General features: G+C 38.6%; 55 protein-coding genes, 1 tRNA gene, 1 pseudogene and 1 riboswitch (1 of these 58 cut by a window edge). Of the genes and pseudogenes, 8 read left to right on the forward strand and 49 right to left on the reverse strand.

The genetic code is table 11. The features are described from left to right. The 35 genes from T375_RS11455 to rpsJ all read right to left on the reverse strand — a co-directional run. Window positions 1-866, reverse strand: partial view of an ABC transporter substrate-binding protein gene (locus T375_RS11455; RefSeq protein WP_044938655.1) — the 5' portion only. Its footprint begins 172 nt before the window's first position; only the first 866 of its 1,038 coding nucleotides appear in the window; it begins with the start codon at window positions 864-866; the stop codon falls past the left edge of the window. 98 nt (window positions 867-964) lie between these two features. Further along, on the reverse strand, window positions 965-1,744 hold the full coding sequence (locus tag T375_RS11460) for an SDR family oxidoreductase (protein ID WP_044938659.1): 780 nt from the start codon (window positions 1,742-1,744) through the stop codon (window positions 965-967). Window positions 1,745-1,868: 124 nt separating this feature from the next. Continuing rightward, window positions 1,869-3,233: an MATE family efflux transporter gene (locus tag T375_RS11465; protein ID WP_044938662.1), complete on the reverse strand. Its 1,365-nt coding sequence runs from the start codon at window positions 3,231-3,233 to the stop codon at window positions 1,869-1,871. Window positions 3,234-3,421: 188 nt separating this feature from the next. Next, window positions 3,422-3,946 (reverse strand): bL17 family ribosomal protein, encoded by a 525-nt coding sequence (locus tag T375_RS11470; protein ID WP_033153100.1) that lies wholly within the window; start codon window positions 3,944-3,946, stop codon window positions 3,422-3,424. 136 nt (window positions 3,947-4,082) lie between these two features. Further along, on the reverse strand, window positions 4,083-5,042 hold the full coding sequence (locus tag T375_RS11475) for a DNA-directed RNA polymerase subunit alpha (protein ID WP_033153098.1): 960 nt from the start codon (window positions 5,040-5,042) through the stop codon (window positions 4,083-4,085). Between the two features lie 174 nt (window positions 5,043-5,216). Then, on the reverse strand, window positions 5,217-5,810 hold the full coding sequence (gene rpsD / locus T375_RS11480; protein ID WP_033153092.1) for a 30S ribosomal protein S4: 594 nt from the start codon (window positions 5,808-5,810) through the stop codon (window positions 5,217-5,219). A gap of 16 nt (window positions 5,811-5,826) precedes the next feature. Then, window positions 5,827-6,219, reverse strand: coding sequence for a 30S ribosomal protein S11 (gene rpsK / locus T375_RS11485; RefSeq protein ID WP_015548335.1), 393 nt, complete (start codon window positions 6,217-6,219; stop codon window positions 5,827-5,829). Window positions 6,220-6,254: 35 nt separating this feature from the next. Continuing rightward, window positions 6,255-6,623 (reverse strand): 30S ribosomal protein S13, encoded by a 369-nt coding sequence (gene rpsM / locus T375_RS11490; protein ID WP_044938667.1) that lies wholly within the window; start codon window positions 6,621-6,623, stop codon window positions 6,255-6,257. A gap of 204 nt (window positions 6,624-6,827) precedes the next feature. After that, window positions 6,828-6,941 carry a 50S ribosomal protein L36 gene (rpmJ, locus tag T375_RS11495; protein ID WP_004604068.1) on the reverse strand — a complete coding sequence of 38 codons (114 nt, stop codon included), beginning with the start codon at window positions 6,939-6,941 and terminating at the stop codon, window positions 6,828-6,830. A gap of 126 nt (window positions 6,942-7,067) precedes the next feature. Further along, window positions 7,068-7,286, reverse strand: coding sequence for a translation initiation factor IF-1 (gene infA / locus T375_RS11500; protein WP_015548337.1), 219 nt, complete (start codon window positions 7,284-7,286; stop codon window positions 7,068-7,070). Next, a complete protein-coding gene (locus T375_RS11505; RefSeq protein ID WP_044938672.1) occupies window positions 7,279-7,545 on the reverse strand; it encodes a KOW domain-containing RNA-binding protein in 267 nt (88 codons plus the stop codon). The genes infA and T375_RS11505 overlap by 8 nt, the downstream gene beginning before the upstream one ends. After that, a complete protein-coding gene (gene map, locus T375_RS11510; RefSeq protein ID WP_033153088.1) occupies window positions 7,536-8,336 on the reverse strand; it encodes a type I methionyl aminopeptidase in 801 nt (266 codons plus the stop codon). The genes T375_RS11505 and map overlap by 10 nt, the downstream gene beginning before the upstream one ends. Window position 8,337: 1 nt before the next feature. Continuing rightward, window positions 8,338-8,982: an adenylate kinase gene (locus tag T375_RS11515; RefSeq protein ID WP_044938676.1), complete on the reverse strand. Its 645-nt coding sequence runs from the start codon at window positions 8,980-8,982 to the stop codon at window positions 8,338-8,340. Window positions 8,983-9,083: 101 nt separating this feature from the next. Continuing rightward, window positions 9,084-10,400, reverse strand: coding sequence for a preprotein translocase subunit SecY (gene secY, locus T375_RS11520; RefSeq protein ID WP_033153086.1), 1,317 nt, complete (start codon window positions 10,398-10,400; stop codon window positions 9,084-9,086). Next, window positions 10,400-10,843 (reverse strand): 50S ribosomal protein L15, encoded by a 444-nt coding sequence (rplO, locus tag T375_RS11525; protein WP_033153085.1) that lies wholly within the window; start codon window positions 10,841-10,843, stop codon window positions 10,400-10,402. The genes secY and rplO overlap by 1 nt, the downstream gene beginning before the upstream one ends. Before the next feature lie 17 nt (window positions 10,844-10,860). Then, a complete protein-coding gene (gene rpmD, locus T375_RS11530; protein ID WP_015548343.1) occupies window positions 10,861-11,046 on the reverse strand; it encodes a 50S ribosomal protein L30 in 186 nt (61 codons plus the stop codon). 13 nt (window positions 11,047-11,059) lie between these two features. Further along, window positions 11,060-11,569 carry a 30S ribosomal protein S5 gene (gene rpsE / locus T375_RS11535; protein WP_033153084.1) on the reverse strand — a complete coding sequence of 170 codons (510 nt, stop codon included), beginning with the start codon at window positions 11,567-11,569 and terminating at the stop codon, window positions 11,060-11,062. A gap of 11 nt (window positions 11,570-11,580) precedes the next feature. After that, window positions 11,581-11,949: a 50S ribosomal protein L18 gene (gene rplR, locus T375_RS11540; RefSeq protein ID WP_044938681.1), complete on the reverse strand. Its 369-nt coding sequence runs from the start codon at window positions 11,947-11,949 to the stop codon at window positions 11,581-11,583. 18 nt (window positions 11,950-11,967) lie between these two features. Next, the gene (gene rplF, locus T375_RS11545; protein WP_033153082.1) at window positions 11,968-12,507 is read right to left on the reverse strand and encodes a 50S ribosomal protein L6; all 540 of its coding nucleotides are present in this window, start codon (window positions 12,505-12,507) and stop codon (window positions 11,968-11,970) included. An 84-nt stretch (window positions 12,508-12,591) separates the two neighbouring features. Continuing rightward, a complete protein-coding gene (gene rpsH / locus T375_RS11550) occupies window positions 12,592-12,993 on the reverse strand; it encodes a 30S ribosomal protein S8 (protein ID WP_028234420.1) in 402 nt (133 codons plus the stop codon). A gap of 40 nt (window positions 12,994-13,033) precedes the next feature. After that, entirely contained in the window at window positions 13,034-13,219 is a 186-nt protein-coding gene (locus tag T375_RS11555) for a type Z 30S ribosomal protein S14 (RefSeq protein ID WP_028234421.1), read from the reverse strand. Window positions 13,220-13,229: 10 nt separating this feature from the next. Continuing rightward, entirely contained in the window at window positions 13,230-13,775 is a 546-nt protein-coding gene (rplE, locus tag T375_RS11560; protein WP_033153076.1) for a 50S ribosomal protein L5, read from the reverse strand. Between the two features lie 22 nt (window positions 13,776-13,797). Further along, window positions 13,798-14,109 carry a 50S ribosomal protein L24 gene (gene rplX, locus T375_RS11565; protein ID WP_015548349.1) on the reverse strand — a complete coding sequence of 104 codons (312 nt, stop codon included), beginning with the start codon at window positions 14,107-14,109 and terminating at the stop codon, window positions 13,798-13,800. A gap of 13 nt (window positions 14,110-14,122) precedes the next feature. After that, window positions 14,123-14,491: a 50S ribosomal protein L14 gene (rplN, locus tag T375_RS11570; protein WP_015548350.1), complete on the reverse strand. Its 369-nt coding sequence runs from the start codon at window positions 14,489-14,491 to the stop codon at window positions 14,123-14,125. Window positions 14,492-14,509: 18 nt separating this feature from the next. Next, entirely contained in the window at window positions 14,510-14,764 is a 255-nt protein-coding gene (gene rpsQ / locus T375_RS11575; RefSeq protein ID WP_028234423.1) for a 30S ribosomal protein S17, read from the reverse strand. 41 nt (window positions 14,765-14,805) lie between these two features. Further along, a complete protein-coding gene (rpmC, locus tag T375_RS11580; RefSeq protein ID WP_015548351.1) occupies window positions 14,806-15,012 on the reverse strand; it encodes a 50S ribosomal protein L29 in 207 nt (68 codons plus the stop codon). Continuing rightward, on the reverse strand, window positions 15,012-15,440 hold the full coding sequence (gene rplP, locus T375_RS11585) for a 50S ribosomal protein L16 (protein WP_033153074.1): 429 nt from the start codon (window positions 15,438-15,440) through the stop codon (window positions 15,012-15,014). The genes rpmC and rplP overlap by 1 nt, the downstream gene beginning before the upstream one ends. Window position 15,441: 1 nt before the next feature. Then, on the reverse strand, window positions 15,442-16,101 hold the full coding sequence (gene rpsC / locus T375_RS11590; RefSeq protein ID WP_044938686.1) for a 30S ribosomal protein S3: 660 nt from the start codon (window positions 16,099-16,101) through the stop codon (window positions 15,442-15,444). Window positions 16,102-16,112: 11 nt separating this feature from the next. Next, complete coding sequence (gene rplV / locus T375_RS11595) at window positions 16,113-16,502, reverse strand: 50S ribosomal protein L22 (RefSeq protein WP_033153070.1); 390 nt, start codon at window positions 16,500-16,502, stop codon at window positions 16,113-16,115. Between the two features lie 22 nt (window positions 16,503-16,524). Then, window positions 16,525-16,806, reverse strand: coding sequence for a 30S ribosomal protein S19 (gene rpsS, locus T375_RS11600; RefSeq protein ID WP_028234427.1), 282 nt, complete (start codon window positions 16,804-16,806; stop codon window positions 16,525-16,527). 11 nt (window positions 16,807-16,817) lie between these two features. After that, window positions 16,818-17,660, reverse strand: a complete 843-nt coding sequence (gene rplB, locus T375_RS11605; RefSeq protein WP_044938688.1) for a 50S ribosomal protein L2 — start codon at window positions 17,658-17,660, stop codon at window positions 16,818-16,820. 81 nt (window positions 17,661-17,741) lie between these two features. Then, a complete protein-coding gene (gene rplW, locus T375_RS11610; RefSeq protein ID WP_015548357.1) occupies window positions 17,742-18,041 on the reverse strand; it encodes a 50S ribosomal protein L23 in 300 nt (99 codons plus the stop codon). Further along, window positions 18,041-18,661 carry a 50S ribosomal protein L4 gene (rplD, locus tag T375_RS11615; protein ID WP_033153066.1) on the reverse strand — a complete coding sequence of 207 codons (621 nt, stop codon included), beginning with the start codon at window positions 18,659-18,661 and terminating at the stop codon, window positions 18,041-18,043. The genes rplW and rplD overlap by 1 nt, the downstream gene beginning before the upstream one ends. Window positions 18,662-18,690: 29 nt before the next feature. Then, window positions 18,691-19,374 (reverse strand): 50S ribosomal protein L3, encoded by a 684-nt coding sequence (rplC, locus tag T375_RS11620; protein ID WP_044938691.1) that lies wholly within the window; start codon window positions 19,372-19,374, stop codon window positions 18,691-18,693. 162 nt (window positions 19,375-19,536) lie between these two features. After that, window positions 19,537-19,848 carry a 30S ribosomal protein S10 gene (gene rpsJ / locus T375_RS11625; RefSeq protein ID WP_015548360.1) on the reverse strand — a complete coding sequence of 104 codons (312 nt, stop codon included), beginning with the start codon at window positions 19,846-19,848 and terminating at the stop codon, window positions 19,537-19,539. A 519-nt stretch (window positions 19,849-20,367) separates the two neighbouring features. On the opposite strand from rpsJ, the gene T375_RS11630 reads away from it, so the two are divergent. Both T375_RS11630 and T375_RS11635 read left to right on the forward strand, forming a co-directional pair. Then, complete coding sequence (locus T375_RS11630; protein WP_044938694.1) at window positions 20,368-21,255, forward strand: class I SAM-dependent methyltransferase; 888 nt, start codon at window positions 20,368-20,370, stop codon at window positions 21,253-21,255. A gap of 30 nt (window positions 21,256-21,285) precedes the next feature. Further along, a complete protein-coding gene (locus T375_RS11635; RefSeq protein WP_044938697.1) occupies window positions 21,286-22,656 on the forward strand; it encodes an MATE family efflux transporter in 1,371 nt (456 codons plus the stop codon). Window positions 22,657-22,696: 40 nt separating this feature from the next. Here T375_RS11635 and T375_RS11640 read toward each other — a convergent pair whose 3' ends face one another. From T375_RS11640 to dapA, 8 genes are all read right to left on the reverse strand, one after another. Then, the gene (locus T375_RS11640; RefSeq protein ID WP_044938699.1) at window positions 22,697-24,199 is read right to left on the reverse strand and encodes a flotillin family protein; all 1,503 of its coding nucleotides are present in this window, start codon (window positions 24,197-24,199) and stop codon (window positions 22,697-22,699) included. A 105-nt stretch (window positions 24,200-24,304) separates the two neighbouring features. Next, window positions 24,305-26,470: a hypothetical protein gene (locus T375_RS11645; protein WP_155952513.1), complete on the reverse strand. Its 2,166-nt coding sequence runs from the start codon at window positions 26,468-26,470 to the stop codon at window positions 24,305-24,307. Between the two features lie 122 nt (window positions 26,471-26,592). Next, window positions 26,593-27,231, reverse strand: coding sequence for a uracil phosphoribosyltransferase (gene upp, locus T375_RS11650; RefSeq protein WP_033153058.1), 639 nt, complete (start codon window positions 27,229-27,231; stop codon window positions 26,593-26,595). A 105-nt stretch (window positions 27,232-27,336) separates the two neighbouring features. Further along, complete coding sequence (locus tag T375_RS11655; RefSeq protein WP_044938705.1) at window positions 27,337-28,692, reverse strand: uracil-xanthine permease family protein; 1,356 nt, start codon at window positions 28,690-28,692, stop codon at window positions 27,337-27,339. 115 nt (window positions 28,693-28,807) lie between these two features. After that, entirely contained in the window at window positions 28,808-29,572 is a 765-nt protein-coding gene (locus T375_RS11660) for a TraX family protein (RefSeq protein WP_044938707.1), read from the reverse strand. Then, complete coding sequence (locus T375_RS11665; RefSeq protein WP_044938710.1) at window positions 29,572-30,048, reverse strand: KdsC family phosphatase; 477 nt, start codon at window positions 30,046-30,048, stop codon at window positions 29,572-29,574. Before T375_RS11665 ends, T375_RS11660 begins: the two co-directional genes overlap by 1 nt. A gap of 43 nt (window positions 30,049-30,091) precedes the next feature. Beyond that, complete coding sequence (locus T375_RS11670) at window positions 30,092-31,627, reverse strand: Na+/H+ antiporter NhaC family protein (protein ID WP_044938713.1); 1,536 nt, start codon at window positions 31,625-31,627, stop codon at window positions 30,092-30,094. Next, window positions 31,614-32,498, reverse strand: coding sequence for a 4-hydroxy-tetrahydrodipicolinate synthase (gene dapA / locus T375_RS11675; protein WP_044938716.1), 885 nt, complete (start codon window positions 32,496-32,498; stop codon window positions 31,614-31,616). Before dapA ends, T375_RS11670 begins: the two co-directional genes overlap by 14 nt. 86 nt (window positions 32,499-32,584) lie before the next feature. Next, window positions 32,585-32,775, reverse strand: a riboswitch (Lysine riboswitch). Between the two features lie 106 nt (window positions 32,776-32,881). On the opposite strand from dapA, the gene T375_RS11680 reads away from it, so the two are divergent. Continuing rightward, window positions 32,882-33,676, forward strand: a complete 795-nt coding sequence (locus T375_RS11680) for an N-acetylmuramoyl-L-alanine amidase (protein WP_044938719.1) — start codon at window positions 32,882-32,884, stop codon at window positions 33,674-33,676. A gap of 27 nt (window positions 33,677-33,703) precedes the next feature. Further along, complete coding sequence (locus T375_RS11685; RefSeq protein ID WP_242839284.1) at window positions 33,704-34,666, forward strand: ion transporter; 963 nt, start codon at window positions 33,704-33,706, stop codon at window positions 34,664-34,666. On the opposite strand, the gene T375_RS11690 is transcribed toward T375_RS11685, so the two are convergent. Together T375_RS11690 and T375_RS11695 are read right to left on the reverse strand one after the other, a co-directional pair. Next, the gene (locus T375_RS11690; RefSeq protein WP_197019858.1) at window positions 34,652-35,854 is read right to left on the reverse strand and encodes a GGDEF domain-containing protein; all 1,203 of its coding nucleotides are present in this window, start codon (window positions 35,852-35,854) and stop codon (window positions 34,652-34,654) included. The genes T375_RS11685 and T375_RS11690 overlap by 15 nt on opposite strands. 356 nt (window positions 35,855-36,210) lie before the next feature. Further along, window positions 36,211-37,713, reverse strand: a complete 1,503-nt coding sequence (locus T375_RS11695) for a bifunctional ADP-dependent NAD(P)H-hydrate dehydratase/NAD(P)H-hydrate epimerase (protein ID WP_044938729.1) — start codon at window positions 37,711-37,713, stop codon at window positions 36,211-36,213. A gap of 172 nt (window positions 37,714-37,885) precedes the next feature. Here T375_RS11695 and T375_RS11700 point away from each other — a divergent pair, with 172 nt between their 5' ends. Then, window positions 37,886-39,475, forward strand: coding sequence for a Y-family DNA polymerase (locus T375_RS11700; RefSeq protein WP_044938731.1), 1,590 nt, complete (start codon window positions 37,886-37,888; stop codon window positions 39,473-39,475). A gap of 13 nt (window positions 39,476-39,488) precedes the next feature. Beyond that, a pseudogene (locus T375_RS11705) lies at window positions 39,489-39,680 on the forward strand (hypothetical protein); the annotation flags it as partial. Window positions 39,681-39,721: 41 nt separating this feature from the next. Here the strand turns inward: T375_RS11705 and rbr are convergent. Continuing rightward, window positions 39,722-40,264, reverse strand: coding sequence for a rubrerythrin (gene rbr / locus T375_RS11710; protein ID WP_044938739.1), 543 nt, complete (start codon window positions 40,262-40,264; stop codon window positions 39,722-39,724). Window positions 40,265-40,362: 98 nt separating this feature from the next. Next, window positions 40,363-40,665, reverse strand: coding sequence for an antibiotic biosynthesis monooxygenase family protein (locus T375_RS11715; protein WP_049960421.1), 303 nt, complete (start codon window positions 40,663-40,665; stop codon window positions 40,363-40,365). 283 nt (window positions 40,666-40,948) lie between these two features. Here T375_RS11715 and T375_RS11720 point away from each other — a divergent pair, with 283 nt between their 5' ends. Together T375_RS11720 and T375_RS11725 are read left to right on the forward strand one after the other, a co-directional pair. Next, window positions 40,949-41,326: a hypothetical protein gene (locus T375_RS11720; protein ID WP_044938741.1), complete on the forward strand. Its 378-nt coding sequence runs from the start codon at window positions 40,949-40,951 to the stop codon at window positions 41,324-41,326. Between the two features lie 10 nt (window positions 41,327-41,336). Then, entirely contained in the window at window positions 41,337-41,642 is a 306-nt protein-coding gene (locus tag T375_RS11725; RefSeq protein ID WP_044938744.1) for a hypothetical protein, read from the forward strand. A gap of 36 nt (window positions 41,643-41,678) precedes the next feature. Here T375_RS11725 and T375_RS11730 read toward each other — a convergent pair whose 3' ends face one another. Both T375_RS11730 and T375_RS11735 read right to left on the reverse strand, forming a co-directional pair. Further along, window positions 41,679-42,809, reverse strand: a complete 1,131-nt coding sequence (locus tag T375_RS11730) for an SLC13 family permease (RefSeq protein WP_049960422.1) — start codon at window positions 42,807-42,809, stop codon at window positions 41,679-41,681. Between the two features lie 73 nt (window positions 42,810-42,882). Continuing rightward, a tRNA-Thr gene (locus T375_RS11735) sits at window positions 42,883-42,955 on the reverse strand. Window positions 42,956-43,059 lie beyond the last annotated feature (104 nt).

Below are 43,059 nucleotides of genomic sequence, written 5' to 3' on the forward strand. Positions count from 1 at the left end.
GCGTATCCGATATCATAGTATGAAATAGAAAGTGTTGCGATACCGCATCCCTTACAGATTCCTTCCTCACCAGCGATGATTGGCACGCCTGCTGTAAGTGCTACATTGTTGATTGTTTCAGCGCAACTTGCTGCTACATTATCTGTAGGAACATATAATACATCGCTTTCTCCGCATGCTGTCTGAACTACTGTTGCAACGTCTGCTGAGTCAGAGAATGTGTATGCTGTAACATTGTATCCGTAGTCCTCAAGATATGTTGTAATCTGATTTGCCTGATATAATGAATTATCCTCGCCAGAGCAGTAGATGATTCCTACTTCTTTTGCATCTGGGAAAAGTTCATTTAACATTTCTGCCTGTCCATCAAGTGGAGCCAAATCAGATGTTCCTGTTACGTTGATTCCTGTTGTACCTTCCCAATCTTTAATTCCAAGTGCTGTACCATAATCTGTAATAGATGTAGCTACGATTGGAATAGAATTTGTTGCTGTTGAACTAGCCTGCATTGCAGGTGTTGCATTAGCCATAATCAAATCAACATTATCTGATACAAATGAATTTGCAATTGTGGCACATGTAGCTGTATCACCAGAAGCATTCTGTACGTTGATTTCTACCTGATCCCCAAGCTTCTCTTTTAAAGCATCTGAAAATCCCTCTGTCGCTGTATCAAGGGCTGGATGCTGCACTAACTGAATTACTCCTACATTGTATGTCTGATTAGCATCTGTAGTAGTTTCTTCTGTTGTTTCGGTTGTTGTGGCTGTTTCTGCTTCCTTTTGAGCGGCTGCATCTGTACCGCAACCAACCATGCTAAGAACCATTACTGAAGCCAAAACTGATGCAAGTATTTTCTTCTTCATGTTTTCCCCTCCTGATTATTCTTCTTTGAAGTACTTTAGCACTTTTAATCACTAAAGTCAACAAGAACAAAAATATGGGCCCACCAGGCCCATATTGATTACATACATGTATATCCGCCATCAACTGGAAGAATTACACCATTAACATATGTACTTGCTGGAGATGCAAGGAAAATTGCTGCTGTGTCTAGCTCGCCCTCTTTACCATATCTGTTAAGAGGAATCATTGTCTTTGCATATTGCTGGAAAAACTCACTATCCAATGTTTCTTTTGTAAGTGGTGTTTCAAAATATCCTGGGCAAATAGCATTGACCGTAATACCCTTATTTCCCCACTCTGATGCAAGCGCTCTTGTGAGATTTACAACACCGCCCTTTGCAGCGTGGTATGCTGCTGCCGGAGCAATATTATTTCCAACCAAGCCATACATAGAAGCAATATTTATAATACGGCCATATCCGGCAGGAATCATAGCCTTTTTAGCAATGGCTCTGGCCATCTTAAAACTACCTGTCAAATCAATGGCTACTTCTCCTTCAAATTGAGCATCTTCAACATCTTCTGCTGGTGTAGCACCTGAACCTGTACCAGCATTGTTAATTAAAATATCAATTCTGCTAAACTCTTTAAGGACTGTATCTACTGCAGCATTTACTTTCTCAGTATCTGTAATGTTGCAAGGAACTCCAATGGCCTTTACGCCATATGTGTCAGAAATCTCTTTTGCCACCTCTTCAATAAGATTCTGGCGACGGGCAACTGCTACTATATTACATCCCTGGGCTGCCAATGCCTTGGCCATCTGTACGCCAAGACCTGATGAGCAACCTGTTATAAGTGCTACTCGTCCCGATAAATCAAAATACTTTTTCTCCATAAAAACTTCCTCCTTTAATTTTATGCCATTGTATCAAAATCTCAGGAAAAATGTAAAAGTATTTTTGCATAATTTTGTATTTATTTTGTATTTTTCTGACAATTCGTTTGTTAATTATCAAACATTAAATGTGGATTACTTTATCTCCTTCATATTTATCAGTTAATTTTTTACAACAATAATAGAATCCAGGCACTAAGAATAGGTCTGCAAAAAGCCATGCTACAGGACTGGCCCATATAGCTCCGCCAAAGCCTATCATAGGTACCAAAGTAAATGCTACTAATATACGAGCTATCATCTCCATTACACCTGCAAATACCGCAAATGTGGAGAATCCCATTCCCTGGATTGCAAATCTAAATATATTAACTCCTGCAAGCAAAGTATAGGTAATACTATTTGCCAATAAGAACATTCTAGCCTGTTTAATAACAATGTCTGTGGATGTAAATAACCTTAAGATTGTACTTCCACTAAAGAACAATACTATAAAGATTAGTATTGCATATATCGTTCCTAACATCTGCGCTGTCCATACACCTTTTCGAACTCTTTGGATATCTTTTGCGCCAACATTCTGACCTGCAAATGTGGCCATAGTGCCTCCAAGTGCATCAAAAGGACATACTACAAACATAGATACTTTAGAGCCTGCTGTCATAGAAGCTACAGCGACAGTACCTAAGCCATTAACAGCGGTCTGTAGAACAACCGAGCCAATTGCTGTTATAGAGTATTGCAAGCCAAATGGAAGACCCATTGATATTAAGACAGCAGTATGGTGTGGGCCAAGTTTTAAATCTGACTTTGCAAGTTTAAGAATAGGGAATTTCTTTTTCATATAAATCAGGCAGCTTATACCTGCAATAAACTGAGATATTACAGTTGCAAGTGCTGGTCCATCTACGCTCATGCCCAAAACTATAATAAAAACAATATCTAATACAATATTGATTCCTGCTGCCATAATTAAGAAGTAGGTTGGCGTTTTGCTATCTCCTAGCGAACGCATTATACCAGCGGTAAGATTATACAAAAAAGTAACTGGTATTCCGAAAAATATAATTGAAATATAGGAATAAGCTAGCTGGATAATATCATTTGGGGTTTGCATAATCTCCAATATTTGATAACAAAAGATACTTACTACTAATGTTATAGCAAGAGCAAATATGCCAGATATTATTATTGAGTTTCCTACAAACTTACGCATCGAATCATAGGATTCTGCTCCAAATCGTTGGGCAACAGGAATTGCAAAACCCGAACAGACTCCTATACAAAAACCATTGATTAAAAAATTAATAGATCCAGTTGAACCTACTGCAGCTAATGCATTATCTCCTAATGTTTGACCAACTATAATAGTATCAACAAGGTTGTACATTTGTTGGAATAAAAGTCCCGCAAGCATAGGAATGGAAAACCCTAATATAAGCTTCATTGGACTTCCTTCTGTCATTTTCTTTGTGCTATCGGCTGCCATATTTAAGACCTCCCATTAATTTCTTTCTTGCTTTTAGAATACACCACATTTTATTTTTAATATAGTATTTATTTTAGCATTTTATATAATATTATAGATTTTTCACCATAGGCAATATACATATGGAATCTATTATTTCAATAAAAAAAACCAGGACTAATGTCCTGGTTTAAAAAAGCAAATATATATTATACAAGCTCAAGAACTACTTCCATAGCTGCATCGCCCTTACGTGGTCCGATCTTAACGATACGTGTATAACCACCCTTGCGGTCAACATACTTTGGAGCAATCTCATCAAATACAAAGTTAGCCATATCAACCTTGTGTGTCTCGCTCTTCTTAGCACCCTTAGCTGTAGGTGTGTAAAGAACCTGCATCATCTGACGACGAGCGTGAAGTCTTGAAGGAGAATCCTTCTTAATCTTCTTATCAACTGTATCGTATACAGTTACCTTCTTGCCATCAACAACTTCCTTTACTCTCTTACCATCTTTGTCCTTGCGTGCTACCTTAGCCTGAACTGTAACTTCTTCGAAGTTATCCTTTTCCTTAACACCAAGAGTAATGATGTGCTCAGCAATCTTCTTTACTTCCTTAGCCTTAGCTTCAGTTGTAACGATCTTGCCGTGATAAAGAAGCTCTGTTACCTGGTTTCTTAAAAGAGCTTTTCTCTGTGATGATGTTCTGCTTAATTTTCTGTACTTTGCCATTTCTTTTCTCCTTATAACTGGCGTTACAGGTGCTCATCGGTCTTACCCCGTAACTTGATTAATGGAAAGGCATGCGCGACAGTGCTCATCGGTCTTATCCGTCACGTATTATTTCCTGTTACTATATGCTCTCGAACTAGTCCTCTACCATTCTAAGTGAAAGGCCAAGCTCGCTAAGCTTCTGCTCTACTTCTTCCATTGACTTGCGACCAAGGTTACGAACCTTCATCATGTCATCTGGTGACTTGTCGCAAAGCTCTGCTACTGTGTTGATACCAGCTCTCTTTAAGCAGTTGTATGAACGAACTGAAAGCTCAAGCTCATCAATGCTCATTTCAAGAGTCTTACCTGTTGTATCATCAGGCTTATCAGCGATAACGCTAAGATCCTGAGCAGCATCTGAAAGGTTAACAAAAAGATTTAAATGCTCACTGAGAACCTTTGCAGCCATAGAAACGGCTTCATCAGGACCCATTGTGCCATTTGTATATACATCAAGTGTAAGCTTGTCATAATCTGTAACCTGGCCTACACGAGTGTCCTCAACTGTCATATTTACACGCTCTACTGGTGTGTAAATTGAGTCAACTGCAATCTTACCGATTGGAGTATCTGGAGTTTTGTTCTTATCTGCAGAGATATATCCACGATTCTTTGTAATTGTAAGCTCCATGTAAAGCTTGCAATCATTACCACCATTAAGATGTGCAATAACAAGATCAGGATTGATAATCTCGATATCAGAGTCAACCTGGATATCAGCAGCTGTAACAACTCCCTCTCCCTCGAACTCAATATATGCTGTCTTTGGCTCATCTGAAGAGCTATTATTTCTAATAGCAAGCTCCTTGATGTTCATTACGATTTCAGTAACATCCTCTTTTACACCTGGAATGGCACTGAACTCATGAAGAACGCCTTCAATCTTTATCTGGCTAACTGCAGCTCCTGGCAGAGACGAAAGCATAATTCTGCGAAGTGAATTACCAAGTGTTATACCATAACCTCTCTCAAGGGGTTCAACAACGAATCTGCCGTATTTTTTGTCCTCAGAAATCTCTACGATTTCAATATTTGGGTTTTCAAAATTTAACACTACATTGCCTCCTTATTTCATAAATTATGAAACTTAATGTACTAGACTCTAAAAAAGGAATATTTAATAAATATTCCATCAGATTACTTATTGCCACATAGTAAAATTGTAACAAATCGCACTTATACAAGCAAGCTTGTATAAGTGCTTTTTGTAAACATTTACTAATAATTATTATTTTGAATATAACTCGACGATAAGCATCTCGTCTACTGGTACATCAATCTGCTCTCTATTAGGAAGCTCTTTAACTGTACCCTTAAGGTTCTCAGCATCAACATCAACCCACTCTGGAGTTGTTCTACCAGCTGTAACCTCTGCGATATCCTTAAATCTCTGAAGGCTCTTTGACTTCTCGCGAACTTCGATAACATCGCCTGCCTTTACAAGATATGAAGGAACATTTACTGGCTTGCCGTTTACAAGGAACATCTTGTGATCAACAACCTGACGAGCTTCTTTTCTTGTACGAGCAAATCCCATACGGAATACTACGTTATCAAGACGGCTCTCAAGCATTGTCATAAGGTTTTCACCTGTCATACCCTTCTGACGGTCAGCCTTCTCATAATAATTACGGAAAGGCTTCTCAAGTACGCCATAAATGAACTTAGCCTTCTGCTTCTCCTGAAGCTGAAGAGCGTACTCAGACTTCTTGCCTCTTCCTCTATTCTTCTGTCTACGTGACTTTTTATCATATCCTAAAAATGTAGGATCTAAATCAAGAGATCTACATCTTTTAAGAACTGGTGTCTTATTAACTGCCATTAGATTTCCCTCCTAATTAGACTCTTCTACGCTTTGGTGGACGACATCCGTTATGTGGAACTGGAGTAACATCCTTGATTGTAAGAACCTGAACGCCGTTTGCATCGATTGCTCTGATTGCAGCTTCACGTCCTGAACCTGGTCCCTTTACGAATACATCTACACTCTTTAAACCGTGAACTAAAGCAGCCTTAACTGCTGTCTCTGCTGCCATCTGTGCAGCATAAGGAGTAGATTTCCTTGAACCTCTAAATCCTAGACCACCAGCACTTGCCCATGAAAGAGCGTTACCCTGAGCATCTGTAATAGTAACGATAGTATTATTGAAAGATGCCTGAACATGTACCTGTCCGTGTTCAACGTTTTTCTTTACACGCTTTTTTGTTGTCTTCTTTGCAACTTTAGCCATAATTAAACTAACCTACTTTCTTTCTATGAATATAATTACTTCTTCTTATTTGCTACTGTACGCTTTGGACCCTTGCGAGTACGAGCGTTTGTCTTAGTCTTCTGTCCACGAACAGGAAGACCCTTTCTATGACGGATACCTCTGTAGCATCCGATTTCCTGAAGTCTCTTAATATCAAGAGCTACTTCTCTTCTAAGATCACCTTCTACAGTCATAGTTTCGTCAATAACTGTGCTAATCTTCTTAACTTCTTCGTCAGTTAAATCCTTAACACGTGTGCTAGGATCTACACCAGCTGCTTCAAGAATCTTGTTTGAGCTTACTCTACCGATTCCGTAAATGTAAGTTAAACCAATTTCAATTCTCTTGTCTCTTGGTAAATCTACACCTGCAATACGAGCCATGTGTGTTTACACCTCCATAAATTTCTACTATTAATAAGCGATATAAGTAATACAGCTCCGATCACTCGGCCTGAAATGTGTGTACACCCATATCTGGAACAAATTGGCCTCGGTATGATAGGCCTATTTATTATGAACAGCCTAAATTAGATACTCTTTAGACTGCAGCCGCACATAATAAAATGCTACATAAACAAACAGGAATTAACCCTGACGCTGCTTATGCTTTGGGTTCTCGCAGATAATACGAATGCTACCCTTTCTTTTGATGACCTTGCACTTCTCGCACATAGGCTTTACAGAAGATCTTACTTTCACGATTTTCCTCCTTTCCATGCCCTTTTATTCAAAGGTTGTGGTCAATCTATATTTGAACATCTTAAAAACGTCCGTTTAATAGTATACTGGGCGTTTTAATGTATGTCAACAAATTTTTAATTATTTTTACTTATCTCTCCAAATAATTCTTCCCTTAGAAAGATCATATGGACTCATTTCGATTGTAACCTTATCACCTGGTAAGATACGAATGTAATTCTGTCTTAACTTACCACTGATATGAGCAAGAATCTGATGACCGTTTTCAAGCTCTACCTTAAACATAGCGTTAGGAAGTTTTTCAACTACCACTCCCTCAACTTCAATAACATCTGCCTTAGACATCTTTGTTCCTCCTATTATAAACTTTAAGAATTCTTTTTATTGATACATCATCTAATGTTTCAATATCTTTTACTTCTTCTAAAACATCAGACGGAATATTTTTTATTAGCTGTAAATGAATTTTCTTTTTCTTTTTAGGCTTGGCAACAAGTTTAGTTGTTCCATTTACAAGATAACAATACTCATCATCTTCTTTAAGAACTAAGTATATTTGTTTCTTATCATGACCAGCCTTAGATGTTGCAAGCATTAAATCCATTTATTTCCCTCCGGATTTGCAAGTTCTGTAGGTGTCAGTGTAAGAATTTCAGGAGCGCCGTCTGTAATTACAATTGTATTTTCATAATGAGCAGATAATGACTCATCCATTGTAACTACTGTCCATTCATCATCCATCCAAGCTACATCACAGCTACCAGCGTTTATCATTGGCTCTACAGCAAGTGTCATGCCTTTGATTAGTTTTGGACCTCTTCTAAATCTTCGTCTGAAGTTTGGAATTTCAGGTGCTTCATGAAGCGAAGTACCAATACCATGTCCAACCAAGTCTCTAACTACTCCGTATCCAAAGCTCTCTGCATAATCGCCAATCGCGCCTGATATATCATATAAATGATTACCAGCTGTAGCAAATTTCATACCTTGGAAGAAAGATTGACGTGTTCTTTCAATAAGAAGTCTTGCTTCTTCACTGATTTCTCCAACACCAACTGTACGAGCAGCGTCGCTATGGTATCCTTTGTAAAGAACTCCTGTATCCAAGCTAACAATATCTCCATTAACAAGGATATGGTCGTCAGTAGGAATACCGTGAACAACTTCATCATTTACGGATACACACACACTTGCTGGATATCCATAAAGACCTTTGAAATTTGGCTCACAGCCATAGCTTCTAATTACTTCTTCACCCAATCGATCCACGTCTAATGTAGACATTCCTTCGTGAATTTCTTTAGCTAACGTTTCATGAACCTGTGCTAAAATCTTTCCAGCTTCACGCATCAATTGAATTTCTTCATCAGTTTTAATAGTTATAACTTCTGACATCTTAAGCTCCTAAAATAGCAGTGATATCCTCAAAAACCTTTTCCATAGGCTGAGTTCCATCAACAGACTTCAAAATGTCCTTACCCTTATAGTATTCAATAAGAGGCTGTGTCTGATCATGATAAACATCAAGTCTCTTCTTTACTGTCTCTGGTTTATCATCATCTCTTAATACTAACTGGCTGCCACATGTATCGCATACGCCTTCCTTCTTAGGTGGAATAGAAACGATATGATATGTAGCACCACAATTTAAACAAGCTCTACGACCTGACATTCTATTGATAATATTCTCATCTGGAACATCTACGTCGATAGCATAATCCATTGTCTGTCCAATTTTAGTAAGTGCAGCATCAAGTGCTTCTGCCTGAGGAATAGTTCTTGGGAATCCGTCTAATACAAATCCGTTCTTAGCATCATCCTGTGCAATGCGGTCCATTACAAGATCACAAGTAAGTTCATCTGGAACAAGCAAACCCTGATCCATGTATTCCTTCGCCTTTTTTCCAAGTTCAGTACCATTTTTAATGTTGGCACGGAATATATCACCTGTAGAAATGTGAGGAATTGAATACTTCGCAGCAATCTGCTTTGCCTGTGTTCCTTTGCCTGCACCAGGTGCACCTAACATAATAATCTTCATTCAACAAACCCTCCTGCTTAGATGTTTTGTAAAAAATTCTGTAAAAAACACCTTAAGAGATACGCGAAAATCACGTATCTCCCTCAGTGTCAAAATGACAATTAGTCATTTAAAAATCCTTTATAATTACGAACCATCATCTGAGATTCAACCTGCTTTAATGTTTCTACGATAACACCAACAATAATGATGATTGATGTACCACCAAATGAAACACTAGCGCCAACCAAACCGTTAAAGACGATAGGAAGTAATGCTACGATTGAAAGACCAATTGCTCCAATGAAAATAACATGCTTTAAGATTGCTGTTAAATAATCTGAAGTAGGTTTTCCTGGTCGTATACCTGGAATAAATCCACCTGAACGCTTAAGGTTCTCTGCAATTTCCAAAGGATTGAAAGTAATCTCTGTATAGAAATATGCAAAACCAATAATAAGCAATACATAAACAAGTGCTCCAATTGTGTAAATCCAATTTGAAGGATTAAACCAATTAGACTGACTCATTCCACTTAAAATCTTGCCCCAAACACCGCTTGGCTGTTTGTTCAATAACTGAACAATCATAACAGGTGTCTGAAGTAATGACTGAGCGAAGATGACAGGGATAACACCTGCGGTGTTAACTCTCATAGGGATGATTGATGAATTGCCTCCAACCTGTCTTCTTCCCTGAATCTTATTTGAATATTGTACTGGAATACGTCTCTCTGCGCTCTGGAGTATAACAACGAATACAACAAGAGCAATAATTATTGCAGCAATAATAACTGCAGCTAACACTGCCTTTGGAATCGTTTTTCCAGCCATAAACTGCTCATAGAGCTTTGTTAAATCAGAAGGAATACGGCTAATGATATTAATAGTAAGAACTATTGAAATACCATTACCAATACCCTTTTCTGTAATTCTCTCACCAATCCACATAAGTACTGCAGATCCAGCTGTAAGTGCTACAACAACAAGTACATAGTTGAGGAATGGAACTGAGTATGTTACAAGATAACCACTTCTTCCAAAACCAACTGCCATTGCGATAGACTCACCAAGTGCCAAGGCGATTGTAAGATAACGAGTAATCTGTGTCATCTTCTTTCTACCTTGTTCACCATCACGCTGCATTTCTTCTAACTTAGGAAATGCAATTGTAAGCAACTGCATAATGATAGAAGATGTAATGTATGGAGTGATGTTCAATGCGAAAACTGACATTGATGAGAATGAACCACCAGTGATTGAATCAAAAAAGTTCAATGCACTATCACTATCCGCGAAGAGACTGCTAAAGGCATTGCCATTGATGCCAGGCACTGGAAGCAAGCTTCCAAGCCTAACAACAATAAGCATTAAAAATGTAAAACCAATTCGTCTTCTTAAATCTTTAATTTTAAAAGCATCGCGTAGTGTCTGAAACATTAGATCACCTCTGCAGTTCCGCCCAAGGCTTCAATCTTCTCCTTTGCGCTAGCACTAAATGCGTTTGCCTGAACGTTGAGCTTCTTTGTAAGCTCACCACCGCCAAGAATCTTAACGCCATCGCGAGGGTTCTTGATGATACCGCTCTCAACGAGTGTATCAACTGTTACAGTAGCACCATTATCAAATCTCTCTAAATAAGAAACATTGATACCAACGATTTCCTTTGTATTTCTATTCTTGAAACCACGCTTAGGAAGACGTCTGTATAAAGGCATCTGTCCACCTTCGAATCCAAGTCTAATGCTTCCGCCTGAACGAGCCTTCTGTCCCTTATGACCCTTACCAGCAGTCTTGCCATTACCTGAACCGTGACCACGGCCTCTTCTGAAATTATCACTATGCTTTGAGCCTTCTGCTGGCTGTAAGTTAGATAAATCCATTATGGCACCTCCTTCTATTAAATTTCTTCAACTTTTACTAAGTGATTGACCATTCTAAGCATTCCTCGAACGCTGTCGTTGTCAGGAAGCTCAACAGTCTTGTTGACCTTTCTAAGGCCAAGTGCTTCTACAGTCTTCTTGTTCTTTGGAACAGCGCCGATTGTAGACTTTACGAGTGTTACTCTTAACTTCTTCTCTGCCATTTACCTTTCCTCCTTAAGCAAGAATGTCTTCAACTTTCTTGCCACGAGCCTTTGCTACTTCCTCAGGTGACTTAAGAGACTTAAGTCCTTCGATTGTAGCAAGAACAACGTTCTGCTTATTTGATGATCCAAGTGACTTTGTACGGATATTTCCGATACCTGCAAGCTCACATACGGCACGAGCTGGACCACCAGCGATGATACCAGTACCTTCTGGTGCCTTCTTAAGAAGTACAGAAGCGCCTGTGTGCTTACCCTGAATGTCGTGTGTAATACTATGGTTGTCATCAAGCTTAACTGTGATAAGCTTCTTCATAGCATCTTCCTTACCCTTGCGGATAGCTTCTGGAATTTCAGCTGCCTTGCCAAGTCCAGCGCCAACGTGTCCGTTCTTATCGCCTACTACAACAAGAGCTGTGAAACGCATGTTACGTCCACCCTTAACAACCTTTGTTACACGCTTAATTTCTACAACCTGCTCAGTTAACTCTAACTGGCTAGCGTCAATGATTTCACGTTTCATGTGTTCTCCTCCTAGAATTCTAATCCAGCTTCTCTAGCTGCATCTGCTAAAGCTGCAACCTTGCCGGCATAAATGTAACCACCTCTGTCGAATACGACTTCCTTGATTCCCTTTTCCTGTGCCTTCTTAGCAATAACTGTACCGAGCTTTGTAGCTGCTTCTACGTTATTTGTCTTTGCAAGATCTGCCTTAACGTCTGCGTCAAGAGTAGATGCTGAAACAAGTGTATTTCCGCATGTATCATCAATAACCTGAACATACATGTGATTGTTGCTTCTGAACACTGCTAAACGTGGTCTTTCTGCAGTACCGGCTAGAGTGTTACGAAGTCTTCTATGCTTTGTCTGGCGAATTACTGATTTAGATTTCTTACTTACCATTTTACATTCACTCCTTTACTATTTCTTACCGGTCTTACCGACTTTACGTCTAATAACTTCATCAGCGTACTTAATACCCTTACCCTTATATGGCTCAGGTCTTCTCTTATCTCTGATGTTGGCAGCGTACTGACCAACCTTTTCCTTGTCGATACCCTTGATGATAATTTTATTTCCGTCAACTGTTGACTCGATACCCTCTGGATCTTCCATCTCTACTGGGTGTGAGTAACCAAGGTTAAGAGTAAGCTTCTTACCAGCCTTAGATGCTCTGTAACCTACACCGTTAACTTCAAGAGTCTTCTCATAGCCTGTTGTAACACCAACAACCATGTTGTTGATAAGTGTTCTTGTAAGACCATGTAAAGACTTCATCTTCTTTAAATCATTAGGTCTAGTAACAACAACTTCTGCACCCTCAAGCTTAATATCCATCTCAGATGGAAGTGTTCTCTCAAGAGTACCCTTAGGACCTTTTACAGTCACATGATTATTTTCTGCAATCTCAACTGTAACACCAGCTGGAACTGCGATTGGCATTCTTCCTATACGTGACATGCCCGTACCTCCTTAAATTTACTGTATGTCCGGCTTCTGTAACCGGGTTATACTTTAGGTAATTAGTTACTTGTTTGGATATGATTACCAAACATATGCAAGAACTTCGCCACCAACCTGAAGCTTACGAGCTTCCTTATCTGTGATGATGCCCTTGTTTGTTGAAAGGATAGCGATACCAAGTCCACCTAAAACGTATGGGATATCGTCCTTACCAGCATAAATACGAAGACCTGGCTTAGAAATTCTCTTAATACCAGAAATAATCTTCTCGTTCTTGTTTGCACCGTACTTTAATGTAACACGGATATCCTTGAAGTTACCATTATCAACGATGTCGTACTTTGTGATAAATCCTTCATCTACAAGAATGTCTGCAATTGCAACCTTCATCTTTGATGCAGGAACATCTACTGTATCATGTTTTGCAGTATTTGCATTACGGATTCTTGTAAGCATATCTGCTATTGGATCACTCATTGTCATGATGCAATTTCCTCCTAATTATCAATCTGTGCTCGTTATCTTACCATGAAGCTTTCTTTACGCCAGGGATCTGTCCCTTGTAAGCTAACTCACGGAAACATACTCTACAAATACCATACTTTCTAAGGTATGCATGTGGACGACCGCAGATTTTGCAACGACTGTACTCTTGTGTAGAGAACTTTGCTGTGCGCTGCTGCTTTACTTTCATTGACTTCTTTGCCATAACTTTCCTCCTATGCTTCCTTAGCGAAAGGCATATTGAATAAACGAAGTAATTCTCTAGCCTCTTCATCTGTCTTAGCTGTAGTTACGAAGATAATGTCCATACCACGAGTCTTGTCAATCTTATCGTACTCAATCTCAGGGAAGATGATCTGCTCCTTGATACCAAGTGCATAGTTTCCTCTACCATCGAATGAATTAGGATTAACACCTCTGAAGTCACGAACACGTGGGAGTGCAAGATTGATAAGACGATCTGCGAACTCATACATCTTCTCTCCACGAAGTGTAGTCTTACAGCCAATTGCCATACCTTCACGAATCTTGAAGTTAGCAACTGAATTCTTTGCCTTTGTTGTAACAGCTTTCTGGCCTGTAATCATTTCCATATCCTTGACTGCAGACTCAAGAAGCTTAGCATTGTCCTTTGCTTCGCCAACACCCATGTTGACAACGATCTTTTCGATCTTAGGAACTTCCATAATATTCTTGTATCCAAACTTCTCAACCATTGCTGGTACGATTTCATTAAGATACTGATCTTTTAATCTACTCAACGAACTGTTCTCCTTTCTTCAATTAGTCAATAACCTCGCCGGTCTTCTTTGCGAAACGGACTTTTTTGTCTCCGTCCATCTTGAAACCAACACGTGTAGGCTGACCGTTATGAAGTAACATAACATTTGAAGCATCGATAGGAGCTTCCTGCTCGATGATACCACCTGCCTGGTTGGCCATGCTAGGCTTAACATGACGCTTTACCATGTTAACACCTTCAACTGTAACGGTGTTATTCTTCTTATCTACTGCGATAACCTTACCTTCGTTGTTTACATCGCCACCTGCGATTACACGAACAGTATCGCCTTTTTTAATTTTCATAGTTGCCATTCTACTCTTCCTCCTACAATACTTCTGGAGCGAGAGAAACAATCTTCATGAACTGCTTCTCACGAAGCTCTCTAGCTACAGGTCCAAAAATACGAGTTCCTCTTGGAGTCTTGTCATCTTTAATGATGACTGCAGCATTTTCATCAAACTTGATATAAGAACCATCTTTACGACGGGCACCTTTAACTGAACGAACAACTACTGCCTTAACAACGTCACCCTTCTTTACAACGCCACCTGGTGTTGCATCTTTAACGGTAGCAGTAATTACGTCGCCGATATTGGCATATCTTCTTGTAGATCCACCCATAACACGGATAACAAGGATTTCCTTTGCTCCTGTATTATCGGCTACCTTTAATCTACTTTCCTGTTGTACCATTATAGTAGCCTCCTTTAATTATTTTGCTCTCTCGATAACTTCAACAAGTCTCCATCTCTTATCTTTAGAAAGTGGTCTTGTCTCCATTACCTTTACTGTATCTCCGATGTGAGCGTCGCCGTTCTCATCGTGAGCCTTAAGCTTATATGTCTTCTTAACGATCTTGTTGTAAAGTGGATGCTTTACATTGTCACGGATTGCAACAACGATTGTCTTATCCATCTTGTCGCTTACAACAACACCTGTACGTGTTTTTCTTAAGTTTCTTTCCACGTTTTTGATCTCCTTTCAAATAATTAAGATTCATGAATTAATTAAGCATTCTTCTCAGCTTCTGTGATAACAGTCTGAATACGAGCGATGTTACGACGAACCTCACGGATTCTTGCTGTATTGTCTAACTGATTTGTAGCATTCTGGAATCTTAAGTTGAAAAGTTCTTTCTTAGCTTCTACGAGCTGAGCATTAAGCTCTGCTACTGAAGTGTTCTTTAAATCTTCTACGTACTTTGTATTCTTCATTATGCTTCACCGCCTTCTAAATCCTCACGGGAAACTATCTTGCACTTGCAAGGAAGTTTATGTGTAGCGAGACGAAGTGCTTCTCTAGCAACTTCCTCAGATACTCCTGAGATCTCGAATAATACACGGCCCGGCTTAACAACAGCTACCCAATATTCAAGTGTTCCCTTACCTGAACCCATTCGAGTTTCAGCAGGTTTTGCAGTAACTGGCTTGTCTGGGAAAATCTTAATCCAAACCTTACCACCACGCTTAATGTAACGTGTCATAGCGATACGAGCTGCTTCGATCTGGTTTGACTTAATCCAAGCTGGCTCTGTTGCAACGATACCATACTCACCGTAAGATATCTTATTTCCTCTTGAAGCTTTTCCAGCCATGTTCCCACGGAACTGCTTTCTATGCTTCGCTCTCTTTGGCATTAACATATTATTGAGCTCCTCCTTCCACATTCTTTCTCTTTGGAAGTACTTCACCCTTATAGATCCAAACCTTTACGCCAACCTTACCATAAGTAGTGTCAGCCTCAGCGAATCCATAATCGATATCAGCACGAAGTGTCTGAAGTGGAATAGTACCTTCATTGTAAGACTCTGAACGAGCCATATCAGCACCACCAAGACGTCCTGAACAGCTTGTCTTGATACCCTTGATACCAGTCTTCATAGCGCGACCCATGCAAGACTTCATTGCTCTACGGAATGATACACGGTTCTCAAGCTGGCCAGCGATGTTCTCAGCAACGAGCTGTGCATCACGATCTGGTCTCTTGATTTCCTTGATATCAACAACAAGCTTATCGCTTGTCTGCTTCTGGAGCTCAGTCTTAATCTTGTCGATTTCAGCGCCGCCCTTACCGATAACAACGCCTGGCTTTGCTGTATAAACAGTAACCTTTACTCTACCAGCAGCGCGCTCGATTTCAATCTTAGAAACGCCTGCAGCGTAAAGCTTCTTCTTAAGAAATTTTCTGATATTATAGTCTTCAACTAAGTAGTCTGAGAAGTTCTCGCCCTCAGCGTACCACTTAGAATCCCAGTCCTTAATAACACCGACTCTTAAGCCATGAGGATTAACTTTCTGTCCCATGTTTTGCCTCCTTAATTTTTCTGATCAAGCACGATTGTGATGTGGCTCATTCTCTTTTCGATTCTGTAAGCTCTACCCTGTGCTCTTGGTCTAATTCTCTTCATTGTAGGTCCCTTGTTTGCATAGCACTCAGCTACTACAAGGTCCTTGCGATCTAAGCCGTTATTGTTCTCAGCGTTTGCAATAGCAGACTTAAGTAATTTCTCTATAACACTTGAAGCGTATCTTGGATTGTACATTACGATAGCAAGAGCTGTATCAACATCCTTACCACGAATGGCATCAAGTACGAAACAAGCCTTCTGAACTGACATTCTAGCATAAGATAACTTTGCTGAAGGTCTTGTATCCTTTACATCGTTTCTCTCACGTTTAATTTGAGATCTATGTCCCTTAGCCATGATAAAAACTCCTTTCTGTTAATTAGCGTACCTTTGACTTCTTTTCGTCTTTGCCATGACCTCTGTAGGTTCTAGTAGCAACGAATTCACCAAGCTTGTGTCCAACCATGTCTTCTGTAACATATACTGGAACATGCTTTCTACCGTCATGTACTGCAATTGTATGTCCAACCATCTGTGGGAAGATTGTAGAACGACGTGACCATGTCTTGATAACTGACTTGTCGCCGCTTGCGTTCATAGCATCAACCTTCTTTAATAAGCTTGCATCAGCAAATGGTCCTTTTTTTAATGAACGTGCCATGTGTATCCTCCTTACTTGATTGCTCTACCATCGCGTCTTCTTACGATGAGCTTGTTAGACTGCTTGTGCTTCTTTCTTGTCTTGAGACCAAGAGCTGGCTTGCCCCAAGGTGTGCATGGACCTGGACGTCCGATAGGAGCGCGGCCCTCACCACCACCATGTGGATGGTCATTAGGGTTCATAACAGAACCACGAACTGTAGGTCTGATACCCATGTGTCTCTTACGACCAGCTTTACCGATCTTAACAAGGTTGTGATCACCGTTACCGATTACACCGATTGATGCACGGCAGTTAAGAGGTACCATTCTCATTTCGCCTGAAGGAAGACGAAGTGTAGCGTACTTACCTTCTTTAGCCATGAGCTGAGCTGAGTTACCAGCTGAACGAACAAGCTGTCCGCCACGTCCTGGATAAAGCTCGATATTGTGAATAAGTGTACCAACTGGAATCTTCTCGAGTGGTAAGCAGTTACCAACTCTAACTTCAGCGTCAGCACCGTTCATAACTGTCATGCCGTCTGTAAGACCAGCTGGAGCAAGGATGTAAGCCTTCTCGCCGTCTGCGTAGCAGATAAGAGCGATGTTAGCTGTTCTGTTTGGATCGTACTCGATACCAATAACCTTTGCAGGAATTCCATCCTTATTTCTCTTGAAATCAATAAGTCTATATTTCTGTCTGTTACCGCCACCGTGATGTCTAACGGTAATCTTACCCTGATTGTTACGACCAGCGTGCTTCTTTAATGAAACAACAAGTGACTTCTCTGGAGATGTCTTTGTGATCTCAGCGAAATCTGAACCAGTCATATTTCTTCTAGAAGGTGTATATGGGTTATATGTCTTAATTCCCATTTTGTTTCTCCTTTCGTTTACTCGTTTATTATCGCGCTCGACTGCGCATAAAATTAATTAACTTTCGCTTTAAGCTATATCTTAAAGACCTGAGAAAATCTCGATATCTTTGCTATCAGCTGTAAGCTGAACGATAGCTTTCTTTGTCTTTGCTGTCTTACCGAATGTCATTCCACGTCTCTTTGTCTTGCCATCAGCGTTCATTGTGTTAACTGAAGCAACCTTTACTCCGTCGAACATCTTCTCAACAGCTTCCTTAATCATTGTCTTGTTAGCTTCTGGATGAACTAAGAATGTGTACTTCTTCTCAGCCATAGCGTTCATTGACTTTTCTGTGATTACAGGTTTAAGGATTACGTCATAATACTGTACATTTGCCATTATGCATATACCTCCTGAATCTGATCTACAGCAGCCTTTGTTACAACTACTGTGTTGTACTTAAGGATGTCATAAACGTTGATTGTGTTTGTAAGAGCTGTCTTAACTGTAGGAATGTTCTTTGCAGACATAACTACGTTCTTGTCATTTGTATCAAGAACAACAAGTGCCTTCTCAACGTTAAGGTTTGTTAATACCTTTGCAAAATCCTTTGTCTTAATAGCGTCAAACTTAAGCTCGTCAACAACGATGAACTTGTTCTCGTTAACTGCAGAAGTGAGTACAGACTTAAGAGCTGCTCTCTTCTCCTTCTTGTTGAGCTTAAATGAATAATCTCTTGGTGTTGGAGCGAATACTACGCCACCACCTGTCCACTGTGGAGATCTTGTAGAACCCTGTCTTGCATGACCTGTTCCCTTCTGTCTCCAAGGTTTTCTACCACCACCAGAAACCTCAGAACGAGTCTTAGCCTTCTGTGTTCCCTGACGGTTATTTGCAAGCTGCTGGACAACTGCCATGTGAACTAAGTGCTCATTAATCTCAACTGCGAAGATGCTGTCGTTAAGATCCATGGTGCCAACTTCTTTGCCTTCCATATTATATACGGATACTTTAGCCATCGCTAAGTTCCTCCTTTCCTATCGTAAGATTACTTTTCTGCTTTAACTGACTCTTTAATTGTTACAAGAGACTTCTTAGGTCCTGGAACAGCACCCTTTACTAAAAGCAGATTATTTTCAACATCAACACGTACAATCTCAAGGTTCTGGATTGTTACTTTGTTTCCGCCCATCTGACCTGGCATACCCTTGCCCTTGAATACACGGCTAGGTGAAGAACAAGCACCATTTGAACCCTGGTGTCTGTGGAACTTAGAACCGTGAGCCATAGGACCTCTGTGCTGGCCTAATCTCTTGATAGCGCCCTGGAATCCCTTACCCTTTGAAGTAGCTGTTGCATCAACCTTGTCACCAGCTTCAAAGATATCAGCCTTGATTTCCTGAGCAAGTGCATAATCTGCACAATTATCAAATCTGAACTCTCTAACAAATCTCTTTGGCTCAACACCAGCCTTATCGAAGTGACCCTTCTCTGGCTTGTTTACGCCATTGCGATGAATAATTTCTTTGCGTCCGTTTGCATCCTTATTAACAAGCTTTACTTTCTTGTCAACAAAGCCAACCTGAACAGCATCGTAACCATCATTTTCTACTGTCTTAATCTGTGTAACAACACATGGACCTGCAGAAAGTACAGTTACAGGAATAAGCTCGCCGCCTTCATTGAAGACCTGAGTCATTCCGACCTTTGTAGCTAAAATAGCTTTCTTCATGTTTTCTTACCTCCATTTTCTACAGCGGAACGCTTCTTGCCCAAAACTATGGGGTAGCGGAACCGTTCATCCTAGAACAGTGTCATATAAGTGGAATAAGATAAGAACTTATTGCTTCTATATAAAACCATCTTGGATGTTTTCTTAATTAAATGAACCCAATTACTTGTTCTTGATGCTGATCTCAACACCTGCAGGCATCTCTAACTTTGAAAGAGCCTCAACAGTCTTCTGTGTTGGGTCGATGACATCAATCAATCTCTTATGAGTTCTCTGCTCGAACTGCTCACGAGAGTCTTTGTACTTATGTACAGCTCTAAGAATTGTAACAACTTCCTTCTTTGTTGGAAGAGGTACTGGACCACTAACCTGTGCTCCGTTCTTCTTAACAGTCTCGATGATTTTCTTGGCAGATGAATCTACTAACTCATGATCATAAGCCTTGAGTGTGATTCTCATAACTTGATTTGCCATAAAAAAAGTCTCCTCCTTTTTCGTTTTTCTTTTTGTGAAAAAGCGATCAAGTGGCGACTGTACACTTACCCGTGTGTTTCATGTTTCAAAACTCAAAGTTCGAACCAAGTTCTCACACGTCGTCTCCGCAGATGCGGACGGTTTTCTGTTGTACAGTGACTTGTCGTCAGTTTCCTAACTTGACATTCGCTCCACGGAAAACCAACCTCAGCAAGCTGGGTTGCAACCTCACGCTTCATAGCTATCATGTCACAGCAAGTAATAATATACACGAGAAATGGGAAGTCTGCAATAAAAAGAAGAAAAATATTGTATTTTATTTAGTACAATCCTGTTTTCTACTAAATATTGTGTTTTTTATACAGTGTTTGTACTATTAGACATTGAACATTGACAATCTTCAAGTATAATATTCAAGGCATAAGAAATTACTACCTATAATATAGGAAGTAATTATTATTGTAAACAATATAGTTAATATAGAAAGGATTGTTACTTTCATAAGTAACTTGGTGAAATATGAATACAGCATCAAATTGGAAAGATTACGAAATAATCGATTGCTCCTCAGGCGAGAAGCTTGAACGTTGGGGCGACTATGTTCTTCTTAGGCCTGACCCTCAGGTTATTTGGAACACTCCAAAGAAATCTTCCTATTATAAGAAATTAAATGCACACTACCATCGTTCAAATAAAGGTGGTGGCGAATGGGAATTCTTTGACTTACCAGAACAGTGGACTATCAGCTATCCTATCTGTGGTCACGACTTAAAGTTCAACCTAAAGCCTTTCGCTTTCAAGCATACAGGTCTTTTCCCTGAGCAGGCCGTTAACTGGGATTGGTTTTCTTCTATTATAAATAAGGAAGTAACTGAAAAGAAACGCCCCGTTAGAGTCCTTAATCTTTTTGCATATACAGGAGGTGCAACTCTTGCCGCAGCAGCTGCTGGAGCTCAGGTTACTCATGTTGATGCCTCAAAGGGCATGGTTCAGTGGGCAAAGGAAAACGCTGCTTCATCTGGTCTTTCTGAAGCACCAATCAGATGGCTTGTAGATGACTGCCGTAAGTTTGTAGAACGCGAAATTCGTCGTGGCAACAAATACGATGGAATCATCATGGATCCACCTTCATACGGAAGAGGATCAAAGAACGAGATTTGGAAAATTGAAGATGATATTTTCCCATTCATACAGCTTTGCGAGCAAATCCTTTCAGATGACGCTCTTTTCTTCTTAGTAAACTCTTACACAACAGGTTTACAGCCAGCTGTATTAAATTATATGATAAGCACAGCTTTATTGGATAAACATCCAGGGGAGGTTAACGCTGACGAAATTGGTCTTCCAGTTACAGAATCAGGATTAGTATTACCATGTGGAGCCAGCGGACGTTGGGTTAGAAAATAACGCACTATAATATAAAAGGAACTCAATTTTATGACTGAAACAAACACAATAAACCCTCTTGGTATAGAGCCAGTAGGAAAGCTACTAAAGAAATTTGCTATTCCTAGTATAATAGCCATGCTTGTAGGTTCTCTCTACAACATGGTGGATCAATTATTCATTGGAAACTTTGTTGGACCCCTTGGTAACGGCGCAACAAACATCCAGTTTCCACTTTCAATTTTAAACGTATCGATTGCACTTTTGTGCGGCATAGGTGCTGCTTCAACATTTAACTTGGCGATGGGCCGTGGCGAAACAGAAAAGGCCGGTCATTACATTGGTAACGCTGTAACTGTAATGCTAATAGGTGGTTTAATCCTGACAGTTATAACCGAGCTTTTCCTTGAGCCAATTTTGTTGGCATGTGGAGCAACAGAAAACATTCTCCCATACGCAATGGAATATTCAAGAATATGCGCGCTTGGATTTCCATTCTTTATCTTATCAGGTGGCGGAAGTCATCTAGTACGAGCTGATGGCAGCCCAAATATGACTATGGCAATCAACCTCGTAGGCGCTATCGTAAATACGATACTTGATTATTTATTCGTAGCAGTTTTCGGATGGGGAATGTCTGGTGCCGCCATCGCGACAATCATTGGTCAATATATCGCTGGATTTATGGTTCTAATCTATTTAACCAGATTTAAAACCGTAAAACTTTCCAAGGAACATTTCATCCCACAGCTTTCTATTATTGTAGCAATTGCATCCTTAGGTACAGCTCCATTTATTAATCAAATTGCTATGATGCTTGTGCAGATTGTAATGAATCATGTAATGGGACACTATGGCGCTCAATCTATTTACGGTTCAGATATTCCTATTACCTGCGCCGGAATTATTTCAAAGGTTAACGGCATATGCTTCTCTTTTGTAATCGGTATTTCTCAAGGTTTACAGCCAATCATCAGTTTCAACTATGGGGCTAAAAACTACCAACGAGTAAAAGATGCTTATCATCTTGCCATTAAATTAGCTGCAATCATCACTACTATCAGTTGGTTATGTTTCCAGCTTTTCCCTCGCCAAATAGTTTCGATTTTTGGTTCAGGTTCAGAGTTGTATTTTGATTTTTGTACTAAGTATTTCAGAATATTCTTATTTGGTATTTGTACTGCTTTCTTGCAGCCACTTACTTCCAATTTCTTTACAGCAATTGGAAAACCATACAAAGGAATTTTCATGTCACTTACAAGACAAGTTTTATTCCTTACCCCACTTATTATTCTATTGCCATTTTTCTTTGGATTTAATGGCGTATTATATGCAGGACCAGTTGCAGATGTTCTTTCGTTTACAATCTGCTTCATACTTATTCGAAGAGAATTCTCTCGTCCAGAATTCCGAAACCTATAATAAAAAGAGCCAAACCGTTATGGTTGGCTCTTTTTTAGATTTATTCTGTTTTCACGTCAACATTGGCGCCTGTAATATTAACATTTTTGTTAACCTTAGCATCGTATGTGTTAGCTTTCATGATTTCAGCAAGATCTACTCCTGTAGCCTCGCTCATTGTATCAAAGACCTGCTTTAAAACTACAGGCATGTTACCTGATATTTTAGCAGCTCCGCCTTCACCGCCTTCGCCAGTTTCGTAGATGTTAATCTTATCAATTGCAGCAAGAGGCTTTGCAATCTCAGCAGCAATTTCTGGCATAACCTTAATCATCATCTCTGCCATAGCGGCACCATTGTACTTGCGATATGCTTCGGCTTTCTTTTCCATAGCTTCAGCTTCTGCAAGACCTTTTGCCTTTATTGCCTCAGCTTCCGCCTTACCTTTCGCAGCAATACCGGCTGCTTCTGCATCATACTTTGCCTTAATACCAGCTGCTTCCTGCTCTGCAGCAAACTTCTGAGCTTCTGCCTGTGCTTTCTTTGCATCAGCTTCACGCTCCTGCTCATACTTGGCAGCCTCAGCTTTTTTCTGTCTCTGAATTAACTCAGCTTCTGCTTTTTTCTCAGCCTGATACTTTTCAGCATCTGCCTGCTTCTCGATCTGAGCAGCAAGTTCCTGCTGTTTAACAACAACTTCCTTCTGCTTCAATTCTGCTTCGCGCTCAGCCTTAGCAATCTGTGCATTTACTGTAGCAGCCTCAATTGTCTTCTGCTGTTCCTGCTGCTGAATTGAATATGCTGCATCTGCGACAGCGTTAGCTGTATCAGCCTGCTGCTTCAACTCTGCCTGCTTAATAGCAAGGGCATTATTCTTTTCTGCAATTTCTGTCTGTGCAGTAACTCTTGCATCATTAGCAGCTTTATCAGCCTCAGCCTGTGCAATAGCAACATCTCTATCAGCCTGTGCTTTTGCAATAGCTGCATCTTTCTTAATCTTAGCAGTGTTGTCCATACCAAGATCATTGATAAGTCCATTCTCATCAGTTACATTCTGAATGTTGCATGAAAGGATTTCGATACCAAGTTTGTTCATATCCTTAGATGCTTTTTCCATAACCTGATCAGAAAAGCTATCTCTATCAGTATTGATTGTCTTTAATGACAATGTACCGATGATTTCACGCATGTTACCTTGTAAAGAATCCTGTAAATCCATAGTGATTTGGTCTGGATTCTTATTTAAGAAGTTCTTTGCTGCAAGCTGAATTGATGAAGCATCTGTGCCAATTCTTACTTTTGCTACAGCATCAACATTTACATTAATAAAATCGTTAGTAGGCACTGACTGTTCAGTTTTGATATCAACTGTCATCTGTCCCAAATAAAGCTTATCAACTCTTTCAAAGAATGGAATCTTGATTCCAGCTCGTCCCACAAGAATACGAGGAGTCTTGCGAAGACCAGAAATGATATAGGCTCTGTCTGGTGGCGCCTTTACATAGCCTGCCACAATTACTAACAGAACTACAATAATAAGTGCGATAATAGGTATTAGTTCCATAACATTTTCCCTCTCTTTCAAAAAAATAACTGCCCAAAACTATTATTTTGGACAGTTATATTAAAGCACATCTTGAGTAGTATGTAAATACTTTTTTAGAATTTATTACATCTTTAAATATTCCATTCCCTGCTTCACCTCATCAGGAACTACACCATCATTTTTCTCCACCTTATCAATGATAGTTTTCAAATGATGCAATGCTTGAGACTGCTTAATCTCATGACGAGATATGCCTTGCTCAAACATTGGATGAGAGCTAACCTTTGCTCTATAGGCCTTTGAGAATGTACAGTGTTTATTAAGGATATTTCTCTCTGCCTTATTAAGACGAATACTTCCCTGGGCCTCAAAATTAATCCAGATTGTGTACTGCTTTGTAAAGGCCTCACGCATATTGTTTCGAGAAGATTTAAGAAGCGTCTTAACCTTTTCTTTGTTTTCTGCAGAGAGATCTTTATTCTTTCGATAGAATGTAAAGTAATCATAAAAGTCTGATGTCAGGCACTCAGAGCCAATATCATTCCATCTTGAACCCTGCTCTTTTCTGCAGATTTCCCATCTGAACGCTCCGCAACAATAAATCATCATCTTGTCGATATCATCAAGAGTAAACATAGGGAATACGAAACGTCCCGGTGAATCCACCTTTATTCCGCCGCATTCCTGCCACATCATAGCACGCATTCCTACATTTGGAAGAAGGATAATATCAGGCTCGACTCGCTTTAAATAAGCCTCACTCTTAACGCCTGTATCCATATCTGTAAAATAACCCTCGCGCAAGAAAATGCCATAATCCACTTCTTCGATTCGATTCATAGCTTCCATAAGCTTCGTCTGAGTCAGTAAAAGTCTCATAGGTTCTGCGCCAAAATCTTCTTTTGTAAGAACCGGGCAGAATGCTGTCATCTTTCCCGATGTGGTTCTATTTGCCGACTTGAAGAAATTATCAATTTCAAAAATGACTTTCTGCTCCTGGTCATTCATCCATGTCTGCATTTCAGACTCAGGAATATTTCCAGACTTTCTTTCTTCAAGGATAAAACCTCTATAGTCTAAGTCAAGCTCGTTCTTGCTTGGTTCCCTGTCTGCCTGATATACCATGCGAAGCCACTTGTATATAGTGAAGAGATGGTCGCTTTCGCATAAAGTTTCTAGTCGCTCTACTAAATCAGCCAGCTGATAAGTAAGCTCCTCGCCAACCGCCTCGTAGTCGATATAACCAAAATTCAAAAACATAAGGATAATGGTATCTAGCTCACCACCCATAGCTTCGAATTCCAAAGCCCTAAAGAATGTTTTACGATAAATATCATAAAACAAATCTACAGCTTTCTTTCTTATACGACGCTCATTGTCCTCTTTACCTTCTCTATCAGAAAGAGCCAAATAATCATCAAGCTGTTGTCTGTACTCATCCTGCTTAGCTTCATCCACCTCTGCGAATTCACAGATGTGTTCAAAGGTCTGAGTAAATTCAGCTTGCTTTTGCATTTTTGCCTCATCAAATGCTGCTGCAGAAGCTGCAAAATCGTGCGAATCATATTCTGCCCAACGTTCTTTGATAAGCTTTTTGTCATAGATTCCACAGGTAGAAAGATACTTGTAAAGCATCTTCATTAGCTTAATAATGCCATCCTGCTCCATACCACGTTCTGCAATGTATATTCTAAGATTAAAGAGCAGTTCAAACATATCTCCTCTATCTTGAGAAAGGAGAATAGGTGAAAACTCTTCAATGTAAAAGCCCATTGTCTCTGCGCACTCAATAGCTCTAGCCATATAGCCACAGCTAATACCAATAACACCATTTACAATCTCAGTGCGCTTACCATAAATATTTTCAATTTCTTTATTGTCAACAGAATTTAAGCTATCAATATAATCATGCTCCCACTTGAGGATTTCATTTTTAAGCTCAAGAGGCTCCATTTCCTCCAACAAAGGAATCTCTACAGGTGTCATAGAAGCTGCGCGGCATAATTTGCGATACTCAGCGTTTATTCCTCTGCAGTAATCAGTAAAATCATCTACCTTCTTTTTGTATGAATCATATATTTTAAATACATCCCTACACTGTCTGAATGCACCTTTTGCAAAACCAAAAATATATACTGGTTGTTCATTGAAGATAACATCAAAATCAGCCATCGTCTTATAATTGCATTTAATGACGGTGGCTGTTTCTTTTACAGTATAATCTGCTTCATACTGATGATTGAGAGCATCAGAAAGCCCAACAACAGTACCAGGGCCTAGACTTAACATCTGGCCCCTCCATTGTTGTACTATCTCTCCGGCTATAACAACATACATGCTATCAACCGGATCATTCTCATTTATTAACTTTTTACCTGCCTCAATAGTGATAGGTTCCAAAGTCGACTCCTTTACTTAGTTCCGAAGATTCTATCTCCAGCATCTCCTAAACCAGGGCAAATATAAGCATCAGAATTGAGTTCACGATCAATATGACCAATGTAAATCTGAACATCAGGATGAGCCTCATGAAGAGCTCTAACTCCCTCTGGAGCTGCAATAATTGCCATAAACTTAATTCTCTTTCCACCATGCTGCTTAATAAGTGTGATAGCATCGATTGCTGAACCACCTGTAGCAAGCATAGGATCTGTTACAACGATAAGACGCTCCTCAATTGGGCTTGGGAGCTTACAGTAATACTCGTGTGGAATATGTGTTTCCTCATCACGGTACATACCAATGTGACCAATCTTTGCTGTTGGTACAAGCTTCTGAATACCGTTAACCATACCAAGACCTGCACGAAGGATTGGTACGATTGCCATCTTACGACCAGCAATAACTGGTGCCATGCACTTTTCGATTGGTGTCTCGCACTCGATATCTACTGTCTGTAAATCGTTGAGTGCTTCAAAAGCCTCAAGCATAGCTATTTCTTCTACAAGAGCACGGAACTCTGCTGTTCCTGTGTTCTTATCTCTAAGCATTGTAATTTTGTGCTGAAGTAGAGGATGTGTAAGCTCTACTACGTTATCTAATTTCTCCATTAAATTAGCCTCCAAAAAATTTATCTATTTATCCCTCTTATAATAATGAAAGGGTTGATATCTATATTTCTATTTTATCAGCTGCAGTAACTTTTTTAAATAGAATTAAATACCTTCTTTATCAAATCTGTATCTTTCAGGATCACCGTATTCGTAATCTCTACCAGGAATGATAGCATTGAGAACTACACCTGCGATTGCTGCAATTGCAAGACTTGTAAGTGTAATGTCTGTGCTTCCTACTGTGAATGTAAGACCATCTGAAAAACCAAGACCGCATACAAGAATAACTGCTGCAATGATAAGGTTTCTTGAGTGTGTAAAATCAACATGATTCTCTACAACGTTTCTTATTCCTATTGCACTTATCATACCATAAAGCATGAAGCTTATTCCACCTACGATTGCACTTGGCATTGTACCAATGATATCTGCCATCTTAGGGATGAATGAAAGTACGATTGCATAGCAAGCTGCAATTCTGATTACCTTAGGATCGTGAACCTTTGAAAGCTCAAGTACGCCAGTGTTCTCTCCATATGTTGTATTAGCTGGACCACCGAACATTGCTGAAATACTTGTTGCAAGACCATCACCTACAAGTGTTCTATGTAAACCTGGATCAGTAACAAAATCCTCTCCTACTGTTGCTGAAATAGCAGACATATCTCCGATATGCTCCATCATTGTAGCAATGGCGATTGGAGCCATTACAAGGATTGCAGAAATATTGAATTTGCAAATGAAGAAATCTGGTAAGCCGACCCAAGACGCTTCATGAACTGCTGCAAAATCAAGGATTGCACTTCCATCTGCATTTGTCATTCCAAGTGCGTTGAAAATAAGTGCGCAAGCATATGAGATTACTACACCCATAAGAATTGGAAGGATTCTAAAGATTCCCTTTCCCCAAATGTTGAAAATAATAACAACAGCAAGTGCGATGATTGCAAGCAACCAGTTCTGAGATGCATTGCTTATAGCTGAAGGCGCTAATGACAATCCGATGCAAATGATGATTGGACCAGTGACAACTGGTGGAAGGTATTTCATAACCTTTTTAATTCCAACAAGTTTTATTACAAGTGCAAGTACCAAATATAATAAACCAGCCACAACAATACCGCCGCATGCGTATGGAAGCTTTTCGCCCATTGTCATGTTTTTGAAAATACCTGTATTTAAATTAGCAACTGTGTGAAATCCGCCTAAAAAAGCAAATGATGAACCAAGAAATGCGGGAACTTTGAATTTAGAACATAAATGGAAAAATAAGGTACCGAGACCTGCGAAAAATAAAGTAACTTGAATTGAAAGACCTTCGCCTTCGAAATAGTTGTTGACGAGAATTGGAACTAAAATAGTCGCTCCAAACATTGCAAATAAATGCTGAAGTCCCAAAACTAACATCTTCGGAATACCAAGCTGAGTGGCATCTTTAATTGGTGCATGAGTGTTCATACATATCCTCCTTTTTTTGTTTAACCTAAACTGAAAGTTTAAATTAACTTAAACTTTCAGTATTCTATCATTTTGATATAGGTTTGACAATAGTTTTTATTACTATTTATAACTACTATATTTTTAGCACATATGCTACCAACCCTAGTAGAATTATGTGGGCAGGATAAAAGAGGTAGAAAAATCTACGTAAAGCCACACTATCAGCTCCACGTTTTCCGTAATAGCATGAAACAGGAATAAGCATCAAGAATGCAAATACCTCTAAAACACTAGACATAAGTGTCAGCATAAGCACGCCCATTCCAAAGGACAACAATCGTTGTTTTTTAGTTGGCCCATTCAAATAATACATTACTGATATACAGGTTACGCCAGCCATCTTATAATCAAGATGAGTAAAGTATGCCACGCCCATACCTGCAAACATTACAAGAATCCTGCAAGCATATATCGCATATACGTTAAAATCCAGCTTGTCTATAAGTGAATAAGCATAGAGGACACCTAGTCCCAATAATAAAGTCCAAAGAACATTGTTGTAGTTTAAATCAAAGAAACTTCTTCTAAAAAGATAATCAAATGGAACTTCCGAAATCACTGCTATAGTAAGCAAACGAATAGCATATTTTTTAAGATTTCTAGTGTGTATAAAGCCTTCCACAAGCATATAGCAATATATAGGAAATGCCATACGACCTATGCTTCGCAAAACAGCATCAACAAGAAATACTTTGCCATAAAGTTCTTGTGATATAACACCGGCATTATTAGTAAGCCATACTTCCAGCAGACCTGCTCCAATATGGTCTATAAACATAGTAATAACCGCAATCAGTTTAAGACCTGTTCCTGTGATTTCAAAAGATTTTTTCTCCATTATTCAACCAACCATTCTATAAATTCTCTAACTGCACCTCTACCGCCGTCTTTACTTGCAACATAATCAGCAAGCTCTATTACTTCCTTTGCCGCATCAGCTGGGCAGCCAACAAGACCACCAGCATCTTTGATGTGTTTCATGCAATCATAATCATTTAAATCATCACCACAGTATGCACATTGTTCCAAAGTATCGCCATTTTTTTCAAGAATCTCCATAAGCTTTGGCAGCTTGTCTGCAACTCCCTGATGTATCTCTGTGATGCTAAGCTCCTTTGCACGATTCTCTACTATCTTACTAACACGGCCTGTAATAATAACAGGTGTGATTCCATTTGGTTTTGCTATATGACAAATACCATATCCATCTTTGGCTGAAAAGGCTTTCATTATTTCGCCTTCCTGTCCCATATAAATATGGCCATCCGTAAGTGTTCCATCAACATCTAATACTAAATACTTTATATTCTTCATTAAAAAATCTCCTTAGAAAATCTAAGGAGATTATACAATATTCTTATGCAGTTTTCTTTACAAAAATTGTTTTGATAGCAAATAATGTACCAATCATAAGAGCTATACCTATTATCAAGCATATTGCCCAGTTTCTAACAAAGCCCGAAATAATATATGAAACAAACGAAACCGCAGCAACTGTCATTGCATATGGAAGCTGTGTACTTACATGGCTAATGTGATTACATTCTGCACCTGCTGATGCCATGATTGTAGTATCTGAAATAGGTGAGCAATGATCGCCACAAACTGCTCCAGCCATACAAGCTGAAATTGCAATAATCATAAGCTCATTATTAACATCACCACCAAATACATTTACAACGATAGGAATGAGAATACCAAATGTTCCCCATGATGTACCAGTTGCAAATGCAAGGAAGATACCTACTACAAATACAAGGGCTGGCAAGAGGCTCATAAGTGCTCTGTTATCTGCAATTACAGCAACAAGGCCACCAACGTATTCTGCTGCACCAAGAGAATCTGTCATTGACTTTAATGTCCATGCAAATGTAAGTACCAAGATTGCAGGAACCATGCTCTTAAATCCCTCTGGGATAGCGTTCATACATTCATTAAAGCTAAGAACCTTTGTTGCAAGATAAAAGATGATTGTAATAATAAGTGCTACAACTGAGCCATATACAAGTCCAACTGATGCATCTGAATTTGAAAATGCATCAATGAAATTCTCGCCTGAGAAAAATCCTCCTGTATAAATCATTCCGATTACACAGCAGATGATAAGAGATACAATTGGGAGCACAAGGTGAATAACCTTACCCTTTTGAGAAACAGGTGGATGAGGCTGATCCTCCGCTCCTGTTAATGCTGCTCCATCTTTTTTAACTTTGATTTTATTCTGTGCCATGTGATTAAGCTCAGCCAAATTCATTGAGCCATAATCAAAGTTCATATATGTGATTGTAAACATCATTACAAGTGTCAATAATGCATAGAAGTTGTATGGGATAGCCTTAATAAATAATGAAAGGCCATTAGCACCATCTACAAATCCTGTTACAGCTGCTGCCCATGATGAAATAGGAGCAATAATACAAACTGGAGCGGCAGTTGCATCTATTAAATATGCAAGCTTTTCTCTTGAAATGCCGTGCTTATCTGTAACCGGTCTCATAACTGAACCTACTGTTAAACAGTTGAAATAATCATCGATGAATATCAACATACCAAGAACGATAGTAGCAACCTGTGCACCAGCTTTTGTTTTAACATGGGTAACAGCCCATTTACCGAAAGCTGCTGAGCCACCAGCTCTGTTCATAAGCATAACCATGCTTCCAAGTACAACCAAGAAAATCAGAATACCGACATTCCAGCTATCTGAAAGCTGACCTATCATTCCATCTACAAAGATATGTTCCATTGCTGCTGTAAGATTAAATCCAGCATACAATAATCCGCCTGCGAATATTCCTATGAATAGTGAAGAGTAAACTTCCTTAGTAATTAACGCAAGAGCAATAGCAATAATTGGTGGCAAAAGCGACCATATTGTATTAGTAAATTCCATATGTCTTCATGTTCTCCTTTAAAATATTTGTATGTCCATCTTCCATTTCTGTAAGAGGTTTTCTAAGAGGTCCTACTTCAAATCCCATAAGATTAAGAGCTTTCTTTACTGGGATTGGGTTAACCTCAGAGAATAACGAATCAATAAGAGGTAATGCTTCTAACTGCATTTTTGATGCCTTTTTATAATCTCCATCCAAACATGCCTGGCACAAATCATGAGTCTGCTGAGGCGCAACATTTGAAAGAACGGATATTACTCCAATACCTCCAAGTGACATGATTGGAACTATTTGATCATCATTGCCAGAATACACATCAATGCATCCATCTGCCAGCTGAAGAAGCTTTGCAATTTGACTTATGTTTCCTGATGCTTCTTTTATTGCAACAATATTCTTTACATCCCTTGCCAAACGTACTGCTGTCTCAGGAAGGATGTTGCAACCTGTACGACTTGGTACATTGTAAAGGATACATGGGATATTAATGGCATCAGCTGTATCTTTAAAATGAACATAGAGTCCGTTTTGGGTTGCCTTATTGTAATAAGGAGTGACTAAAAGTACAGCGTCAGCACCAGCAGCCTCTGCTTCCTTGGACAAATAAATAGCTGTCTCTGTGGAATTTGAACCAGTACCTGCAATAACTGGCACACGATGATTAACCGTTTTTATACAATGACGAACCACATCTAAGTGTTCCTCATGTGAAAGAGTTGAAGCTTCACCTGTTGTACCACAAATAACAATAGCGTCTGTATTGTTTTCAATTTGATACTCAATCAACTTATCGAGCTTTTCATAATTAACTGAACAATCCTCATTAAATGGTGTGACAATCGCTACTGCTGCACCTGTAAAAATACTCATTACAAATCCTCCTTTTAGCTAATAAATCCCAATTGATGCAATAAAAAAGCCGACCAATAAATGGTCGGCAACATAAATCAAATACATCTTATGATAGCCCCCCATCTATTACTGCAAACATTGCATTAGATGACAGTCATGTGGCTATTAACCATATGCCCAGGACAAGCAGCATCAGGTGCTACTCTCCTTCGGCGAAATCCCCTTTCATCCTGTATCACATGGGCCTGTCCCATCAACAAGATTACTTTTGTCTTTCGCAACCTCTATCTCTTATTAAATTTGTGTATATACTACATCGCTATGTTTTACATGTCAACTATAAATTGCTAACAAACGTAAATCTATGTTAAAATTGAATCAAATTTATGGAGGAATATAAGATGAAATCGTTTTTCAAAAAAGGTATAAGTCTTGTTCTTGGACTTACCCTTGTATCCTTGCTTTTTACAAGCAACTCATTCTATTCTGAGGCAAAATCAAAATCTTCAGCTAAGAAAAATATAGTTGTAGTCCTTGATCCAGGCCACGATACCACTCATACAGGATGTCATTATGAAAACTTTGAAGAAGGCATTGCCAATCTCTACATTGCATACTATTGCAAAGCTGAATTAGAGAAGTATTCTGGCGTTACAGTATATATGACTCGTTATGGTTTCGAATGCCCTTACGGCGCTGATCCTGATTCAAAATCTTCTTGCTTGTCAGCTCGTGTCAACTACGCGAAATCAGTTAAAGCTGATGTAATCGTTAGCTTGCACAATGACTATGATCCAGATTTAGATGCATCTCAGAATGGTTCTAAGGTTATCGTTCCAAACGCAAACTACAAGCCAGACATCTGTGTTGCTGGTACTACACTTGGCCAGTCAATTCTGACTCAGCTTACAGCTACTGGTCTTAATGTTAACAACTGGAAGCTTTGCCCAAACGGCACTGGAATTGTTACAAGAGATTCTGAGTCTGGTAAGTATCCAGATGGTTCTGCAAAAGACTTCTACGCTCTTATAAATCAGTCCAAGTCAGCAGGATTCCCATGTGTCATTGTTGAGCATGCTTTCTGCACAAACTATTCTGATAGAGTTAATCATCTTTCAACACCTGAGCAGTATCAACAGCTTGGTATCGCAGATGCTACTGGCATCGCAAACTACTACGGACTTACATTAAAGTAATTAGAATGTATTGGGGAGAATTTTGTTTTGAGCAAACAAAGAATATTTAATATTATTCAAATTGGAAATAAGGATGATATTCCAAGTAGGCTTTTCGATATCTTTATCACTATCATCATCAGTATTAATATACTGGTGATGGTGCTTGAAACCTACAGTGAATTATCGCCTTATTTTTGTTTTATGGACAAAATAGCCTATATCACAATCTTTATTTTCTGCTTGGAATATGCTCTAAGAATTTGGACAGCAGATTTACTATATCCTAACCTTTCAAAAGCTAAAGCCATTCTTAAATTTTTAATATCATTTGACGGAATCGTCGATTTATTTACCATTTTGCCATTTTTCTATTTATCAGGGTTTGTTGCATTTAGAATTCTTAGAATCGTACGAATCTTTCACCTGTTTAGAATCAACGGACAATATGATTCTTTTGCCGTAATCATATCCGTATTACAAGAAAAAAAGAATCAGATTCTATCATCTGTAATGATAGTTCTAATCCTTATGCTGGCTAGCTCAATTGGAATATATTATGCAGAACACGATGCTCAACCTGAGGTTTTTAGAAATGCATTCTCCGGAATTTGGTGGTCTGTATCTACTTTATTGACAGTAGGGTATGGTGATATATATCCAATCACTGTTGCCGGCAGAATAATGGCTATTGTAACAGCTTTTTTGGGCGTTGGAGTGGTTGCTATTCCAACCGGTATTATCAGTGCAGGCTTCGTTGAGCACTATTCTAGGGTCAAGCTTCTTGCAAACTTTGCAAAGGATGAACATATCGATTTAATCACAGTTAATATCAACGATGTTCATTGTTGGAACGGATTGCGAATATCTGAAATAAGCGCTCCTGATCATTTCCTACCTGCTGTCGTTATGCGCGATGATGAAGCTCTCATTCCTCTACAAGAGCTCAAATTAAAAACCGGCGACAAAGTAATCCTTGCCGCCGATGTATATTTCTTACATACGTATTAATCTATTAACTGTTTCTTTATATAACTCGTCCTCTGAATCAATCATGATGACTTCATCAGAACCTAATTCTTTTGCTTGGAAGCTCTCCTCTGGGGAGCTTGCCACAGCTAGAATTGGCACATGCATAAAGCTTTCTCGTTTCTTTAAATATTTAATAATTATTCCACTTTCATCTACCAACGACATATTAACCGCCACCAATTCCAAATGTTCATGATATTGGCTTATATATCTTAGGGCCTCGTCTTCATTGTGAGTCTTTACTATCTCAAATTCATCAGACAATATTCCGCACAAGCCTATCGCTTTGTCATTATTCTCGTCAGTCAGCGCAATTATAACAGGCTTCGAAGAATTCTCTATACACTCAATATTCCATGCTGTACATCTACTTTTACCAGTTAGTTTTGATTTGTATAAAGCATCATCTGCCATTCTAAAAATTTCGTTGCATGTGTGATTTCCACCATCTATTATTGCGCCAATACTTGCTGTAAATGGTTGACCATTTCCAAGATTAATATCTGTCATAAACATCTGCAAAGTTCGACATCTCATCTCTAGGATGGTCATATCATTCATCTTTGGCATCAGTACAACAAATTCATCTCCGCCATAACGACCAATTATATCGTAGGCTCTAAAATTATCAATTAAAAGCTGGCCTACTCGCTCCAAAAGCCTATCACCTGAATCGTGTCCCAGATTATCATTAACATCCTTAAAATTATCCAAATCAATCATAAGCATTGCACATGATTCCTCTGGCTTTTTATGTTCATAATGACTTTCCATTCTTTGCATCAACGCATCTTTATTTAAAACATGCGTCAATTTGTCTAAAGAACTAAGTTCCTTTAGTTCTATCATTGCCAAGCCTTCTCGGCTGCGCATTACAAGAATAATATGTGCTGACAACATAGACAAAACATATGCTGCCACTAGCATATACAATTCTCTGGTATATAGCTCTGGCTCCTTATTAAAAAACGCAATTATGGCATAAATTATTATAGCTATAAGTTCTTCCATGCCGTATTTGTACATTTTATCAATGTAAACCATTGGAAACAGTGCTATAACTAACGGCGTCCATACTGCAGGACGATCTGGAACTGCAACTGCATCAAATAACATGATTATTGTTACTAATGAAAAATAAAAGATACCACAAACCACACCAGTCATGTGAGTACTTAGAGTGACTGAAGGTTTTCTTATATGTGTATTTATTACATAGTAAATGACCAAAAGTGGAACAATAAGAAAATGCACCTTATTAATACTAAAACTAGGCACAACAAAATAAGCCAAGATCAGCAATAATAAGTAAATTATTGCAGTATACATGCAGACCTTGCGCATCATGTAAAGATTGCTCTTATTGATGTTTTCAATGCATTCCACAAAGTAAGTTTTAATTTGAGCATTCTCGTTATGTTGAGTTCTTTTGTATAAATCAACAAACTTAAACATAGTATAACATTAGCATATTTATCTAATAATAATTTGCCCACATTGTGAAATAACTGTGAAACTATTGCCTATAACCCCTTAATATTCCCGAATTCATCAATTATATGTCTAGCCAGCACGCCTCTAACCCCATATTTTTTTGATGCCTCAGTACCGGCCTTTCCATGAAGATGAGTTGCCGCACAAACTGCCACGTCTATCTGTGGATTAACCTTTTGAGATATTAATGATGCTATTGCTCCTGCCAACACATCTCCGGAACCTGGGGTTGCCAAGCCTTCATTACCGCTATTTACGTAAGAGACCTGTGTGCCATCTGTGATAATCGTAGTAAAATTTTTAAGCACAACTATGCAGCCATATTCTTTTGCAAAGTCCATAGCTACCTGCTCCATATTATAGTTAATATCAGACACTTTAACGCCCGTCAAACGCTCCATCTCTTTTAAATGTGGAGTAATAACAACAGGTACTCTTGCTGAAGTTTCCTTGAATAGTTCTTTCATCTCTTCTTCTGCTAACAGATTTATTCCATCTGCATCAATTATTAAGGGATAATTTGCTTCCTTCAATATCTGCTTAAAAATTCTTTTTGACATGCCAGATGTTCCTAAACCAGGCCCAATTAAAACAGTAGATGCCCATTTTATTTCCTCTGACAAATCCTTTTCATTGTATTCATCATATCCTGCATACATTGCCTCAGGTAAGTTTTGCTGAATACTTGCAATATTATTCTTGTGAGTATAAATTTTCACCAGCCCTGTACCTGTAGTAAGAGCCGATTTAGCAGAAAGATAACATGCCCCATAAATGCTTTCACTCCCTGCAATAACAAGAAGCTTTCCACAGCTACCTTTATTAGCATCTACAGCTCGTGACTTTACAAATTTGAAAATATCATCATCTATTAAAATTTCATATTGGTCTGTTCCTCTTTCCAGGTAGATTCCAACATCGTCTACAACCATTTTTCCAACAGCTGCTTTGCAATCCCCAAGCAGCATGCCTTTTTTCATATATGCAAAGGTAACCGTAATGTCCGCCCTTACGCCAGTTTCTCCTAAAAGTTTTCCACTATCTGCATTGTAGCCCGAAGGAATATCCACAGCTAAAACTCTATTTGCACATTGATTGATTATTGCTGCTGCATAATCATACTCTTCTGACAATCCTCTTGACAATCCTATTCCAAACATAGCATCAATAGTTAAATCAGCTTGTTCTATAGATTCTTCAATTAGCTTATTGTGAATTGTCATCCCATAGCTTTCTGCTATTTTTATCTCCTGCTTTAACTGCTCAGAAAACTTTTCAGAGTCTCCCAGCACCATGCAGTCTACTGTTTTACCTTTTAGGCGCAACAGTCTTGCAATAGCAACACCATCACCACCGTTATTCCCAGGACCACAAACTACTGAAAAACTATTGGCATTCTCATATTCTTTTTCTATAGTTTCAACTACTTTAAGAGCCGCTCTTTCCATTAAAACCAAAGATGGTATTTCATGTTTTTCAATGGTTCTCTTATCACAAGCCTGCATCTGTTTAGCTGATAATAATTCTGTCATTGTTGTCCCCCATTTGAATGTTCATTTGGATAGTAAACTCAAAAATCTAACAACAGTATACTACATTACCCAAAATCTATGTATTTTACAAAATATTTCTATGTTCGATTGACACGAATGCTTGTTCGGTTATAACATATAAGTTGCAATATTACGAAAGGAGGTCAGTCATATGGAAAAGGATCGAGCTTTTATAGCGATCGATTTAAAGTCCTTTTATGCTTCTTGCGAGCTCACTGATAGGGGCTTGGATCCACTTACTACTAATCTGGTTGTGGCTGATTCCTCCCGTACCGAAAAAACAATCTGTCTAGCTGTCAGCCCTTCACTGAAGGCCTATGGAATTTCAGGTCGAGCCCGTTTATTTGAAGTCATCCAAAGAGTAAAAGAGGTAAATGCAGAGCGTTTTAGTCGTGCCCTTGCTTTAGGCTTACTTCCAAAGGATCCAGAAACTGGAGAATACCACTTTACTGGTTCATCTTCTGATGCAGTAGAGTTGGAAAAAGATCCTTCGCTAGAGCTTGCATATATTGCGGCTCCACCTAGAATGAAACGATATGAAGAAATATCCACTTATATTTTTTCTATTTATCTTCGATACGTTTCAGATGATGATATTCATGTTTATTCCATTGATGAGTGCTTCATCGATGTTACAGGCTATTTAAATACCTATTCTTGTACCGCTCACGAGCTTGCAATGCGTATGATTCGTGATGTTCTTAAGGAAACGGGCATCACAGCAACAGCTGGCATTGGGACCAATATGTACCTTGCCAAAATAGCAATGGATATTGTTGCCAAACACGTTCCTGCGGATGAACAGGGTGTTAGAATCGCTGAACTAAACGAAAGAACCTATCGCGAACTTCTATGGTGTCATCAGCCTATCACAGACTTTTGGCGCGTAGGTGGTGGTATTGCACGTCGCCTTGCAAAACTGGGCATATTCACTATGGGAGATATTGCACGCACCAGCGTATACAACGAAGATGTCCTATATAAAGCATTAGGTATTAATGCCGAGCTACTTATCGACCACGCTTGGGGTTGGGAGCCTACCGAAATTGCCACTATCAAAAGCTATAGACCTCAAACAAACAGCCTTTCCAGTGGTCAAGTTCTTATGGAACCTTACACTACAGACAAGGCTAGGCTCATAGTCAAAGAAATGACAGAGCTTTTGGTTCTTGATTTAGTAAGAAAGGATTTGGTTACCAAAAAGATTGAATTAACCATCGGATACGATAGAACAAGCCTGGAATTTGAAAAAGAAGGTTCAAGTATAGGACGATCTACTTTTAAAATAGCCGGAACAAACAAATACTTTACTGGAAAAGTTTCTGTTGATCACTTTGGTCGCCCTATCCCTTATCATGCACATGGGACAGGCAACTTAGACCGTTGGACCAGCTCCACCCAAAGAATTATGGAGACAATGGTCGAGCTATACGACCGTATCATCGATTCTGACCTATTAGTTCGCAGAATAAATGTTGTAGCCTGTGATCTAATTCCTATTAATAAAATACCGGATGATGCGCCTTACCAAATGGATCTTTTCACAGACTATAATGCATTGGAAAAGGAAAAAGAAGCAGCTTATAAAGCTGATGAAAAAGAACGTAAGCTTCAAAAAGCCACCCTGGCAATGCATGATAAATTTGGAAAAAATTCGGTACTAAAAGGTATGAATCTCCAAGATGGTGCCATGACCATGAAACGCAATAAACAAGTTGGTGGCCATTCTTCTGGTGAATAAAAGGAGCAAAACTATGGCAAAAGGATATAGAAACAACGAACCCGACCCACGAATCGTATACAAAGATATAATCGATATGCCTCACCATCAATCTCTCACTCATCCACATATGAGCTTGTATGATCGTGCTGCTCAGTTTGCACCATTTGCAGCTCTTACCGGTTACGAAGATATGATTAACGAAGAAGCCCAAAAATCTCACGAATAAAAAAGCTGGAGCTTATTTGCTCCAGCTTTTATTATTTATTAATAATTCTCTGCTCTTACTTCAAAATATGCCTTTGGATGATTGCATACCGGACAAACATCAGGCGCTTCTACTCCAACAACTATATGTCCACAATTGCGGCATTCCCACATTGTTACACCACTCTTTTTGAAGACCTCCATAGCTTCCACATTGTTCAAAAGCTTACGATATCTTTCCTCGTGTTCCTTTTCAATAGCACCTACGCCTCTAAACTGTGCTGCAAGCTCTGGGAAACCTTCTTCCTCAGCTTCTCTAGCCATTCTATCATACATATCTGTCCATTCAGCATTTTCGCCTTCTGCAGCATGTAAAAGATTGGCAGGTGTATCTCCTATTTCACCAAGAGCTTTAAACCAAAGCTTTGCATGCTCTTTCTCGTTATCAGCAGTCTTTAAAAATAACGCTGCGATCTGCTCATAACCAGCCTTTTTTGCAACTGATGCAAAATATGTATATTTGTTTCTTGCCATTGATTCGCCAGCAAAAGCTTCCCAAAGGTTCTTCTCTGTCTTAGTACCTGCATATTTGTTTTCTGCCATCACAAATCCTCCTTATACATTAATAGTATCTTTAGGAAGATTGTAACACATCTTAAGTTTATATTGTGTAAAATTAATTAGTGCAATTTAGTGCATTATTAATAAGCATACTCAACATGTGTTGTAACATCAACAAATGGAACTACTGTCTCTTTCATTGCTGCACTCCACATTTCATTGTTCTCTCTTTGCTTTAATGATGCTTCATCTTCAAATTCTGCTACCATAATAACATCACCATTAGATGAGCTCATGCACTCACTGTGTACCTCAATTCTATTGAGTCCTGGAACCTGTCCATTTAACTCTTCGAATCTCGTTTTAATATTGCCTTTAATAGCACTAAGGTTTGGGCCAAAACATTTATCCTGTAATGTCCAAATAACTACCTGTTTTAACATTCTCTTTCTCTCTCTAACATTATATCTTTTGAGTAAAAAACAAACTCGAAGCCTATTATAGCGCTTTTACTCCAAAATTCAAAATAAAATACGGATTGTATTTGACTGTAAGCATCTTTTATTTAATCATTAATATGACAGATATTCCTCATTGGAATAACAGCTATATTTTTTTGAATATACAAATTGGCGCAATTCCCTATAATACTTGGTTTTACGCTGCTATAATTATTTGAGGTTCATTACAAAATTGAATCAACTAATACATTTAAGGAGGGGAATTATGGCTTGCTTTACTGTTCCAGCTGGAGAAGCTGTCGTAACAACAATCATTAAGAAAAGAATGGAAAAACAGGGTACAGAAAAACATGAAGATAACATGGCGGTACCTATGACAAGAAAGTTAAAATGGCTTTCAAATCTTTTATGGGGAGGTTCTGCTTTACTTGCATTTGAGCATGTATGGCACGGAGAAGTACAACCTTTCTTCCCATTTTTAACAGCAATGTCTAATCCAGAAGATACTCAGGAAATGCTTCATGAAATTGCAACAGTTGGTGTATCTATGGCAGTTCTTGTAACAGTTATTTGGATTGGCATGTGCGTTACAGCAGATATGATTGTAAAAAGACCTATTTCTACAATGAAAACAACTAATTAAGGGGGATAATATGACATTACTTATTACAGTTATCGCTGCGGTTATTAGTACAGTATTATGGTATAATCGCAAGAATAATGATATGCAACTTCATGTGTTAATGTTTATGTTTTGGGGTGCATCAATAATGTGGTTCGTAGATGCAATCTTTGAATATGCTGAATTACGTGCCGAGTACTTTACTCCAGCCTTGGAAGATATGATCAATGATACATTCCTTGGTTTTTCTGTTATTGCATTAGCACTTGTTATTTGGATTATCTTTATCTTAATTAAAGATCCAAAAGGCGTAATTAGACATTCATTATCAAACTAAAAGATTAAAAGCCTCGTGCTGAGCACGAGGCTTTTCTTATACCAAATTTATAATCGTATACTCTATAAGCATAATAATTAAAAAAACAATATTAAATATAGAAAATACTTTAATGTATTTTTTGCTATCAGCTCCATCAATATAGCTATATTGTTTAAATGAAATAAGGCTTGCCATTGAAGCAATAAGAGTCCCTAGTCCACCTAGATTCGTTCCTATAATTAGTTTTGGTATATCATTTGTAAATCCTGAACAAAGTATAGCTGCAGGCACATTGCTTATAAACTGACTCAGAAGAACTGAAACTATCACTTCATTGTTCTTAATCAACGCTTCTAAAAAAGTACTAATAATTGATATATTCTTAATGTTACCAATGAAAACAAATAGAAAAACAAAAGTAAACAGTAAAGAATAATCAGGCTTTCTAAGCACTCTTCTATCAAATATCACAACCAATAGAATTACTACTATCAAAGAAACATAATAAGGTATTATCCTTGCCACTACTAATAATGATGCTAAAAATGCAAATATATATAATCCGATCAATTTCTTTTCATACGGTGTTCTGTTATATACTTTTTTTGAATCCCCTGAAATAGATACAGGAGCATCTTTCACAAATAAATATGTGCTTAAAACTAAAAGGATGAATGCACATATACTATAAGGTAGCATTATAGAAATAAAACTTAACAAATTCATATCTGATAATGAATATAAATAGAGATTTTGTGGATTTCCCAAAGGAATTAGCATGCTTCCAAGATTTGCCGCAATCGTTTCAAGTACGATAACAATAATAAACAAATCTTTTCTATTTGAAATCGAAAGCGTAATTATAGAAAAAGGTACAAATGTTAGCAGTGCTACATCATTTGTAATAAACATACTTGAAAAAAAGCACAATCCCAATAAGATTAGGACTATCCCTCTTATCGAATTCATCTTACCAACCAGTATTTCACCGATTTGTCTGAATACTGATAGTCGCTGAAAGCCAGCCATTGTTATCATCAGAGATAAAAGAATACTAAGAGTACGATAGTCAATATAGTTAAAATAATCCCTACTGGGATGAACAAAAAAACAAGAAACAATAGCTAAAACCAAGGCTACACACAATACAATTTCATTTTTAATAAAATGTTTTATAGCTTCCACAATACAATCCCCACATAAAATAAAAAATTATAAAAAAAAATCGCAAGCTATTAAGCATGCGATTTAAAGTCAAAGCCGATGATCGGACTCGAACCGATAACCTGCTGATTACAAATCAGCTGCTCTGCCAATTGAGCCACATCGGCTTGTTATAAATAACAACCTCAAAACTTCACACAGTATTCCGATACTACATATCTTCTTTTTAGAATAAACCTTCGATCTATTAGTATTCATCAGCTGAATGCGT

The organism is Pseudobutyrivibrio sp. LB2011, assembly GCF_000701765.1.
GTDB lineage: Bacteria > Bacillota > Clostridia > Lachnospirales > Lachnospiraceae > Pseudobutyrivibrio > Pseudobutyrivibrio ruminis.

Coding starts and splice junctions, on each gene's coding strand:
- infA (WP_015548337.1), bottom strand. CDS start 7,286: ATGTCTAAGGCAGATGTTATTGAAGTTGAGGGAGTGGTAGTTGAAAAA.
- dapA (WP_044938716.1), bottom strand. CDS start 32,498: ATGAGTATTTTTACAGGTGCAGCAGTAGCGATTGTCACACCATTTAAT.
- T375_RS11670 (WP_044938713.1), bottom strand. CDS start 31,627: ATGGAATTTACTAATACAATATGGTCGCTTTTGCCACCAATTATTGCT.
- rpsD (WP_033153092.1), bottom strand. CDS start 5,810: ATGGCAGTTAATAAGACACCAGTTCTTAAAAGATGTAGATCTCTTGAT.
- T375_RS11725 (WP_044938744.1), top strand. CDS start 41,337: ATGACATTACTTATTACAGTTATCGCTGCGGTTATTAGTACAGTATTA.
- rplO (WP_033153085.1), bottom strand. CDS start 10,843: ATGGATTTATCTAACTTACAGCCAGCAGAAGGCTCAAAGCATAGTGAT.
- rplV (WP_033153070.1), bottom strand. CDS start 16,502: ATGGCTAAGGGACATAGATCTCAAATTAAACGTGAGAGAAACGATGTA.
- rpsJ (WP_015548360.1), bottom strand. CDS start 19,848: ATGGCAAATCAAGTTATGAGAATCACACTCAAGGCTTATGATCATGAG.
- T375_RS11555 (WP_028234421.1), bottom strand. CDS start 13,219: ATGGCAAAGAAGTCAATGAAAGTAAAGCAGCAGCGCACAGCAAAGTTC.
- rplN (WP_015548350.1), bottom strand. CDS start 14,491: ATGGTACAACAGGAAAGTAGATTAAAGGTAGCCGATAATACAGGAGCA.
- T375_RS11700 (WP_044938731.1), top strand. CDS start 37,886: ATGGAAAAGGATCGAGCTTTTATAGCGATCGATTTAAAGTCCTTTTAT.
- T375_RS11645 (WP_155952513.1), bottom strand. CDS start 26,470: ATGTTAAGTCTAGGCCCTGGTACTGTTGTTGGGCTTTCTGATGCTCTC.
- rpsM (WP_044938667.1), bottom strand. CDS start 6,623: ATGGCTCGTATTGCAGGTGTAGATTTACCAAGAGACAAGAGAATTGAA.
- rplX (WP_015548349.1), bottom strand. CDS start 14,109: ATGGCAACTATGAAAATTAAAAAAGGCGATACTGTTCGTGTAATCGCA.
- rpsS (WP_028234427.1), bottom strand. CDS start 16,806: ATGGCACGTTCATTAAAAAAAGGACCATTTGCTGATGCAAGCTTATTA.
- T375_RS11690 (WP_197019858.1), bottom strand. CDS start 35,854: ATGACTGGTGTGGTTTGTGGTATCTTTTATTTTTCATTAGTAACAATA.
- T375_RS11460 (WP_044938659.1), bottom strand. CDS start 1,744: ATGGAGAAAAAGTATTTTGATTTATCGGGACGAGTAGCACTTATAACA.
- rplF (WP_033153082.1), bottom strand. CDS start 12,507: ATGTCACGTATAGGAAGAATGCCAATCGCAGTTCCAGCTGGTGTTACA.
- T375_RS11465 (WP_044938662.1), bottom strand. CDS start 3,233: ATGGCAGCCGATAGCACAAAGAAAATGACAGAAGGAAGTCCAATGAAG.
- rpsC (WP_044938686.1), bottom strand. CDS start 16,101: ATGGGACAGAAAGTTAATCCTCATGGCTTAAGAGTCGGTGTTATTAAG.
- upp (WP_033153058.1), bottom strand. CDS start 27,231: ATGGAGAAATTAGATAACGTAGTAGAGCTTACACATCCTCTACTTCAG.
- rplB (WP_044938688.1), bottom strand. CDS start 17,660: ATGGGAATTAAGACATATAACCCATATACACCTTCTAGAAGAAATATG.
- rplC (WP_044938691.1), bottom strand. CDS start 19,374: ATGAAGAAAGCTATTTTAGCTACAAAGGTCGGAATGACTCAGGTCTTC.
- T375_RS11640 (WP_044938699.1), bottom strand. CDS start 24,199: ATGGAACTAATACCTATTATCGCACTTATTATTGTAGTTCTGTTAGTA.
- T375_RS11655 (WP_044938705.1), bottom strand. CDS start 28,692: ATGAACACTCATGCACCAATTAAAGATGCCACTCAGCTTGGTATTCCG.
- T375_RS11665 (WP_044938710.1), bottom strand. CDS start 30,048: ATGAAGAATATAAAGTATTTAGTATTAGATGTTGATGGAACACTTACG.
- rplP (WP_033153074.1), bottom strand. CDS start 15,440: ATGTTAATGCCAAAGAGAGCGAAGCATAGAAAGCAGTTCCGTGGGAAC.
- rplW (WP_015548357.1), bottom strand. CDS start 18,041: ATGGCAAATGTACAGTATTATGACGTAATCCTTAAACCTGTAATCACA.
- rpmD (WP_015548343.1), bottom strand. CDS start 11,046: ATGGCAGAGAAGAAGTTAAGAGTAACACTCGTAAAGTCTACAATCGGC.
- T375_RS11470 (WP_033153100.1), bottom strand. CDS start 3,946: ATGGCAAAGTACAGAAAATTAAGCAGAACATCATCACAGAGAAAAGCT.
- rplR (WP_044938681.1), bottom strand. CDS start 11,949: ATGGTAAGTAAGAAATCTAAATCAGTAATTCGCCAGACAAAGCATAGA.
- rbr (WP_044938739.1), bottom strand. CDS start 40,264: ATGGCAGAAAACAAATATGCAGGTACTAAGACAGAGAAGAACCTTTGG.
- T375_RS11695 (WP_044938729.1), bottom strand. CDS start 37,713: ATGACAGAATTATTATCAGCTAAACAGATGCAGGCTTGTGATAAGAGA.
- T375_RS11635 (WP_044938697.1), top strand. CDS start 21,286: ATGACTGAAACAAACACAATAAACCCTCTTGGTATAGAGCCAGTAGGA.
- rplD (WP_033153066.1), bottom strand. CDS start 18,661: ATGGCTAAAGTATCCGTATATAATATGGAAGGCAAAGAAGTTGGCACC.
- secY (WP_033153086.1), bottom strand. CDS start 10,400: ATGTTTCAGACACTACGCGATGCTTTTAAAATTAAAGATTTAAGAAGA.
- rpsH (WP_028234420.1), bottom strand. CDS start 12,993: ATGACAATGAGTGATCCAATAGCAGATATGCTTACAAGAATCCGTAAT.
- map (WP_033153088.1), bottom strand. CDS start 8,336: ATGTCAGAAGTTATAACTATTAAAACTGATGAAGAAATTCAATTGATG.
- T375_RS11505 (WP_044938672.1), bottom strand. CDS start 7,545: ATGGATTTAATGCTTGCAACATCTAAGGCTGGTCATGATAAGAAACAA.
- T375_RS11715 (WP_049960421.1), bottom strand. CDS start 40,665: ATGTTAAAACAGGTAGTTATTTGGACATTACAGGATAAATGTTTTGGC.
- T375_RS11660 (WP_044938707.1), bottom strand. CDS start 29,572: ATGGAGAAAAAATCTTTTGAAATCACAGGAACAGGTCTTAAACTGATT.
- rpsE (WP_033153084.1), bottom strand. CDS start 11,569: ATGAAACGTGAAATCATTGACGCTAGCCAGTTAGAGTTAACTGAGCAG.
- rpmC (WP_015548351.1), bottom strand. CDS start 15,012: ATGAAGAATACAAAGTACGTAGAAGATTTAAAGAACACTTCAGTAGCA.
- rpsK (WP_015548335.1), bottom strand. CDS start 6,219: ATGGCTAAAGTTGCAAAGAAGACAACAAAAAAGCGTGTAAAGAAAAAC.
- T375_RS11680 (WP_044938719.1), top strand. CDS start 32,882: ATGAAATCGTTTTTCAAAAAAGGTATAAGTCTTGTTCTTGGACTTACC.
- T375_RS11630 (WP_044938694.1), top strand. CDS start 20,368: ATGAATACAGCATCAAATTGGAAAGATTACGAAATAATCGATTGCTCC.
- T375_RS11720 (WP_044938741.1), top strand. CDS start 40,949: ATGGCTTGCTTTACTGTTCCAGCTGGAGAAGCTGTCGTAACAACAATC.
- T375_RS11515 (WP_044938676.1), bottom strand. CDS start 8,982: ATGAAGATTATTATGTTAGGTGCACCTGGTGCAGGCAAAGGAACACAG.